This is a genomic window from Amycolatopsis sp. cmx-11-12, assembly GCF_046269425.1.
In the GTDB taxonomy this organism is placed as follows: domain Bacteria; phylum Actinomycetota; class Actinomycetes; order Mycobacteriales; family Pseudonocardiaceae; genus Amycolatopsis.
Map to the genome: position 1 here is coordinate 230,687 of NZ_JADNQM010000005.1, position 57,671 is coordinate 288,357.

At 68.8% G+C, this 57,671-nt stretch carries 33 protein-coding genes and 2 pseudogenes (2 of these 35 running past the window's edge); 15 read left to right on the plus strand and 20 right to left on the minus strand.

Annotated elements, in window-relative coordinates; translation table 11 throughout:
• The 4 genes and pseudogenes from ACLARN_RS09355 to ACLARN_RS09370 form a co-directional block, all read left to right on the plus strand.
• On the plus strand, positions 1 to 5,607 hold the end of the coding sequence (locus ACLARN_RS09355; protein WP_409490914.1) for an SDR family NAD(P)-dependent oxidoreductase. Its footprint begins 7,278 nt before the window's first position; only the last 5,607 of its 12,885 coding nucleotides appear in the window; its start codon lies off the left edge, out of view; it ends in the stop codon at positions 5,605 to 5,607.
• 14 nt (positions 5,608 to 5,621) lie between these two features.
• On the plus strand, positions 5,622 to 15,227 hold the full coding sequence (locus ACLARN_RS09360; RefSeq protein ID WP_409490915.1) for an SDR family NAD(P)-dependent oxidoreductase: 9,606 nt from the start codon (positions 5,622 to 5,624) through the stop codon (positions 15,225 to 15,227).
• A gap of 50 nt (positions 15,228 to 15,277) precedes the next feature.
• A pseudogene (locus tag ACLARN_RS09365) lies at positions 15,278 to 18,154 on the plus strand (type I polyketide synthase); the annotation flags it as partial.
• A gap of 540 nt (positions 18,155 to 18,694) precedes the next feature.
• Positions 18,695 to 21,187, plus strand: a pseudogene (locus ACLARN_RS09370) (thioester reductase domain-containing protein); the annotation flags it as partial.
• A gap of 316 nt (positions 21,188 to 21,503) precedes the next feature.
• Here the strand turns inward: ACLARN_RS09370 and ACLARN_RS09375 are convergent.
• Entirely contained in the window at positions 21,504 to 22,073 is a 570-nt protein-coding gene (locus tag ACLARN_RS09375; protein WP_409490916.1) for a maleylpyruvate isomerase N-terminal domain-containing protein, read from the minus strand.
• Positions 22,070 to 23,068, minus strand: coding sequence for an RNA polymerase subunit sigma-70 (locus ACLARN_RS09380; RefSeq protein WP_409490917.1), 999 nt, complete (start codon positions 23,066 to 23,068; stop codon positions 22,070 to 22,072). The genes ACLARN_RS09375 and ACLARN_RS09380 overlap by 4 nt, the downstream gene beginning before the upstream one ends.
• A 113-nt stretch (positions 23,069 to 23,181) precedes the next feature.
• Here ACLARN_RS09380 and ACLARN_RS09385 point away from each other — a divergent pair, with 113 nt between their 5' ends.
• The 4 genes from ACLARN_RS09385 (at position 23,182) to ACLARN_RS09400 (ending at position 28,425) form a co-directional block, all read left to right on the plus strand.
• Positions 23,182 to 24,618, plus strand: coding sequence for an MFS transporter (locus ACLARN_RS09385; RefSeq protein WP_409490918.1), 1,437 nt, complete (start codon positions 23,182 to 23,184; stop codon positions 24,616 to 24,618).
• Between the two features lie 102 nt (positions 24,619 to 24,720).
• Positions 24,721 to 25,194, plus strand: coding sequence for a (2Fe-2S)-binding protein (locus ACLARN_RS09390; RefSeq protein ID WP_409490919.1), 474 nt, complete (start codon positions 24,721 to 24,723; stop codon positions 25,192 to 25,194).
• A 1-nt stretch (position 25,195) separates the two neighbouring features.
• The gene (locus tag ACLARN_RS09395) at positions 25,196 to 26,185 is read left to right on the plus strand and encodes an FAD binding domain-containing protein (RefSeq protein ID WP_409490920.1); all 990 of its coding nucleotides are present in this window, start codon (positions 25,196 to 25,198) and stop codon (positions 26,183 to 26,185) included.
• Complete coding sequence (locus ACLARN_RS09400; RefSeq protein WP_409490921.1) at positions 26,185 to 28,425, plus strand: xanthine dehydrogenase family protein molybdopterin-binding subunit; 2,241 nt, start codon at positions 26,185 to 26,187, stop codon at positions 28,423 to 28,425. The genes ACLARN_RS09395 and ACLARN_RS09400 overlap by 1 nt, the downstream gene beginning before the upstream one ends.
• A 41-nt stretch (positions 28,426 to 28,466) precedes the next feature.
• Here ACLARN_RS09400 and ACLARN_RS09405 read toward each other — a convergent pair whose 3' ends face one another.
• Both ACLARN_RS09405 and ACLARN_RS09410 read right to left on the minus strand, forming a co-directional pair.
• Positions 28,467 to 29,075 carry a disulfide bond formation protein DsbA gene (locus ACLARN_RS09405; RefSeq protein ID WP_409490922.1) on the minus strand — a complete coding sequence of 203 codons (609 nt, stop codon included), beginning with the start codon at positions 29,073 to 29,075 and terminating at the stop codon, positions 28,467 to 28,469.
• A 282-nt stretch (positions 29,076 to 29,357) separates the two neighbouring features.
• Positions 29,358 to 29,561 (minus strand): hypothetical protein, encoded by a 204-nt coding sequence (locus tag ACLARN_RS09410; RefSeq protein ID WP_409490923.1) that lies wholly within the window; start codon positions 29,559 to 29,561, stop codon positions 29,358 to 29,360.
• A gap of 364 nt (positions 29,562 to 29,925) precedes the next feature.
• Between ACLARN_RS09410 and ACLARN_RS09415 the strand changes: the two genes are divergently transcribed.
• Positions 29,926 to 30,108 (plus strand): hypothetical protein, encoded by a 183-nt coding sequence (locus tag ACLARN_RS09415; protein WP_409490924.1) that lies wholly within the window; start codon positions 29,926 to 29,928, stop codon positions 30,106 to 30,108.
• A gap of 203 nt (positions 30,109 to 30,311) precedes the next feature.
• On the opposite strand, the gene ACLARN_RS09420 is transcribed toward ACLARN_RS09415, so the two are convergent.
• Positions 30,312 to 31,049, minus strand: coding sequence for an alpha/beta hydrolase family protein (locus tag ACLARN_RS09420; RefSeq protein ID WP_409490925.1), 738 nt, complete (start codon positions 31,047 to 31,049; stop codon positions 30,312 to 30,314).
• Between the two features lie 299 nt (positions 31,050 to 31,348).
• Between ACLARN_RS09420 and ACLARN_RS09425 the strand changes: the two genes are divergently transcribed.
• Positions 31,349 to 31,888 (plus strand): helix-turn-helix domain-containing protein, encoded by a 540-nt coding sequence (locus ACLARN_RS09425; protein ID WP_409490926.1) that lies wholly within the window; start codon positions 31,349 to 31,351, stop codon positions 31,886 to 31,888.
• Positions 31,889 to 31,891: 3 nt separating this feature from the next.
• On the opposite strand, the gene ACLARN_RS09430 is transcribed toward ACLARN_RS09425, so the two are convergent.
• The 5 genes from ACLARN_RS09430 to ACLARN_RS09450 all read right to left on the minus strand — a co-directional run bounded on the left by ACLARN_RS09430 (position 31,892) and on the right by ACLARN_RS09450 (position 37,283).
• On the minus strand, positions 31,892 to 32,329 hold the full coding sequence (locus ACLARN_RS09430) for a GNAT family N-acetyltransferase (protein ID WP_409490927.1): 438 nt from the start codon (positions 32,327 to 32,329) through the stop codon (positions 31,892 to 31,894).
• A gap of 40 nt (positions 32,330 to 32,369) precedes the next feature.
• Positions 32,370 to 33,170 (minus strand): metallophosphoesterase, encoded by an 801-nt coding sequence (locus tag ACLARN_RS09435; protein WP_409490928.1) that lies wholly within the window; start codon positions 33,168 to 33,170, stop codon positions 32,370 to 32,372.
• A gap of 49 nt (positions 33,171 to 33,219) precedes the next feature.
• Positions 33,220 to 33,963 (minus strand): DJ-1/PfpI family protein, encoded by a 744-nt coding sequence (locus tag ACLARN_RS09440; RefSeq protein ID WP_409490929.1) that lies wholly within the window; start codon positions 33,961 to 33,963, stop codon positions 33,220 to 33,222.
• Between the two features lie 20 nt (positions 33,964 to 33,983).
• Positions 33,984 to 34,946: a GlxA family transcriptional regulator gene (locus ACLARN_RS09445; RefSeq protein ID WP_409491016.1), complete on the minus strand. Its 963-nt coding sequence runs from the start codon at positions 34,944 to 34,946 to the stop codon at positions 33,984 to 33,986.
• A gap of 294 nt (positions 34,947 to 35,240) precedes the next feature.
• Complete coding sequence (locus ACLARN_RS09450; RefSeq protein ID WP_409490930.1) at positions 35,241 to 37,283, minus strand: MDR family MFS transporter; 2,043 nt, start codon at positions 37,281 to 37,283, stop codon at positions 35,241 to 35,243.
• Between the two features lie 531 nt (positions 37,284 to 37,814).
• Between ACLARN_RS09450 and ACLARN_RS09455 the strand changes: the two genes are divergently transcribed.
• Positions 37,815 to 39,236, plus strand: coding sequence for an AMP-binding protein (locus tag ACLARN_RS09455; RefSeq protein ID WP_409490931.1), 1,422 nt, complete (start codon positions 37,815 to 37,817; stop codon positions 39,234 to 39,236).
• Positions 39,237 to 39,609: 373 nt separating this feature from the next.
• Here ACLARN_RS09455 and ACLARN_RS09460 read toward each other — a convergent pair whose 3' ends face one another.
• From ACLARN_RS09460 to ACLARN_RS09500, 9 genes are read right to left on the minus strand one after another with little or no spacing between them, the layout of a single operon-like run.
• Positions 39,610 to 40,998, minus strand: a complete 1,389-nt coding sequence (locus ACLARN_RS09460) for a cystathionine beta-synthase (protein WP_409490932.1) — start codon at positions 40,996 to 40,998, stop codon at positions 39,610 to 39,612.
• A gap of 54 nt (positions 40,999 to 41,052) precedes the next feature.
• The gene (locus tag ACLARN_RS09465) at positions 41,053 to 41,802 is read right to left on the minus strand and encodes an SDR family NAD(P)-dependent oxidoreductase (protein ID WP_409490933.1); all 750 of its coding nucleotides are present in this window, start codon (positions 41,800 to 41,802) and stop codon (positions 41,053 to 41,055) included.
• Entirely contained in the window at positions 41,799 to 42,977 is a 1,179-nt protein-coding gene (locus ACLARN_RS09470; RefSeq protein ID WP_409490934.1) for a pyridoxal phosphate-dependent aminotransferase, read from the minus strand. The genes ACLARN_RS09465 and ACLARN_RS09470 overlap by 4 nt, the downstream gene beginning before the upstream one ends.
• Entirely contained in the window at positions 42,967 to 44,286 is a 1,320-nt protein-coding gene (locus ACLARN_RS09475; protein WP_409490935.1) for an APC family permease, read from the minus strand. The genes ACLARN_RS09470 and ACLARN_RS09475 overlap by 11 nt, the downstream gene beginning before the upstream one ends.
• The gene (locus ACLARN_RS09480) at positions 44,283 to 45,698 is read right to left on the minus strand and encodes an FAD-binding oxidoreductase (RefSeq protein ID WP_409490936.1); all 1,416 of its coding nucleotides are present in this window, start codon (positions 45,696 to 45,698) and stop codon (positions 44,283 to 44,285) included. Before ACLARN_RS09480 ends, ACLARN_RS09475 begins: the two co-directional genes overlap by 4 nt.
• A gap of 5 nt (positions 45,699 to 45,703) precedes the next feature.
• The gene (locus ACLARN_RS09485) at positions 45,704 to 47,353 is read right to left on the minus strand and encodes a thiamine pyrophosphate-dependent enzyme (RefSeq protein ID WP_409490937.1); all 1,650 of its coding nucleotides are present in this window, start codon (positions 47,351 to 47,353) and stop codon (positions 45,704 to 45,706) included.
• Complete coding sequence (locus ACLARN_RS09490) at positions 47,350 to 48,600, minus strand: ABC transporter substrate-binding protein (protein ID WP_409490938.1); 1,251 nt, start codon at positions 48,598 to 48,600, stop codon at positions 47,350 to 47,352. The genes ACLARN_RS09485 and ACLARN_RS09490 overlap by 4 nt, the downstream gene beginning before the upstream one ends.
• A gap of 18 nt (positions 48,601 to 48,618) precedes the next feature.
• Positions 48,619 to 50,724 carry an NAD(P)-dependent oxidoreductase gene (locus ACLARN_RS09495; protein WP_409490939.1) on the minus strand — a complete coding sequence of 702 codons (2,106 nt, stop codon included), beginning with the start codon at positions 50,722 to 50,724 and terminating at the stop codon, positions 48,619 to 48,621.
• Positions 50,721 to 51,872: a Glu/Leu/Phe/Val dehydrogenase dimerization domain-containing protein gene (locus ACLARN_RS09500; protein ID WP_409490940.1), complete on the minus strand. Its 1,152-nt coding sequence runs from the start codon at positions 51,870 to 51,872 to the stop codon at positions 50,721 to 50,723. The genes ACLARN_RS09495 and ACLARN_RS09500 overlap by 4 nt, the downstream gene beginning before the upstream one ends.
• A gap of 592 nt (positions 51,873 to 52,464) precedes the next feature.
• On the opposite strand from ACLARN_RS09500, the gene cysC reads away from it, so the two are divergent.
• From cysC to ACLARN_RS09520, 4 genes are all read left to right on the plus strand, one after another.
• The gene (gene cysC, locus ACLARN_RS09505; protein WP_409490941.1) at positions 52,465 to 52,992 is read left to right on the plus strand and encodes an adenylyl-sulfate kinase; all 528 of its coding nucleotides are present in this window, start codon (positions 52,465 to 52,467) and stop codon (positions 52,990 to 52,992) included.
• The gene (cysD, locus tag ACLARN_RS09510; protein WP_409490942.1) at positions 52,989 to 53,924 is read left to right on the plus strand and encodes a sulfate adenylyltransferase subunit CysD; all 936 of its coding nucleotides are present in this window, start codon (positions 52,989 to 52,991) and stop codon (positions 53,922 to 53,924) included. The genes cysC and cysD overlap by 4 nt, the downstream gene beginning before the upstream one ends.
• Positions 53,921 to 55,174 carry a sulfate adenylyltransferase subunit 1 gene (locus ACLARN_RS09515; RefSeq protein ID WP_409491017.1) on the plus strand — a complete coding sequence of 418 codons (1,254 nt, stop codon included), beginning with the start codon at positions 53,921 to 53,923 and terminating at the stop codon, positions 55,172 to 55,174. Before cysD ends, ACLARN_RS09515 begins: the two co-directional genes overlap by 4 nt.
• Before the next feature lie 183 nt (positions 55,175 to 55,357).
• Positions 55,358 to 56,620 carry a cation:proton antiporter gene (locus tag ACLARN_RS09520; protein ID WP_409490943.1) on the plus strand — a complete coding sequence of 421 codons (1,263 nt, stop codon included), beginning with the start codon at positions 55,358 to 55,360 and terminating at the stop codon, positions 56,618 to 56,620.
• A gap of 23 nt (positions 56,621 to 56,643) precedes the next feature.
• Here ACLARN_RS09520 and ACLARN_RS09525 read toward each other — a convergent pair whose 3' ends face one another.
• Positions 56,644 to 57,671: the 3' portion of a BTAD domain-containing putative transcriptional regulator gene (locus tag ACLARN_RS09525; protein ID WP_409490944.1), read on the minus strand. It continues 1,024 nt past the right edge of the window; the window shows 1,028 of its 2,052 coding nt (coding positions 1,025-2,052); its start codon lies off the right edge, out of view — the gene reads right to left on this strand; its stop codon occupies positions 56,644 to 56,646.

The following is a 57,671-nucleotide window of genomic DNA, read 5'->3' on the forward strand; positions in this document are numbered from 1 at the left end:
GCCGACGTCGATGTCCGGCGCATGGCGCGTACCGGTCTGCTCCCGCTGACCACCGACGCCGCCATGGAGGCGTTCGACCTGGCGGTGTCCGCGGGCGACCCGGTCTTCGCGGTGACCACTGTGGACACGGTGACACTCCGCGCCAGGGCCGACGACGTGCCCGCCATGCTCAGCGGTTTGGTCAAACGCCCGCAGCGGCGGGCGAAGGCGGCCGCGGCCTCTCCGCTGGCCGAGCTGGCTGGGCTGGCCCCGGAAGAGCGCGAAGAGGCTCTGGTCGGGCTGCTCCGGGAGCAGGTCGCGGACGTGCTGGGCCATGCCGACGCGGAGGGGATCGACGCGCGGCGGGCGTTCCAGGAGCTGGGGCTCGATTCCCTGACCGCCGTCGAACTGCGCAACCGGGTGGCGTCGGTGACTGGACTGCGGCTGCCGACCACGCTGGTGTTCGACCACCCGTCACCGGTCGCCTTGGCCGCGTACCTCTCGGACCGGCTGACCGGTGGGACGCAACGACAGGACGTCGTCGCGACCGTGTCGGCCGACGACCCCATCGCGATCGTGGCGATGGCCTGCCGTTACCCCGGCGGCGTCCGCTCGCCCGAAGACCTCTGGCGGATCGTCGCGGACGGCAGTGACGTGGTGTCCGGGTTCCCGGAGGACCGAGGCTGGGACCTGGCCGGGCTCTACGATCCGGATCCGGACCAGGTCGGCAAGTCCTACACCCGCTCGGGCGGATTCCTGACGGGGGCGGGCGACTTCGATCCCGGTTTCTTCGGGATGTCCCCGCGTGAGGCACTGGCCGCCGACCCGCAGCAGCGGCTGTTGCTCGAAACCGCGTGGGAGGCCATCGAACGGGCCGGACTGGACCCGAATTCCCTGCGGGGCAGCCGGACCGGGGTGTTCACCGGGGTGATGTACAACGACTACGGCTCACGGCCACACCTGCCACCGGAGGAGTTCGAAGGCTATTTGTTCAACGGCAGTGCGGGAAGTGTCGCATCGGGGCGCGTCGCCTACACGTTCGGCTTGGAAGGGCCGGCGGTGACGGTGGATACGGCGTGTTCGTCGTCGCTGGTGGCGTTGCATTTGGCCGCGAATGCCTTGCGGCAGGGTGAATGCGATATGGCGTTGGCGGGTGGCGTGACCGTCATGTCGACCCCGGCGACGTTCGTGGAGTTCTCGCGGCAGCGTGCGCTGTCCTCGGACGGGCGATGCAAATCGTTCTCGGCCGCGGCGGACGGCGCGGGGTGGGCCGAGGGTGTCGGGCTGCTGCTGGTCGAACGCCTTTCGGACGCGCGGCGCAACGGTCATCGGGTTTTGGCCGTGGTGCGGGGTTCGGCGGTGAATCAGGACGGCGCTTCGAATGGACTCACGGCGCCGAACGGTCCGTCGCAGGAGCGGGTGATCCGGCAGGCTTTGGCGAACGCGAAGCTCGAAGCGTCCGATGTGGACGTTGTCGAGGCGCACGGTACTGGGACGACGCTGGGCGACCCGATCGAGGCGCAGGCCCTGATGGCGACCTATGGCCAGGGCCGTGAGCGGCCGTTGTGGTTGGGGTCGCTGAAGTCGAACATCGGTCATGCGCAGGCCGCAGCGGGTGTCGGTGGTGTGATCAAGATGGTGGAAGCGATGCGGCACGGTGTCCTGCCCAAGACTTTGCACGCGGACGCGCCGAGTCCGCATGTGGAGTGGGACGCGGGCGCGGTGTCGTTGCTGACCGAGGCGCAGCCTTGGCCGGGCCCCGAGCGTCGTGCCGGGGTGTCGTCGTTCGGGATCAGCGGCACGAACGCTCACGTGATCATCGAACAGGGCGAGCCCGCCGACGCCGTCGAGCGTGCGGAACTGCCCGCTGTTCCGCTGGTGCTGTCCGCGAAGTCGCCGGAAGCCCTGGCGGAGCAAGCCCGGAACCTGACCGGCTTCCTGACCAGTGAAGACGACGTCGACCTGGCGGACGTGGCGTACTCACTCGCCACGGGCAAGGTGGCGTTCGAGTATCGCGCGGCCGTTGTCGGCACGAACCGCGAAGACCTGCTCGCGGCACTGGACCCGGTCACGATGACGCAGGTCCGGGGCGGCCGGGTCGGATTCTTGTTCACCGGCCAGGGATCTCAGCGAGTCGGCATGGGCCTCGAGTTGTATGAGGCTTTCCCGGTGTTCGCGCGTGCTTTTGACGAGGTGTGTGACGACTCCCTGCGGGAGGTGATCGAGGCCGGCGTGGATCTTGATCAGACCGGGTGGGCTCAGCCAGCGTTGTTCGCGGTCGAGGTCGCGTTGTTCCGGCTGCTGGAATCGTGGGGTGTCCGGCCTGATTTCGTGGCTGGGCATTCGATCGGTGAGATCGCGGCGGCTCATGTGGCGGGTGTGTTCTCACTGGATGATGCGCTGACGTTGGTTCGTGCGCGTGGCCGGTTGATGCAGCAGTTGCCGAGGGGTGGCGCGATGGTCGCGATCCAGGCGGGCGAGGCGGAGATCCAGCCCCTGCTGGTCGACGGGGTCGGGATCGCGGCGGTGAACGGCCCGGATTCCGTCGTCATCTCCGGTGTCGAAGACAAGGTGCTGGAGATCGCCGCGAGATTCACTAAGACGAAGCGGTTGTCGGTGAGCCACGCGTTCCACTCGCCGTGGATGGACGGGATGCTCGACCAGTTCGACGCGGTCGTCCGGGCGCTCGACTTCCATCCGCCGCGGATCCCGCTCGTGTCGACGGTCACCGGGCGGCCCGCGCACGCGGACGTCCTCGGCGACCCGGAGTACTGGGTGCGGCAGGTGCGCGAACCCGTGCGGTTCGCCGAATCGGTGCGCACGCTGTCCGAACTGGGTGTACGGACCTTCGTGGAACTCGGCCCGGACGGCGTTCTCTCGGCCATGGCCAGGGACGTGCTCGACACCGGTCCGGCCCCGGACGACCACGCGGTGACCGCGGTGCTGCGCCGAGACCGGCCGGAAGCGCGGACCGTGGTCACCGCGCTGGCGGCACTCCACGTCCACGGCGTGCACGTGGACTGGCAGGCGTTCTTCGCCGGTACCGGCGCCCGTCAGGTGGACTTGCCGACCTATGCCTTCCAGCGCAACAAGTTCTGGTTGCAGCCGGTGCGCGGCACGGGCGACATGGCTTCGGTCGGGCTGAGCGCGGCCGGGCATCCGCTGCTCGGCGCGGCGATCACGGTCGCGGGCTCCGGTGAGGTGCTGTTCACCGGCAGGCTGGACACGCAGACCCAGCCGTGGATGGACGACCACGCGATGTCGGGTTCGGTGCTGCTGCCGGGTTCGGCGTTCGTGGACATCGCCGCCAGGGCGGGCGAACTGACCGGATGCGGGCGGATCGAGGAGCTGACGGTGGTCGCTCCTCTGGTGGTGCAGCCCGAGGGCGGGGTCCAGTTGCAGGTGGTCGTGGCCCCGGACCGGTCGTTCGCCGTCTACTCGCGCCGTGTCGAGGACCACGACTGGGACAAGCACGTCGAAGGAAGGCTCACCGACGAAACCGTCACGGCCGGGGGGCTGCACGCGTGGCCACCTCCCGGAGTGTCCGAAGTGGACGCGAGCACGTTCTACGACGACCTCGCGGACCGCGGCTACGGATACGGCCCGGCCTTCCAGGGCGTGCGCCGGGTCTGGCGGGGTGACGGCGAGATCTACGCCGAACTGCGGCTGCCCGACGAGGCGATGGCGGCAGGCTTCGGTGTCCACCCCGTCCTGCTCGACGCCGCGTTGCACCCGTTGCTGCTGCCCGGGGCGCTGGCCACCGACGGTCAGGTGAAGCTGCCGTTCTCGTGGTCCGGCGTGCAGGTGATCGCCTCCGGCGCCACGACACTCCGTGTGCGCCTGACCCTCACCGGCCCGGACTCGGCGTCGGTCCTGCTCACCGACGACCTGGGTTCCCCGGTGGCGTCGGTGGAGTCACTGATCCTGCGGCCGGTCCTGCGGGACGCCTCCGACGTTCTGTTCGAGACACGCTGGGAGACCGTCGAAGTACCGCCCGGTGCCCAGTCCGAGGCTGACCTCTTCTTCGCGCCGGACGGGATGCCGGGCGAGGTCGTCAAGCACGTGCTCACCGCGTTGCAGGGGCATTTGGAGGGCGACCGGTCGGCACCTCTGGCCGTGGTGACCAGGGGAGCGGTCGCGGTCGGCACGGAGGACGTGGACGTGACCCACGCCGGCGTGTGGGGGCTGGTGCGGTCCGCGCAGACCGAGAACCCCGGCCGCTTCCTCTTGCTGGACATCGACGGCGAGGTGCCTGCCGGGGTGATCGACGGACTTCTTTCGGCGGGCGAGACCCAAGCGGCCGTCCGCGACGACGAGGTGTTCGTGCCGCGGCTGGTCAGGAGGTCCGGATCGGCCGACGCGACACCGGACTGGAGCCGGGGCCGCGTGCTCGTCACGGGAGGCACCGGCGAGCTGGGTGCCGTCGTCGCCCGGCACCTGGTGGAGGAACACGGGGTCCGCGAGCTGCTGCTGGTGAGCCGTCGCGGGATGGCCGCGCCCGGCGCCACCGAGCTGCGGGACGAGCTGGGGGCGGAGATCGTGGCCTGCGACGTGGCCGATCCGGCCGCCTTGGCCGCGCTGCTGGACGAGTATCCGGTGACCGCGGTCGTCCACACGGCGGGTGTCCTCGAAGACGGCCTGATCCCCGATCTCACCACCGAAGCCGTCGACACCGTGCTGCGGCCGAAGGTCGACGCCGCGTGGAATCTGCACACCTACACGGCCGGGATGGAACTGGACGCGTTCGTGCTGTACTCGTCGATCGCCGGGGTGCTGGGCACCGCCGGACAGGGCAACTACGCCGCCGCCAACACCTTCCTCGACGCGCTGGCCCAGCACCGCCGCGCCGAAGGATTGCCCGCCACCTCGCTCGCCTGGGGCCTGTGGGAAAGCGCGGGCGGGATGACCGGTGAACTGTCCGAAGTGGACGTCAAACGGCTCGCCAGGTCCGGACTGCGGCCCTTGCCGGTGGTCAAGGCGATGACGGCGTTCGACGCCGCCGTGTCTTCGGAGGCCGCGGTGACCACCGTGGCATCGATCGACGTGGCCGCACTGCGCGACCGCGACGACGTCCCCCACGCGCTGCGCGGGTTGCTGCCCGCGACGCGCAAGGTCAAGAACACCGAGAACGGGCAGCAGTTGGGGGCGACGCTCGCCGCCTTGCCCGCCGCCGAGCGTGAGGAAGCGCTGGTGGACCTGGTGCGCAAGCAGGTCGCGGCCGCCTTGGGCCATCCCGATCGGGACGCCATCGAGCCGCACCAGACGTTCCAGGAGCTGGGTTCCGACTCGCTGACCGCGGTCGAGGTCCGCAACCGGCTGGCGGCGCTGACCGGACTGCGGCTGACGACGACCGTCCTGTTCGACCACCCGTCCCCGGCCGCACTCGCCGCGCATCTGAGCGGACTGCTCACCACCGAAGAAACGCCGGTCCCGCTCCTGGTGGAACTCGACCGGCTGAAGACGGCGATCCGGTCGATGGCGACCGACGGCACCTTGCCGGACGACATCACCACCCGGTTGGAGGACCTGGTGGATCTCAGCAGGACGGCGGGCAAAGACGACGCCGGAGACGACTTGGACTCCGCGAGCGACGAGGACCTGTTCGCGCTCGTCGACAGGCTGGACTGAGGAGCTGACCGTACGTGTCCGACGAACAGAAACTCCGCGACTACCTCAAACGCGCCATCGCCGACGCGCAAGACGTCCGCAAACGGCTGCGCGAGGTCCAGGACAAGGCACGAGAGCCGATCGCGATCGTGGGCATGGCCTGCCGCTACCCCGGCGGGGTGGCCACACCCGAGGATCTCTGGCGGCTCGTCGCCGAGGAACGGGACGCCATCTCGCCGTTCCCCGCCGACCGGCAGTGGGACGTCGAACGGCTCTACGACCCGGATCCGGATCAGATCGGCAAGTCCTACACCCGGCACGGCGGGTTCCTCGACTCGGCGGACGGGTTCGACCCCGGTTTCTTCGGGATGTCTCCGCGTGAGGCGCTGGCCGCCGATCCGCAGCAGCGGCTGCTGCTGGAAGTCGCCTGGGAGGCCTTCGAACGGGCCGGTGTGGTCCCCGATTCGGTGCGGGGCAGCCGGACCGGGGTGTTCACGGGCGTGATGTACAACGACTACGGCTCGCGCCCGGATCTCCCGCCGGACGAGTTCGAGGGCTACTTGCTGAGTGGGAGCGCGGGCAGCATCGCGTCCGGCCGGCTTTCGTACACCTTTGGTCTCCAGGGCCCGGCGGTCACGGTGGACACGGCGTGTTCGTCGTCGCTGGTCGCCCTGCACCTGGCCGCGAACGCCCTGCGGCAGGGTGAATGCGACCTGGCGCTGGCCGGTGGCGCCACGGTGATGTCCACGCCGACCGGATTCGTCGAGTTCTCCCGGTTGCGTGGCCTCGCGCCGGACGGTCGCTGCAAGTCTTTCGCCGCGGGTGCCGACGGGACGGCGTGGGCTGAGGGTGTCGGTCTTCTGGTGTTGGAGCGATTGTCGGACGCGAAGCGCAACGGGCATCGGGTTTTGGCTGTGGTTCGGGGTTCGGCGGTGAATCAGGATGGCGCGTCGAACGGGCTTACCGCGCCGAACGGTCCGTCGCAGGAGCGGGTGATCCGGCAGGCACTGGGCAACGCGGGGCTTTCGGCGTCCGATGTGGACGTCGTCGAGGCGCACGGCACTGGCACCAGGCTGGGCGACCCGATCGAGGCCCAGGCCCTGATGGCGACCTATGGCCAGGATCGTGAGCGGCCGTTGTGGTTGGGGTCGCTGAAGTCGAACATCGGTCACGCGCAGGCCGCGGCCGGTGTCGGTGGTGTGATCAAGATGGTGCAGGCCATGCGGCACGGCGTCCTGCCCAAGTCCCTGCACATCGACCAGCCCAGCCCCGAAGTGGACTGGACCTCGGGTGCGGTGTCGCTGCTGACCGAGGCACAACCGTGGCCGGGATCCGAACGCCGGGCCGGGGTGTCGTCCTTCGGTTTCGGCGGCACGAACGCGCACGTGATCATCGAGGAGGGCGACCCGGTCGAGACCGGCGCCAGGCCCGGCACGGGTGTCGTTCCCCTGGTGCTGTCCGCGAAATCGGCGGACGCCGTGGCGGATCAGGCTCGGCGGTTGGCCGTGGCTCTTGCCGACGAGCGGCTCGATCCGGTCGATGTGGCGTACTCGCTGGCCGTCGGCCGGACGGCTTTCGAGCATCGCGCCGTCGTGGCCGGGACGGATCGCGAGGAGCTGCTGGCCGAGCTGGATTCGGTTGCGGTGAAGCAGGTTCGCGGCGGGCGGCTCGGGTTCCTGTTCACCGGCCAGGGTTCTCAGCGGGCCGGTATGGGTCTTGAGTTGTATGAGGCTTTTCCGGTGTTCGCTCGTGCTTTTGATGAGGTGTGTGATCGGCCGCTGCGTGAGGTGATCGCTTCTGGTGTGGATCTTGATCTGACTGGTTGGGCGCAGCCTGCGTTGTTCGCGTTAGAGGTGGCGTTGTATCGGCTCGTGGAGTCGTGGGGTGTCCGGCCTGATTTCGTTGCCGGGCATTCGATCGGTGAGGTCGCGGCGGCTCATGTGTCCGGTGTGTTCTCGCTGGAGGATGCGTTGACGCTGGTTCGTGCGCGTGGTCGTTTGATGCAGGAGTTGCCGTCGGGTGGGGCGATGGTGGCGATCCAGGCCCGTGAAGAGGATGTTCAGCTGGTCGACGGTGTGGGAATCGCGGCGGTGAATGGTCCTGACTCGGTGGTGATTTCGGGTGTCGAGGACAAGGTTCTGGGGATCGCGGCGGGGTTCGCGAAGACGAAGCGGTTGTCGGTGAGTCATGCGTTTCATTCGCCGTTGATGGAGCCGATGCTGGATGAGTTCCGTCAGGTGGTCGAGGGCCTGGAGTTCGGGTCGCCGGGTATCGCGGCGGTGTCCACTGTGTCCGGTCGTGTGGTGTCCGGCGAGTGGGGTACGGCTGAGTATTGGGTTCGGCAGGTCCGGGAACCCGTGCGGTTCATGGACGCCGTGCGGACGCTGTCGGCCGAAGGTGTTCGGACGTTCGTGGAGCTGGGGCCGGACGCCGTGCTGTCGGCGATGGTCGGCGACTTGGCCGACGACGTCGACGCGGTGCCGTTGCAGCGACGAGACCGGCCGGAGGCCAAGACGCTCGTGCGGGCGGTGGCCGGGTTGCCCGTCGTCGACTGGCCCGCGTTCTTCGAGGGCGGCGACGCCCGCGTGGTCGACCTGCCGACGTATCCCTTCCAGCGCGACAGGTACTGGCTCGCGCCGTCCGCCGGGACGCGGGACGCGGTGGGGCTGGGGCTCAACGCGGCCGGTCACCCCTTGCTCGGCGCGGCCGTGGAGGTCGCCGACGGCGAGACGACCGTCCTCACCGGACGGCTTTCCCTGGAATCCCAGCCGTGGCTGGCGGACCACGCGGTCCGCGGCACCGTTCTGGTACCGGGTGCGGCCTTCGTCGAGCTGGCTCTGAGCGCGGCCGAGTTCGCGGGGTACTCCCGGATAGACGAGCTCACCATCTCGGCACCGCTTCCGCTGCCGGAGCGCGAGTCGGTCCAGGTCCAGGTCGTCGTCGGCGCGGATGGCGCGTTCGCGCTCTACTCGCGGCGAGAGGACGAGTGGGTCCGGCATGCCGGTGGCCTGCTCGCCGAGGCGGCGGGCGACGGCTCCGGCCTGACAGCCTGGCCACCGCCGGACGCGACCGAACTGGACGTCGCGGATTTCTACGACGACCTGGCGGACCGCGGTTACGGCTACGGCCCGGCATTCCAAGGGCTGCGCCGGGTCTGGCGGGCGGGCACCGACGTCTTCGCCGAGGTCGCCCTGCCCGAAGCGGTCTCCACGGACTCGTTCCTGGTGCATCCGGCGTTGCTCGACGCCGCCCTGCACGGGGCGCTGGCAGGCGACGGCGAGCGCATGGTGCTGCCGTTCTCGTGGTCCGGTGTCGAAGTCCATTCGGCCGGTGCTTCGACCTGCCGGGTCAAGCTCACCCGGTCCGGCCAGGACACCCTGTCGGTGGTGCTGGCCGACGAGGCTGGCCTGCCCATCGCCACCGTGGAATCCCTGGTGCTGCGGGCACCGTCGGCAGGCGCGTTACCGGAAACCGATGGCCTGTACGGAATCGACTGGACCGCACTGACGCCCGGCTCCGGCGGGCACGGCGACTTCGAAATCATCCACGTTCCGGCGACCGGAACCTTCGTACCCGACGCGATGCGGGAAGCCACGCACCACGTGCTCGGCCTGTTGCGTGAGCGCACCGATCCCGCGCCGCTCGTCATCGTCACCAGGAACGCGCTCGCCGTCCGCGGCGAGGACGTGGACCCGGCACACGCGGGTGTCTGGGGGCTGGTGCGGTCCGCGCAGTCGGAGAATCCGGGCCGGTTCGTCCTGGTGGACGCGGACGGCGACGTCGAGGAGGCGGCGCTGGCCGCGGTCGTGGCCGCCGAGGAGCCACAAGCCGCCGTCCGTGCCGGTGAGATCCTCGTGCCGCGGCTGGCCAAACGTGCCGTCCGGGAGACCCCTGCCGTCGACTGGACCCGGGGCCGGGTCCTGATCACCGGGGGAACGGGTGAACTGGGCGCCGTCGTCGCGCGGCACCTCGCCTCCGCGCACGGCGTACGCGATCTGCTGCTGGTGAGCCGTCGCGGCCTGGACGCGCCTGGCGCGACGGAGTTACGTGACGAACTTGGCGCCGAGGTCGTGGCGTGCGACATCGCCGATCGCGAGTCGCTGCGGGAACTGCTGGAGCGCTACCCGGTCACCGCGGTCGTGCACACCGCGGGCGTGGTGGACGACGGCGTCATCGGCTCGCTGACGGCCGAGCAGGTGGACCGGGTGCTGCGGCCGAAGGTCGACGCGGCCTGGAACCTGCACGAACTCGCCGGTGACCTGGCCGCGTTCGTGCTGTTCTCGTCGGTCTCGGGGGTGCTCGGTGGTCCCGGCCAGGCCAACTACGCGGCAGGCAACACCTTCCTCGACGCCCTCGCCCAGCATCGGCTGGCCAACGGGCTGCCCGCGACCTCCCTCGCGTGGGGCCTGTGGGAACAGACCAGCGAGATCACCGCCGGGCTCGGCGACATCGACCTGAAACGAATGGCCCGCAACGGTTTGCTGCCCTTGGCGGCCGAGCACGCACTGGCCTTGTTCGACGCGGCACAGCATGTCGGCGACGCGGCCTTGACCGTGACGAGGTTCGACACGGCGTCCCTGCGAGCCCGGGGTGATGACCTGCCGAAGATGCTGAGCGGCCTCGTACCCGCGCGCCGGTCCGCCCGGCCAACCGGGTCACTGGCCCGGCGGCTGGCTCCGCTGGCGGACGACGAACGGGAGGCCGTGCTGGTCGACGTCGTCCGTGCCCAGATCGCGGCCGTGCTCGGGCACGCCGATCCCACGTCGATCGACACCGGCAGGCCGCTGCAGGAGATCGGGTTCGACTCCCTGACCGCGGTCGAGCTGCGTAATCAGCTCGCCACGATCACCGGTTTGCGCCTGCCGGCGACCCTGGTCTTCGACTATCCGACTCCGGTCGCCCTCGCACGGCACGTGGCGAGCGAGCTGTCGGGAACCCGGACCGAGCCGGTACGGGCAGCCGCGGCCGTGACGACGGGCGAGCCGATCGCGATCGTCGGCATGGCGTGCCGGTATCCCGGGGGAGTGAGTTCTCCCGAGGACCTGTGGCGGCTGGTGGCCGAAGAACGGGACGCGATTTCGGCCTTCCCGGACCGGCGTGGCTGGCCAGAGGACCTGTTCGCGCCGGATCCCGATCAGCGCGGCAAGAGCTACGTCCGTGAGGGCGGATTCCTACACGACGCCGACGAGTTCGACGCCGGGTTCTTCGGGATCTCCCCGCGCGAGGCCAACGCGATGGATCCGCAGCAACGCCTGCTGCTGGAGACCGCGTGGGAATCGCTGGAGAGCGCGGGAATCGACCCGCACGCGCTGCGCGGCAGCAAGGCGGGCGTCTTCGCCGGGATGATGTACTACGACTACGCCTCACGGGTCCGGAACGTCCCGGAAGATCTGGAAGGCATGCTGGCCAGCGGTAACGCGGGAAGTGTGCTGTCGGGGCGGCTGGCGTACACCTTCGGTCTGGAAGGGCCGGCGGTGACGGTGGATACGGCGTGTTCGTCGTCGCTGGTCGCCCTGCATCTGGCCGCGAATGCCTTGCGGCAAGGCGAATGCGATATGGCGTTGGCGGGCGGGGTGACCGTCATGTCGACCCCGACCGCGTTCGTGGAGTTCTCCCGGCAGCGAGGTTTGGCGCCGGACGGCCGCTGTAAGCCGTTCGCCGCCGGTGCCGACGGGACGGCGTGGGCCGAGGGCGTCGGTCTTCTGGTGTTGGAGCGGCTGTCGGACGCGAAGCGCAACGGGCATCAGATTTTGGCCGTGGTGCGGGGTTCCGCGGTAAATCAGGATGGTGCGTCGAATGGGCTCACGGCGCCGAACGGTCCGTCGCAGGAGCGGGTGATCCGCCAGGCGCTGGCCGACGCACGACTTGAAGCGTCCGATGTGGACGCTGTGGAGGCGCACGGTACCGGGACGACGTTGGGCGATCCGATCGAGGCCCAGGCATTGATGGCCGCTTACGGTCAGGGGCGTGAGCGGCAGTTGTGGTTGGGGTCGCTCAAGTCGAACATCGGTCACGCGCAGGCCGCCGCCGGTGTCGGTGGCGTGATCAAGATGGTGCAGGCCATGCGGCACGGTGTCCTGCCGAAGACCTTGCATGTGGACGCGCCGAGTCCGCACGTGGAATGGGATGCGGGCGCGGTGTCGTTGCTGACCGAGGCGCATTCGTGGCCCGAGACGGGCGCGCCACGGCGTGCCGGGGTGTCGTCGTTCGGGATCAGCGGCACGAACGCCCACGTGATCATCGAGCAGGGCGAGCCCGCCGACGCCGGTGAGCGTGCGGAACTCCCTGCTGTTCCTTTGGTGCTGTCCGCGAAGTCGCCGGAAGCCCTGGTGGGGCAAGCCGAACGGCTGGCGTCGTTCGTGGAGCGGAAGCCGGACCTGATCGAGGTCGGCCGTTCGCTCGCGGTGGGACGGGCGGCCTTCGAGTACCGGGCAGCCGTCACCGGCGCCACCCACGACGACGTCCTCGCCGGACTGCGCTCGGTCACGGCTCGCCGAGTGACCGGGGGCAAGACCGCGTTCTTGTTCACTGGTCAGGGTTCTCAGCGGGCGGGGATGGGTCTTGAGTTGTACGAGGCTTTCCCGGTGTTCGCGCGTGCTTTTGACGAGGTGTGTGGCGACTCCCTGCGGGAGGTGATCGCGTCCGGGGTGGATCTTGAGCAGACCGGATGGGCGCAGCCTGCGTTGTTCGCGTTAGAGGTTGCGTTGTATCGGCTCGTCGAGTCGTGGGGTGTCCGGCCTGATTTCGTTGCCGGGCATTCGATCGGTGAGATCGCGGCGGCTCATGTGGCGGGTGTGTTCTCACTGGATGATGCGCTGACGTTGGTTCGTGCGCGTGGCCGGTTGATGCAGCAGTTGCCTTCTGGCGGTGCGATGGTGGCGATCCAGGCCCGTGAGGAGGACGTGCAGCTGGTCGACGGGGTCGGGATCGCGGCGGTGAATGGCCCGACGTCGGTGGTGATTTCCGGTGTCGAGGACAAGGTCCTTGAGATCGCTGGGAAGTTCGCGAAGACAAAACGATTGTCGGTCAGCCACGCGTTCCACTCGCCGTTGATGGAGCCGATGCTGGACGAGTTCCGGGCCGTGGTCCGGGAACTGGATCTCGGCGAGCCGCGGATCCCGGCGGTGTCGACGGTGACCGGCCGCTCGGTCACCTCCGAGTGGAGTACCCCGGACTACTGGGTCGACCAGGTCCGCCTGCCGGTGCGCTTCGCGGACGCTGCCGGATCCCTCGCCGCAGCCGGTGCGCGGACTTACGTGGAGATCGGCCCGGACGCGGTGCTCACCGCGCTGATCGAGGACGGCGACGCCGTGGCACTCCTGCGCCGCGACCAGCCGGAGACCACGGCGCTGATCACCGCGCTCGGCGACCTGTACACCGCTGGCGTCACTCCGGACTGGGAGGAGTTCTTCGGCGGCACCGGCGGCCTGCTCGACCTGCCGACCTACGCGTTCCAGCGCGAACGGTACTGGCTGGCCGACGGCACCGGGGATCCGCTGCTCGGCCCGGCCGTCTCCGTCGCGGGCAGTACGGAAGTGCTGTTCAGCGGCACGGTTTCCCGGCGCGGCCAGGCCTGGCTGGAGGAATACGAGGTCGTCCCTAGCGCGCTGTTCGCCGAGCTGGCCCTCCGCGCCGCGGACGAATCGGGCTTCGCCGGAGTCGACGTACTCACCTCCGTGGCCGGCCTGCCCGTACCGGACCGGGCGGCGGACCTCCAGCTCCGCGTGGACACGGCGAGCAGGCGGTTCACGATCCACGCCCGCACCGACGACGAATGGGTCCTGCACGCGACCGGTCTGCTCGCCGCGGACGTGGTTCCCGCGCCCGAACCTGTCGGCGCGCTTGGCGAGACGTTCGAAACCGACCAGGACGTCTCCGTCTTCGGTATCCATCCCGCGTTGCTCGACGCCGTCGTCCGCGACCCGGCGGAGTGGCGAGGCGTGCGGCTGTACGCGGCCAGGGCGCGGACCGTCCGGGTCGCCGAGGCCGACCCACTATTGCTCACGGACGAGTCCGGGCGGCCGGTGCTCTCGATCGACGAGGTGATCCACCGGGACGTGCCGGTCCACGGCGGACGCGGCCCCGGGCGGTCACTGTTCGTCGTGGACTGGCAGTCGATCGAGCTCGACCCGGAGTCCACTGTGGACATAGAAATCCTGGCGGCCTCGGATGGCCCCGGTACCCTCGATCAGGTCCGCAAGTTCATGACGGAGGCGGGCGACACCACGCTCGTGGTCACGACGAGCGGCGCGATCCCGGTCGGCGAGGAACTGCCGGACCTCGAAGCCGCCGCGGTACTGGCGGAACTCCACTCGGCCCAGGCTGAGTTCCCCGGCAGGCTCGTGCTGGTGGACGTCCTCGGGGTGTTGCCCGCCGGACTGGGCTCGGCCATCGCCGGAGCAGGGGAATCACAGGCGGCTCTACGGGACGGCGAGGTCCTGGTGCCGCGTCTGGTCCGGGCGACCGGCGATGGACGGGACTTCGACTGGGGCGACGGCGCCGTCCTGATCCTGGGCGGAACCGGCGCGATCGGCGGCCTGGTGGCGGAGCATCTCGTCACCGGGCACGGGGTCTCGCGCCTGGTGCTGGCCGGTCGCCGCGGCGAGGGCACACCCGAACTCCGGGAACGGCTCGGCGCGGCGGACGTGACCTTCGTCAGCTGTGACGTGTCGGATCCCGCGGCACTCGCGGCCGTACTCGGCGAGCACCCGGTTTCCGCGGTCGTGCACGCGGCGGGCGTCACGGACGTCCGGCATCTTCGTGACCTGATCCCGGAAACCGCGCCGCTGGTGCTGTTCTCGTCGGATCCCGGCCGCCCCGGCAACGCGCTGTTCGACGCCATGGCCCGGCGCGGGAACACGATCTCGATCGGCTGGGGGCCGTGGGAGACACCCGCCGGTACCGAGTCCGACCGGAAACGCCACGCCCTGCACGGAGTCCTGACTCTTACCCCCGGCGATGGCCTGGCCTTGCTCGACGCGGCGCTCGACACCGGTCTGCCGTCGGTCATTGCGGCCTCACTGGATCTGGCGGCGGTGCGGGCGAGCGGGCACGTGCCACCGATGCTGCGCGGCCTGGTCAAGCCACCGGCCAAGCGGGTGGTGCGGTCGGAGACGCTGACTTCCCGGCTGAGTGGGTTGAGCGCGGAGGAGCAGCACGAAACGCTGTTGGACGTCGTCCGCACCGAGGTCATGGCCGTGCTCGGACTCCCGGAAGGGCATACCGTCCGCGACGATCAGCCGTTCCTCGACCTCGGCTTCGACTCGCTGACCGCCGTCGAACTCCGCAACCGGCTCAAGGCGAGGACCGGCGAGCAGTTGCCCGCGACGGTGGTGTTCGGCCACCCGACGCCGGACGCGCTGGCCGGTCTGCTGCGTACCCGGCTGGTCACCGATCGGGACGACGGCCCCGCGAGCGTCCTCGACGAACTCGACCGCCTGCAAGAGATCCTCGTCGGTGTCCCGGACGACGACGCGCGGCGGGACTCGATCACCACCCGCCTGCGGACGATCCTGTCCCGCTGGAGTGAACCGCGCGCCGGGTCCGCCCCGGCCGAGGACGTGACCAGCCGGATCGAGGCGGCGTCCACCGACGAGATCCTCGCGTACATCGACAACGAGCTCGGCCGCACGGTCGGCTGAGCCATCTTCGAGGGGTTTGCATGTCCACTGAGCAGAAGCTGGCCGAATACCTGAAGTGGGTCACGGCCGACCTGCAGAAGACCCGGCTCCGGCTCGAGGAGCTGGAGGCGGGCCGGGAAGAGCCGATCGCGATCGTGGGCATGGCGTGCCGCTATCCCGGCGGCGTCGCGTCCCCGGAAGACCTGTGGAGCCTGGTGACCGAGGAACGGGACGCGATCTCGGAGTTCCCCGAAGACCGGGGCTGGGACGTGGACGCGCTCTACGACCCGGAGCCGGGGAAACCGGGGAAGACCTCCACCCGGCACGGCGGTTTCCTCGACGACGCCACGAAGTTCGACGCGGGATTCTTCGGGATCTCCCCGCGTGAGGCGCAGTCGATGGACCCGCAGCACCGGGTCCTGCTGGAGATCTCGTGGGAGCTGTTCGAGCGGGCGGGGATCGATCCGTCCGCGTTACGCGGCAGCAGGACCGGGGTGTTCGTCGGCGTGGCGGGGCAGACCTACGTGCCGCTGGACGGCCCTCGGGAACTCGAGGGCTACCTCACCACGGGCCGTCTGGGCAGTGTCGCCTCCGGCAGGCTCTCGTACTTCTACGGGTTCGAAGGGCCCGCGGTCTCGCTGGACACGGCGTGCTCGTCGTCGCTGGTGGCACTGCATCTGGCGATGCAGTCCCTGCGGCGTGGCGAATCCACGATCGCGATCGCCGGCGGGGCCAGTGTCGCCGGTGCACCCGGCGGTTTCGTCGACTTCTCCCGGCAGCGGGGGCTTTCGCCGGACGGCCGGTGCAAATCCTTCGCGGCGGCCGCGGACGGGACCGGCTGGTCCGAGGGCGTCGGTCTCCTCCTCGTGGAGAAGCTTTCGGACGCGCGCCGCAACGGGCATCGGGTGCTGGCCGTGGTGCGTGGTTCGGCGATCAACCAGGACGGCGCGTCGAACGGTCTGACCGCCCCCAACGGCACAGCACAGGAACACGTGATCCGGCAGGCGCTGGCCGACGCGAAACTCGAAGCGTCCGATGTGGACATCGTCGAGGCGCACGGCACCGGCACCCGACTTGGTGACCCGATCGAAGCACAGGCCCTGATCGCCACCTATGGGCAAGGTCGGAAACGGCCGTTGTGGCTGGGTTCGCTGAAGTCGAACATCGGGCATACCGTCGCGGCGGCCGGTGTCGGCGGCGTGATCAAGATGGTCCAGGCCATCCGGTACGGCGCGATGCCCAAGACCCTGCACGTCGACGAGCCCAGCCCGCACGTCGACTGGCAGGCGGGTGCCGTGTCGCTGCTGACCGAGGCGCGGCCGTGGCCGGAGACGGACGGACCGAGGCGGGCCGCCGTGTCGTCCTTCGGGGTCAGCGGGACGAACGCGCACACGATCATCGAGCAGGCGCCCGACTCCGACGATCCTGAACGTACCGCGTCGCCCGTCGTACCGTGGGTACTGTCGGCCAAATCGGCGGCGGCCGTCGAGACGCTGGCGCAGCGCCTCAAGTCCACAATGGATAATGGCGGCCCGGACATCCAGGACGTCGGGTTCTCGCTGGCGGGGCGGACTTCGTTCGAGCATCGCGCGGTCGTCGTCGGGACGGACCGCGCCGAGTTGCTGGCCGAGCTGGACTCGGTCGCGGTGACGCGGGTCCGGGGCGGCCGGGTCGGATTCCTGTTCACTGGTCAGGGTTCTCAGCGGGCCGGTATGGGTCTTGAGTTGTATGAGGCTTTTCCGGTGTTCGCACGTGCTTTCGATGAGGTGTGTGATCTGCCTCTGCGGGAGGTGATCGCGTCCGGGGTGGATCTTGATCAGACCGGGTGGGCGCAGCCTGCGTTGTTCGCGTTAGAGGTCGCGTTGTTCCGGCTGCTGGAGTCGTGGGGTGTTCGGCCTGATTTTGTTGCTGGGCATTCGATTGGTGAGATCGTGGCCGCTCACGTGGCCGGTGTCTTCTCGCTCGAAGATGCACTGACGCTGGTTCGTGCACGTGGCCGGTTGATGCAGCGGTTGCCGTCTGGTGGGGCGATGGTGGCGATCCAGGCTCGTGAGGAGGATGTTCAGCTGGTTGACGGTGTCGGGATCGCGGCGGTGAACGGTCCTGACTCGGTGGTGATTTCGGGTGTCGAGGACAAGGTTCTGGGGATCGCGGCAGGGTTCGCGAAGACGAAGCGACTGTCTGTGAGTCACGCGTTCCACTCGCCCTTGATGGAGCCGATGCTGGACGAGTTCCGGGCGGTAGTCGAAAGCCTGGAGTTCGGGTCGCCGGGTATCGCGGCGGTGTCCACTGTGTCCGGTCGTGTGGTGTCCGGCGAGTGGGGTACGCCGGAGTACTGGGTGCGGCAGGTCCGGGAACCCGTGCGATTCATGGACGCCGTCCGAACACTCGCCGAGGAGGATGTGCGGACGTTCGTGGAACTCGGCCCGGACGCCGTGCTGTCCGCGATGACCCAGGACGTCCTCGGCGACGTGAACGTACTGGCCCTGGTGCGCAAGGGACGGCCCGAGGCGAAGACGCTGGTGCACGCCGTCGCCGGACTGGAAACCGTGGACTGGCAAGCGTTCTTCTCCGGCACCGGCGCCCGGATCACCGACCTGCCGACGTATCCCTTCCAGCGCGAGCACTACTGGATCGAACCGGGTGCCGAGGACACGGCCGGTGCCATCGGGCATCCCTTGCTGGCCAAGGCGGTCACGGTCGCGGGTTCCGGCGAGACCCTGTTCACCGGCACCCTGTCCCGGCGCGTTCACGGGTGGCACGTGGTCCCGGAGCCGGTGCTGCTCGAACTCGCCATCCGGGCGGGTGACGAACTGGGCTGCACCGAGGTCGACGACCTGACCCTGCTGACACCGCTCGTCCTCCCGGAACGGGGCGGCCTCCAGGTCCAGGTCCGGATGAGCGACCCGGACGACACGGGTGCCCGCGTCGTCACCGTCCACGCGCGCCCCGACGACGACGAGTCTCCGTGGACCGGCCACGCGTGCGGCAGGCTGAGCTTGCGCGCGCCGGGACACCGTCCGGCGGAAGACGGACCGTGGACCGAAGTCCGCTTGCCGGAGAAGACCGGCCCCGGCGGATACGCGATGCACCCGGATCTCCTCGGCGAGGCGCTGCGTGTGGTGCTGCCCGAGGGGGCCGTGGTGTCCCGGTGGCAAGGCGTGTACCTGCACGCGACCGGTGCGACAGCCCTGCGGGTCCGGTCACTGCGGCGTGACGACGGGACTTACGCGTTGTGGCTCTCGGACCTGTCCGGCTTGCCCGTCGCCGACGTCGAATCCTTGACCGTTGGCGGACATGCCGACGACGTACGGACCGAAGACGCACTGTTCACTGTGGACTGGATGCTGCTGGCTCCCGGCAAGGATCTGCCCACCGTCCACGACGCCGAGGTGATCGCGTGGCGGCCGGGTCCGCTCGGCGAAGGTGTGCGGCGAACGCTCGACCTGCTCCGGGACCACCTCGCCGGAGAACACACCCTCGTGATCACCACCCGCGGCGGTGTCTCGACGGGCGGCGAGGACGTGCCGGATCTGACCGCGGGCGCGGTGTGGGGCCTGGTGAGGTCGGCGCAGTCCGAGTCCCCTGGCCGGATCGTCCTGGTGGACACCGACGACGACCGGTCACTCGACGCGCTGCTGCCCTCCATCCTGGCGGCGGGAGAACCCCAGGCCGCGATCCGCGACGGCCGGGTCTTCGTGCCACGACTCGCGCGCGCGAAGGCGTTCGGTCCGCCGACCGGGGCATGGGACACCGGCGGCACGGTGGTGATCACCGGCGGCACCGGCGGCCTCGGCGCGTTGTTCGCGCGATATCTCGTGACCCGGCATGGCGTGCGCGACCTGCTGTTGCTGAGCCGCCGCGGAGCCGAAGCCCCCGGCGCGGATCGGCTGCACGCCGAACTCACCGGTCTCGGCGCCCAGGTCACGATCACCGCCTGCGACGTCTCCGACCGCGGATCGCTCGCCGCGGCACTGGCAGACCATCACGTGACCGCCGTCGTGCACACGGCGGGCGTCATCGACGACGGTGTCATCACTTCGCTGACACCCGAACAGGTCGAGAAGGTGTTGCGGCCCAAGGCGGACGCGGCCCGGTACCTGCACGAGCTGACCGGCGAGCTGACGGCGTTCGTGCTGTTCTCCTCGATCGCCGGCGTGATCGGCGGCCCCGGCCAGGGCAACTACGCCGCCGCGAACGCGTACCTGGACGCGCTCGCCCGGCACCGCCACGCGCAAGGACTCCCCGCGACGTCGATCGCGTGGGGTGTCTGGGAGCAGACAACGGGGATCACCGGCGACCTGGACGAGGCCGACCTGAAGAGGATGGCCCGAGCCGGTTTCCCGCCGATCGGATCCGACCGCGGACCGGCCCTGCTGGACGCCGCCCTGCTGGCGGGCTCACCCGCGATCGTGGCGACCCCGCTGGACATCGGGGCTATGCGGGAACGGCCCGGCCAGGTGCCCGCTCTGCTGCGTGGCCTGGCACGCGTGACCCGGCGGCGGGTCGCCCAGAACACCGAGGTCGCGGCGGGCGGGCTGGCGCGGCGCATCGCCGGGCTGAGCGCGCCAGAGCAGCTCGAGGTCCTGCTGGAGACCGTGCTCGCCGAGGTCGCGACGGTGCTCGGCCTGGCGGACGCGGGCACGATCGGCGCGGACCAGCCGCTCCCGGACCTCGGCTTCGACTCGCTGACGTTGGTGGAACTCCGCAACGCCCTCAACACGGTGGCGACCGCGAACCTGCCGTCCACGGTGGTCTTCGACCATCCGACACCCGCCGCGCTCGCGGCGTACCTGCTGGCCGAACTGGCTTCCGGGGCCGAATCCGAGAGCGAGCAGGTGCGGTTCGAGGCCGAGGTCCGGCTCGCCGACGACATCCAACCGTCCGGTGAGGTCGTGCGATCGGTCTCGGATCCCGGCAAAATCCTGCTGACCGGGCCGACCGGGTTTCTCGGCGCTTTCCTGCTGCGTGACCTCATGCGCACCACGAAAGCGAAGGTGTACTGCCTCGTGCGCGGCGGCGACGCGGCTCGGCTGCGGGAAAGCCTGGAGTGGTACCGGGTCTGGCCGGAGATCGACGAGAACCGGTTGGTCGTCGTGCCCGGCGACCTCGCCGAACCACTGTTCGGACTGTCCGAAGAGGACTACGACACCCTCGCCAGGGAGATCGACGTCGTCTACCACGTGGGAGCGACGGTCAACTGGCTGTACCCGTACTCCGCGTTGAAGGCGTCGAACGTGACCGGGACGGAACAGATCCTGCGGCTGGCCGCCCGGCATCGCAGCGTCCCCGTGCACCACGTCTCGACGACCGGCGTGTTCGCCGTGCCGGCGGAAGAGGGCGAGCCGCTCAAGGTCACCGACCCGACCGGCCCCGCCGAACAGCTGGCCAGCGGATACCTGCGGAGCAAATGGGTGGCCGAGCAGCTCATCGGCCTCGCCCGCGACCGGGGCCTGCCCGTGTCGGTCTACCGGGTCGACGTCGTCTGCGGAGACCAGACGACCGGGGCCTGCCAGACCAAGGACTTCGTCTGGCTCAGCCTGAAGGGACTGCTCCAGGCCGGGGCGGTCCCGGCCGGAGCCGAAGGGCGTTTCCCGATGGTCCCCGCCGACTACGTCAGCGCGGCGATCGTCGCCCTGTCCGGGCGGGACGCGGGGGAGACCTTCCACCTGTACAACCAGAACGGCGCGTCACTGGCCGAGTTCGTGGACCACCTGCGCTCGTTCGGGTACACAGTGGACGAACGGCCGCGGGCCGAGTGGCGGGCGATCGTCCAGGCGGACAAGGACAACGCGATGCTTCCGTTGCTCGAAGCCTTCGAAGCGATCATGACGCCCGGCGGGGGATACCCGGTCATCGACACGGGGGAGACCGAACGGGCGCTGGAAGACACCGGCATCACCTGCCCGAGGATCGACAAGCGGCTTTTTGCCCGCTACGTCGACTTCTTCGTGAAGTCGGGCTATTTCCCTGAGGCGTAAGGCTTTGCGGGTGGCCTTCAGCTGGCCGTGAAGGCCTCCTTGCCTACCCTGAAGGTAGGGAAGGAGTCCTTCACGGACCCGGAACGTGCCCCGGTAGCACCACTGGCCCCACCAGTCACAACGATGACGCGTGAAGGCCCCCTTCCCTCGGCTCAGCCGAAGAAACGCGACGTTCACAAGTACATGAAGGCCCCCTTCCCTGCGCCAGGCGCAAGGAAGGGGGCCTTCATGTACTTCAGGCGACCAGGGCGCCGGAACAGCGCGAGACCGCCAAATACGAGACCACACCGGCCACCACGCCACTTCGCCCTGCCCCTCAATAAGGAGTACGGCCCAGCAACGCCACCAGCCGGTTGCTCGGCTGCGTCGAACGGGTGACCACCGCCGGTGCGAACAACGAATGCCGCGTGGCGTCCGTGACCACTGCGGGAGCCAGCTCCAGCAAGGTCGTGGCCAGGTCGTCCGGGATCCGCTGCGGGGTCCGGCACGCCATCGCGATGTCCCAGCCGTGCACCGCGACCTCCAGCGCGCCGGTGGCGGCGAGGATCGAACTCGACATCGGCCGGTCGGCGATCGCGACGACCTGCTCTTCCTGGCAGATCTCGGCGCAGGTCCGCAGCAAGCGGCACGCACGCCCGCGGAACATGCTCACCGCACCGGTGGCGGGCTCGGGTGTCGACGTGACCCGCACGCACCCTTCACTGACGCCTTCGTGCAGCGCGTCCAGTGAATCGGTGAAGTGCCGCAGCAGCAGTTCCAGGTCCCAGCCGTCGCACGGCGTCGGCCACGTGAGCATTTCCGGCGTGACGCGCTGGGCCGTGCCCAGCGCGTAGTTCAACGCCCGTTTCAACAGGCCGAGGCCGTCGATCGTGGTGGTCACCGTCATGCGGTGAACCGGGTCGGCAGACCGAGGTCACCGAACAGCGCGGGCTTCTGGTGCGACACGATGCGCGCGATTCCCGAGTCGGTGACGGTGAGCACCTCGACGGAGTACGCGTGATGCGCCCCGTCCTCGCCCAGCATGTACGTGGCGAACGCCGGACGGCCGTCGACTGTGCACCGCACCAGTTTGCAGGTGCCGAAGGCCGGGCACTCCGTGCCGAGGAAGCGCGCGATCTCCTCGCGTCCGGCCAGCACGGCCGGGTCCGGGGGCAGTTCGCACACCGCGTCCTCGGTCAGCAGCTGCATCAGCAGGGTCAGATCGCCGATTTCGAACGCCGTCACGTACTGGTCGAGCAGATGCCGCTGGCGCCGGTCGGCGGGCTCCGCGACGTCGTCGGCGGCCATCGTGATCTGCGAGAGCTGGGTGCGGGCGCGTTGCAGCATGCTGTGCACGGCCGTGCTGGTGGTACCGAGCAGTTCGGCGACCTCGGAGGCCTGCCAGTTCAGTACCTCCCGCAGGATCAGCACGGCCCGCTGGCGTGGTGGCAGATGCTGCCACGCCGTCGCCAGCGCGAGCCGCATGGTCGCCCGCGACATCACGACCTTGGCCGGATCCTCGGCCGCCGTGCCGAACAGGACGTCGGCGATCGGCTCCAGCCAAGTGGGCTCGCGGCCAGCCGGGTCGGCCGCCTCGTCCGCGCCGGGCGCCGGGCCGCCGAGCCCGGTCGGCATCGGCCGCCTGCCCCGCGTCTCGATCGCGTTCAGGCACGCGTTCGTGGCGATCCGGTAGAGCCAGCTGCGCAGGGAAGAACGGCCTTCGAAGTCTTCGTACGCCCGCCACGCCCGCAGGTACGTCTCCTGCACCAGATCCTCGGCCTCGTCGACCGAACCGAGGATGCGGCGGCAGTGCACCAGCAGCTCGCGCCGGAACGGATCGGTCAGACTGGCGAAATCCCCGATCTCGTCGGCCAGTGCCTGGTCCCGTCTGGCTCGGTCCACGTCGTGCTCCTTACCCCTCGAATCAACCTTCCTGAATAGAGACAGCCGAGACCGGGTGAATTCGTCGGCGGACGACCGATGAATCGGCTGGAGCCCACTTGTCTGCACTTAGTATGACTGACACGCAATCAGCTCCGGCCCAGCCGGACCCGCGCCGGTGGAAGGCGCTGGCGTTGCTCTGCGCGGCCTTCTTCATGGTGGCCCTCGACGGGCAGATCGTCATCCTCGCGCTGCCGTCCATCCAGGATGACCTGGGCTTCACCGCCGCGGGCCTGCAGTGGGTGCTCAGCGCCTACCTGCTGAGCTTCGGTGGCCTGCTCCTGCTGGGCGGCCGGATCGCCGACCTGTTCGGGCCCCGCCGCCTGTTCCTGGCGGGCGTGGTGTTGTTCCTGGTGTCCTCGGCGCTGTGCGGCCTGGCCTGGGACGGCAACGTGCTCGTCATCGCCCGCGTGATCCAGGGGGTGTCGGCCGCGATCATGTCACCCACGGCGCTGGCCCTGCTGATGACGACCTTCGACGAGGGGCCGGAACGCAACCGCGCGCTGGCCATCTGGACCGGTACGGGCGCGTTCGGCGCCACCGCCGCCCTGCTGATCGGCGGCGTGCTCACCGATCTGCTTGGCTGGTCCTGGATCTTCTACATCAACATTCCCGTCGCGCTGGCAATGCTCCTGCTGACCCCGGTGCTGCTGAAGGAGAGCGCGCCCCAGGTGAAGGGCGTCGGCTTCGACATCGGCGGCGCCGTGACCAGTACCGCGGCCCTCGTGCTGGCGATCTTCGCGATCGTCGAGGCACCGGCGGCGGGCTGGGGCAGCGGGCAGACCCTCGGCCTGCTGGGGGGCGCGGCCGTGCTCCTGGTGCTGTTCGTGATCATCGAGTCGAAGTCCAAGGCGCCACTGGTGCCGTTGCGGATCTTCCGGTCGAGCAGCCTCACCGGCGGCAACCTGATGATGATCCTGGTCGGCGTGCTGCTGGTCGGTTTCAACGTCATCGTGTCGCTCTACGCCCAGCAGGTCCTGCTGTTCACGCCGGTCATCTTCGGCCTCGGCACGCTCGCGTACGCCGTGATGGACCTCGTCTCCGCGAACGTCGGCGGGGCGCTGGTGACCAAGCTGGGGTACAAGTTGATGGCGCTGATCGGCATGGTGCTGTTCGGCGCGGGCGCCCTGATCATGACGTTCATTTCGCCGGACGGAAGCTACTTCGGCGATCTGTTCATCGGCCTGATCGTGTTCGGCGCGGGTGTCGGCACGTGCTTCGTCGCCGTCACGATCGCCGCACTGACCGGTGTCCCCGACGAGGACGCCGGCCTGGCGTCGGGCATCAACAACGCCGCGTTCTGGATCGGTGGCGCGCTGGGCTCGGCGGTCGTGTCGACCGTGGCGGTCGCCTACACCACCGGCACCGGCCCGGCCGCGCTCACCGACGGCTTCAGGGCGGCATTCTGGGCCTGTGTGATCGTCGCGGCGATCGGAGTGGTGATCGCACTGGTATTGCTGGCCATGCGCAAGTCCGACGCGGAGACGCAGCAAGTCGCGGACGTGCACTGACCACTGACCCGAGGAGCCCGCTCCTCTTCCAATCCGGCTTACCGCCGCGCCCACCCCCGGCGCGGCGGTAAGCCGGTTTTCGGAACCTACTGGGAGGAACTGATGTCCGAAACGGTGCCGGTACGGCTGACGGTGAACGGCGAGGACCATGTGCTGGCCGTCGACCCACGTACGACCCTGCTCGGTCTGCTGCGTGACCGCCTGGCCTTGGCGGGTACGAAGACCGGCTGCAACCAAGGCACCTGCGGCGCCTGCACGGTGCAGGTGGGCGGCCGCAGGGTGCTCTCCTGCCTGACCTTGGCCGTCACCGCGGACGACCGCTCGGTGCGCACGATCGAAGGCCTCGCCGACGAGGACGGCACCCTGCATCCCTTGCAGCAGGCGTTCGTCGACTGGGACGCCCTGCAATGCGGTTTCTGCACGCCCGGCCAGATCGTGTCCGCCGAGGCGTGCATCCGGGAGGGGAACGCGGGTTCGGACGACGACGTCCGCGAGTACATGAGCGGCAACCTGTGCCGATGCGCGGCATATCCGAACATCGTGCGGGCCGTGCGGTCCGTCGCCGGGGGAGCGTGACATGCGGCCGTTCACCTACACCAGGGCCGAGACCCTGGAAGAAGCCGTGCACGCCACGCGCCGCGATGGCAGCCGGGTGCTCGCCGGCGGTACGACACTGGTGGATCTCATGCGGACCGACGTCATGTCACCGGCACATGTGGTGGACATCGGCCGGATCGCGGGGCTCGACCGTATCGAGCACGACGGCCCGGTGCTCCGGTTCGGCGCACTGGCGAAGATGGCCGACGTCGCGGCGGATCCGGTCGTCCGCGACGAGTACCCCGTGCTGGCCGAGAGCCTGCGCCGGGCCGCGTCACAGCAACTGCGCAACATGGCGACCATCGGCGGGAACCTGTTGCAGCGCACCCGATGCCCGTACTTCCGCGACGGTGTCTCGCCGTGTAACAAGCGCGAGCCAGGATCGGGCTGCGGCGCTCAGACGGGGCCACATCGTGAGCACGCCGTGTTCGGCGGCTCGGACGCGTGCATCGCGGTCTATCCCGGTGATTTCGGGACCGCCCTCGCCGCTTTCGACGCCACCGTCGAACTCGTCGGCGTCGAGGGCACGCGTGCGCTGCCGTTCTCGGAGGTGCACACGGACGTGCTCGACAGGCCCGAGGTGGAGACCACGTTGCGGCAGGGCGAACTGATCACCGGGGTCACCATCCCGGTCACCCCGGTGCTGCGCAGGTCCGCGTACATCAAGGTCGGCGACCGCGCCGGGTACTCGTTCGCCATCGCTTCCGCGGCCGTTGGACTCGACATCCGTGACGGCGTCGTGGTCGACGCGCGGGTCGCGCTCGGCGGCGTGGCACCCAGGCCGTGGCGGAGCACCGCGGCCGAAGAGGCCCTCGTCGGGAAACCGTTCTCCACGGATTTGGCCAAGGAGGCCGGCGTCGCGGCGTTCGACGGCGCCGAACCGCGCAAGGACAACCTGGTCAAGGTCGCACTGGGGAAACGTGTCGTCGAACAAGCTTGCTTGACCGCGTACAGCAGGGGAGAACTGTAATGGGGAGCATCCTGGGGGAGCCCGCGGTCCGCGTCGACGCGGTCGCCAAAGTCACCGGAGCCGCGCCGTACGCGGCCGACGAGGTCATCGCGGGCATGACGCACGCCGCGCTGACGACAAGCACCATCGCGCGCGGCCGGATCACCGAGATCGACGTACGCGCCGCGGAAGCCGTGCCCGGTGTCCGGCTGGTGCTGACACACCGGAACCTGGGGGACAGTGTCGGTGAAGGCCGATTTCTCGTCCCGGTCTACGGCGGGCAGTTCCAATCCAGCTTCAATCCCCTCGCCTCGGACGAGATCCGCTACTTCGGGCAGATCGTCGCGTTGACCGTCGCCGAAACACCGGAGATCGCCGAGCACGCGGCGAGCCTGATCGAAATCCGGTACGCCGCCGAGCCCGCGGTGATCGCGTTGCAGGACACCGAAACGGCGGCCGTGATCGACCTGGTCGGCGTCGAAGCCGGTGACACGGCGAAGGAACTCGCGCGAGCGGACGTGGTCCTCGACGAGGAATACGAGACCTCGGTCAACCACCACAACCCGATCGAATTGTTCAACGTGACCGCGACCTGGAGCGAGGGCGCGCTCGAAGTGCGGGTGCCCAGCCAATGGGTCACGGGGGAGCGGTACGCGTTGTCCTCGGTGCTCGGACTGTCCGAAGAGGACGTACGCGTGATCAGCCCGTACGTCGGTGGCGGATTCGGCTGCAAGGGCGCGACCCTGTGGCATACGGTGTTCACGGCCGAGGCGGCCCGGCGACTCGGCGGTTCGGTCAAGCTGTTCGTTTCGCGGCGGCAGATGTTCACCATCGGCGCCTTCCGGCCGCAGTCGCGGCACCGGTTGCGGCTCGGGGCCACCGAAGACGGCAGGTTCACCGCGTACGAGCACGAGGTCCTGACGCAGTCCTCCAGGACCGACGTCGTCGCGTTGCCCGGTACCGACAACACCGCCAGGCTCTACGCGTTCCCCGCCATCCGTACGCGGGAAAGCACCGTGCAGACCGACACGAACACGCCGGGGTTCATGCGCGGTCCGCTGGAGTTCCCGGAACTCTTCGCGCTGGAGAGCGGGATCGACGAGCTGGCCGTGAAACTGGGGATCGACCCGGTCGAACTGCGGCTGCGCAACGAGCCGGACAAAGAGCCCGTGCACGGATTGCCGTACAGCAGCCGTTCCCTCGTCGAGTGCTATCGCCGGGGAGCCGAGCTTTTCGGCTGGTCCGAACGCGATCAGGCGATCGGCTCGATGCGGAGCCCGGACGGTGAACTGGTCGGCTGGGGATGCGCTTCGGCGAGCTACCCGGTGTTCGAAGGCAGTGTGTGCGACTGCCGGATCACCGTGGACTCCGCAGGCCGGGCGGTGGTCGAGGTCGCCGCGCAGGAGATCGGCACGGGCACCTACACCACGCTCGGCCAGATCGGCGCGGAGGCGATCGGGCTCAAGATGACCGACGTCAGCGTTTCGCTGGGGGACAGCGATCTGCCCCGTGGCCTGGCCACGGCCGCGTCGTCGACCGTGGCGACGATCGGGTCCGCGGTCCATGTGGCGGGCCGGAAGATCCGCGAGCGGCTTCTGTCCCTCGCCGCGGCCCACCTGCCCGGAGAGCTCACCGTCGAGGGCGGGATCGTGCGGGCGGGCAACGGCGCCAGCACGTCGGTCGCGGATCTGGTCGCCGCCGAGCCCGGGGGTGTGCTGAGCCTGGAATCCCGGTACACGCCACCGAATCTCACCCCGGAGATGGTCAAGTCGACGTTGGAGGAGAGCACCTTCAACATCACCGGCCCGATCGGGCCGGATCACGTGACCTTCAGCTACGGCGCGAACTTCGCCGAGGTCCGGATCGACCCGATCACCCGCCGGGTCCGGCTGGGCCGGATGGTCGGGGTCTTCGCCGTCGGCAAGGTGATCAACCCGCGCGTGACCAGGAGCATGCTGATGGGCGGGATGATCTGGGCGGCGGGCCACGCCCTGATGGAGAAGACCATCCTGGACCGGGGCAAGGCCCGGTTCGTGAACACGGATCTCGCCGGCTACCACATGGCCACGAGCGCCGACATCGGTGAGGTGATCGTCGAGACCGTGGACGAACGTGACGACGTGGTCAACGTCCTCGGCGCCAAGGGCGGCGTCGGCGAGATGGGCATCGTGGGCATGCCCGCCGCGATCGCCAACGCCGTCCACCACGCGACCGGCATCCGCGTACGCAGGGTCCCGATCCTGGTCGACGACCTGGTGTGAGTGCCGTGGGTTGCCCTCCGCCCGTGAGGGCAACCCACCGCTCAATCGACGAGCGGTGGACGCGTCCGGCTTCTCTTCAGCTCGAAGAACCCGTCGACACTGGCCAACGCCGAGATCCCGTCGTAAAGCGTCCCGGCCGCCTCACCGCGCGGGATCGGCGAGATCACCGGGCCGAAGAAGGCCACCCCGCGGATCGCGATCACCGGCGTACCGACCTCGTACCCGACACGGCTCATCCCGTCGTGATGCGACGCCCACAGCGCGGCGTCGTAATCCTCCGTGTCCGCGGCGTCCGCCAGATCGATCGGCAACCCGGCTTCCCTGAGCGATTCGACGATCGCCTCCCGATCGAGGATCCGCCCCTGATTCTGATACCTCGTGCCGAACGCGGTGTAGAGCGGACCGAGCACCTTGTTGCCGTGGCGTTGCTCCGCCGCGATCGCCACCCTGGCCGGGCCCCAGCCCTCGTCGACGATCCCGCGGTGTTCCTGCGGGATGTCGCGACCGTGCTGCAGAACCGACCAGCTCATCACATGCCAGCGGGTCTCGATCGGGCGGACCTCGCTCGCCTCGATCAACCATCGTGACGCGATCCACGACCACGGGCACATCGCGTCGAACCAGAAGTCGACCGGGACACGGTCTTTCATGAACTCTCCTTAGCCCACCTGAAGATCTTTATCAGTAGTGACCGGCGAGGAGAAGCGGATTCATCGGAAGATCACGGATGGAGCAACTCTTGAGGAATAAGGCAAAGGTGTCGTGGCGAGTCGCGTGGTCTCCGCCCCACGCGGGCACCGTGCGGCTGAGTGTTTCCCGTGTCAGCGGCGGTAGCGGGGCGCGGATCGTGAGTGGGTGGCGGGGAGTGAAGGACTCTTTCCCTACCTTCAGGGTAGGCAAGGAGGCCTTCACGGCCGGGTGACCGCGAGCAACTACCGCGCGATCACGACGATCTCCCGTTCCACGCGCGACAGCTTCTCGGGATTGCGCAGGTGGTAGGCGCCGGTGACGGAGCCGTTCTCGACTCGCACCGCCAGCACACCGTCGACGCGGATGAGCAGCCCAGGGCCACCGTTGATCTGTACCGGCTCGACCGACCTTTCCGCGTCGCGCTTCCACCAGCCGACGGCCAGCAAACGAGTCGGCCCGCAATCTGCGGCAGGCGGGCCGGAAAGCCGGGGTCGCCCGGATCACCGCGGCGTCCGTCATCGGCGTCGACAAGGCCACCGCCGGTTTCGTCGCCGCCAAGAAGGTGCACGAGGAGGAATTGCTCCAGCCCGGCTCCCTCCCCGCCCGCATCCTGCGTGCCGCGCAGTTCCACGAATTCGTCGGCCAGTTCCTGGACTGGCGGCAAGGCGACGTCGCCTACATCCCGGCCCTGCCCACCCAGCTCGTGGCCTGCCGCGCCGTGGCCGAGGAACTGGTCGACCTGGCCACCGACCCCGGCACGCCCGCACCGGGAACACCGATCCCCGAAATCGCCGGGCCCCGCAAGGAACCATGGCGGAGGCGGCCGGGCTCCTCGGCGCCCGCCGAGGCATCAAGGTCGTCGGCGTCGACGGCTCCGGCATGCCCGACGCTGAGATCGCCGCCAATGGTGGGTTCCTGCCCAGCCCGCACGCCAAGCTCGCGGGACCCACTTTCCAGGAGTGGCTCGACGCCCCGGAGCGGGACTTCTCTTGAGGGGTAAGGCAAACGTGGCGAGTGCACGCGTTCACTGGCCGTGAAGGGCCTCCTTGCCTACCCGGCCGAAGCCCTGAAAGCCAACCGAGTCGGCGGTTTCGCGTGACTGATGGGATGGCACGTGTGATCCGACGGACGCAGCCGGTCCCGCCGCGAGTCGTCCAGCTGGACACACGTGTCGTCCACTCACCAGATTGCGCGGATCAGCCGTGGCCATGCCGAACGCGGGTGCTGAGCCAGTCGGTGATGTCAGCGATCACTTCGGGGTCCACGTGGTGCGGATGTGCGTAGTCCTTGGGCAGTGATGGCCCGCTTCCGGGGAAGAACATGTGGTCGTCGGCGGCGTAGGTGCGAAATGTGACTTCCGGCCGGTCGGAGAGGCCCGCGCGCCATCCTGCGAGGTCGCCGTCGATCGTCAGCTGGTAGTCGCGCTCGCCTTGGCTGAAGAGCATGGGGAGATCCAGTTTCGCGGCGACCGTCACCGGATCGTAGGCGCGCATGTCCAGCCAATACGGTGCGGGCATCCCGAACGGCAGCTTCGCGGCGGGCGTGGCAGGGGAAAGATCCGGGCTGTCCACCAGTTTCGCGTGTTCGGTGGCGGCCTCGACGGTGGGCAGCAGTGCCGCGGTCGCTGGATCGACCTTCGTCAAATGTTCGATGACACGCACCATGGACCACTGCATCGGCACGGTGTCCCCGGCGAGAACGACAAGGCCCGCCACCGCGGATCCGGCGGCGGTGGCCACCCGCGGCGCGAACTTGCCGCCCATGCTGTGCCCGATCACGAAGACACGATCGTCGTCCACTGTCGGAAGTCCGCGCAAGATCTCGATGCCCGCGACGGCATGGGGAACGTATTCCTCGGTCGGCGTGAATTCCGGCGTGGCGGCGACCTGTTCGCGGTGCGCGTAGGTGACCTTGTCGAAACGCAGGATCGCCACACCGCGACTGGCCAAACCCCATGCGATGTCCTTCAGGTTCTTGTTCGGCCCAGCCGTGCCATCCCGGTCGAACGGCCCTCCGCCCCCGAGTAAGACAGCCGCCGGATGCGGACCCTCACCGTGGGGAAGAGTGACTGTGCCCGGCACGGCGAGAGGGCCCGATCCCACCGTCACTTCATGTTCATCGAACAGGGCCGGGTCCACATACTCCGGTGGCTGCCACACCTCGGGGTCCATCCTGTCCTCCAGTCCACGTTCTCAACTTTGAGAATGGTATCACAAGTGAGAACATTGGGTTCATGGATTCTCTGGAACTGCTGGCGCACCCGGTGCGGCTGCGGATCGTGCACGCTTTGTCCGGCGACCGGACATGCACGACCGCGCAGCTGTGCGCACACCTGCCCGACGTGTCGAAGGCGACCGTGTACCGGCACGTGGATCTGCTTGCCACCGCGGGTGTTCTCGAGGTCGCCGTCGAGCATCGTGTCCGGGGCGCCGTGGAACGGAGCTACCGTCTGCGCCGAGACCGCGCGATCATCGATGCCGAGGCACTGGCCGCGGCGAAGCCCGAGGACTACCGCGATGTCTTCGCCTTGGCCATGGTCACCCTGCTCGCCGAATTCAACACCTATCTAGATCGTGAAGACGCCGATCCCGTCGCCGATCTGGTCGGCTATCGGCAACACGCGGTCTGGCTCTCCCGTGACGAGGTCGCGGCCCTGATCGACGATCTGCGCGCGGCGATCCTTCCGCATCTGCGCAATCCGGCGACCCCCGGCCGTGCGCGGTATCTGCTGAGCCCGATCCTGTTTCCGGCGGGCGGCCAGGCCGACACATAGGCGTCAGGGTTGCAGCAGACGGACGAACACCGGCTCGCCGTAGTGAGTACGTTCTGTGCCGTGAAACCCGCAGCGACGCCAGAAACCTTCGGCGCCGCCGCCCTCGACCGGTACGACGCTGGTCTCCAGAGACCGCCATCCGCCTTGGTACAGCTCGTCCGCCAGCAGCTCGACGGCACGGCTGCCGACCCCGCGGCCCTGGTGGTCCGCGTCGACCATGAACCGGACCAGATGTGGGGTCCCGCTGTCGACCTCGACGAGTAAGACGCCGACCGGCTTGTCGTCGAGGTAGATGGCTCGCAGTATCGCGTCGGGCTCATAGTTGCCCTCGGCGATGGTGTAGGCCGCCGGTGCGACGAGGTGATGCTGGTTCTCGGCCAGACGGAGCTCGCAGACCGCGCGGACGTTCTCACGCGACAGCGGCCGTAGCAACACGGTCATTGCTCGAATGTATTACAACCTGATGGTGTGGCGGCTCTCGTCAGGGCGTGGGGGCCGCGACGAGAGCGTCGTCGAGGACCAGCGGTTGCCAATCGGCGGCGCCGGTCCGGCCGTGCCCCGGGTCGATACCGGTGAACACGCGTCCTCCGACCCGCACACGCACGTGGCGGGCGTGCCAATCGACCGCCGTGCGTTGCCGGACCCGCCCGGCGCACCGCCAGGACTGATCGGCGAACCGCACGACCGTGGAGTGCCCGTGGATCTGGCCGAAGGGGACGACACCGCGATGGCCCATCCAGGGTTCGTGCAGTGCCGCGCCCGATTCGGCCCACAGCGGACCCGCGCCGCCGTCGCGGCCGTGTTCACCGATTTCCCAGATCAACTCCGGGCGCTCGTTGAGCAACTCCGCGGTCTCGGTCGCCGACAGCGGTTCTCCCAGTCGTTGCCAGCAGTCGAGCGTCAAACCCGCGTGGGTGACCAGCAGTTCTTCGCCCTCGGCGGTGCGGACGGCCTCGGCCACCCGCAACCGTCCGTCGGCCCACCACTGCCGCAGCCGAGCCACTTCGCCCTCAGCGAGAGGCTCGCGCCAGAAGACGGCGCCGCCGGGCAGGTACTGAGCTTCGTGGTTCCCGGCGAGCTGGATCCATCGCCGCGCGTCCAGCAGTTTCGCCACGATGTCGAGCACCCCCGCGCTGTCCGGGCCGCGATCGACGAGATCGCCCACCTGGATCACGGTGAGATCCGGCGGAAGTCCTCCCTCGGTGGCGCCGAGCCAGGCCAAGGCCCGGCGCAGCTGATCCGGATGCCCGCCGACATCGCCGATGGCGGCGACTCTTCCCATCACCACCCCCGAGACAGCCGCGTCAGGAACCAGGCTACGGACTTTCGTGCTACTCCTGCGAATCAGCGAGCAGTTTCAGCGCGAGGGCTTTGAGTTCCGGACTCGCCGTCGCGGCATTTCCCGAGTCGAACGGCGGTTGCGGGTCGTATTCGACGGCGAGCTGGATACCGCGGGCGGTCTCCTCGTCGGTCAGAAGGGACGCGAGATAGAGAGCGAGGTCGATACCGGCGGATACGCCTGCCGCGGTGATGACCTTGCCGACCTGAACGTACCGCTCGGGCACATAGCGCACGCCGAAGGTCTTCTCCAGGTAGTCCGCCGAGGCCCAGTACGTGGTGGCCCGGTCGCGGAGCAAGCCTGCCGCGCCGAGGATCAGCGTTCCGGTGCACACCGACGTGGTCCATGTCGTGTGCCGGTGGATGCGGCGGATCCAGTCGAGCAGTACCGGGTTCTCCATGGCGGCGAGCGTGCCGCGGCTACCCGCACCCGGAACCAGCAGCACGTCCAGACGGTTCACCTCGGCCACCGACCGTTCCGCCAGCACCGCGACATCCCGGGTGTCCGTGCGCACCGGGCCGCGGTGTTGGGCGATCATCGTCACGGTCGCGTCGGGCAGCCGGGACAACACCTCGGCCGGGCCGGTCGGATCAAGCAGGCTGAAGCCGTCGTAGAGCAGCATGCCGATCTTCAAACCGTTGGTCTCCGCCTGAGCCGGACCGGTGGCGAGGCCGAACGCCGCGGCCGCCGCGACGCCGGTCAGTACTGTTCTGCGCGTGGTCTTCGCACTGTTCATGCCACGAAATTCTGGGGCGCTCAAGCGCCGATCGGGCGTGGCATGTCCGTCATCCTGCGAAGCGTGTCCCCGGTGAGCCCATAGTGGTGGCGGAACGCCGTTCGCAGGGTTTCCGCCGAGGCGAACCCGCATCGCCGCGCGACCGCGGAGAGCGGCAACGCGGTGGACCGCACCAGATGGGCGGCGGCTTCGGTCCTGGCCATCCGCACGGTTCTAGCCGGGGTGCTGCCCAAATGTGCGGTGAACAACCGGTTGAGGTGCCGGGCGGTGACCCCGGCCCGCGCCGCCAGCGCCGACGGGCTCAGGTCTTCGGCGAGATGCGCGGTGATGTATCCCAGCAGATCCCGCACGACCCGGTTGCCAGGCGGCGGGGCGGCCAGGAACGTGCTGATCTGTGCCTGATCGGCCGGGCGGTGCAGATAGGTCACCAGCTCGCGGGCGACCTCGCGGGCCAGTGTCGGACCGTGGTCGTCTTCGATCAGCGCGAGCGTGAGATCCAGCGCACTGACGACCCCCGCCGAGGTGAAGACGTTGCCGTCACGGATGTAGAGCGGGGCGGAATCCACTGTCACCGCGGGAAAAGCCGTGGCGAGCAGCTTGCCGTATCCCCAATGCGTGGTGACCCGCCGGTTGTCGAGCAAACCGGCGGCCGCCAGCACGAACGCACCCGTGCACACCGAGGCGACCCGCCGGCTTCGTCCGGCCAGCCGCCGCACCTGCGTCAGCAAGCGCTCGTCCGCCGCGGCCGCATCCGTCCCCGCGCCCCCGACCACGAGCATCGTGTCCATCCGCCCGGACACCTCGGCCAGCCGCCGGGCGCCGGCGAGCATGATCCCCGACGAACTCCGCGTCGTCCGCCCGTGAACCGTGGCCAGTTCGACGACATAAGGCGGTGCGGCGCCGTGCGAGTTCGCGATCTCCAACGCCCCGCTGGGGCAGGCCACATCGATGATCTGTGCGTCGTCGAACGCGACGATCACCACTCGGCGCGCCGGTTCCGCTTCAGCTCCCACACGGAGAATCGTCTCACCAAACCGATCCGCGGCGGCGTCACTTGCGAGGTCTAGTGCTCTGAGTTCGTGCGTCGGATCAAACCCCGCAATCACGTGCTCAGAGCCGTATCTCACGTGCTCAGAAGCGGATCTCGCGAGTTCGGCCTTCCAGTACGCGAGATCCGCCTCCAAGCACGCGAGTCACGGCTCTGAGCACGCGAGTTCGACGAACGGGGCCACCGTGCTTACCCGCGTACTTACGACACGAACATCGGACTCGAGGCACTAGACGGCGGCGTGCTTCCCGCGAGGGACGTCGTCGGCCGCCTGGTCGAGGATGCGGTTCGCGACCCGCTCCAGCGCCGCGTACAGGTCTTCGTGGCCCTCCGTGCCCCAGTCCTGGAGCCGTTCGGCGAGCCAGTCCTTCCAGGCTTGGATGAGCTTGCCGAGTTCGGCCCGGCCCGCCTCGGTCGTCGCCCAGCCGCCGCGCCGATAGGTGAGGTGCCCGGTCAGTTCCAGCTTCGCGAAGGCCGGTTCGAAGACCTCGGGTGGGATGCCGTGACGCTCGCCGATCGCCGTCAGCGACGTCGGCTTGTCCCGCCGTTCCCGCAGCCGCACCTGTCCCACGCACCACAGCCCGCCGCGGTCCAGCTCACAGCCGGACCTGGCCGCGATCCTCGCCGTCGCGGCCCGCCCTTCGCGGGCCAGCAGCCTGCCGACCGCGCGTTCGAGATCCTGGTCGCGGTCGCTCGGGTCCGGCATCGCGAAGCCGTCGCCGATGTCCTGTGCGCCGGCGCGCGCGGTGTCGCGCAGCGGAACCTCTTTGAGGAAGAACGCCAGCACCAGGGCCACGAGCCCGACCGGCGAGGCGTAGAGGAACACCGAGTGCAGGGAATCGCTGTAAGCCTGGACGTAGGGGAGTGACACCGATTCGGGCAGTTGGTGCAGCCCGCTCGGGACCTGCACGATCCGCGGGTCGACCCCTGGCGGCAGCGGGTGTTCCGCGGTCGCCTTCGCCATGTTCGGCGCAAGCTGGTTGGCGTAGATGGTGCCGAAGATCGCCGCGCCGAACGAGGAGCCCATGGACCGGAGGAACGTCACCCCGGACGTCGCCACACCCAGGTCACGGTAGTCGGCGGTGTTCTGCACGACGATGACGAGAACCTGCATGCTCAGCCCGATCCCCAAACCGAGCACGGCGAAGTAGAGCGACATCTCCCAGAACCCGCTCGTCGGCGTCAGCCGGGAAAGCAGGTACAGGCCGAGCGTCAGCCCGGCCCCGCCGAGGATCGGGAAAATCTTGTACCGCCCCGTTTTGCCGACCAGGTTGCCCGCGATGACGCCCGCCACCAGGAGTGCGATCACCATCGGCAGCATCCGGACACCCGAATCGGTCGCCGAGATCCCGTGCACGTACTGCAGGTAGGTCGGCAGGTACGACAGCGCGCCGAGCATCGCGAACCCGACGACGAAACTCAGGACCGCCGACACCGTGAACACCGGATTCCGGAACAGCCGCATCGGCAGAGTCGGTTCCTTCGCCCGTTTCTCCGCGAAGACGAACAACACCAGCAGGACCACCGAGCCGATCGACATCCCGATGATCGTCGGCGAGTCCCAGGCGTATTGCGTGCCTCCCCAGCTGGTGACGAGGGTGAGACCGGTCGCGGCGAGCCCGATCAGCGCGATGCCGAGGTAGTCGATCACCGGTTTGGCGACCGCCTTGACCGACGGCATCACGCTCGCCGTCACGATCAGGACGAGCACCGCCACGGGGATGTTGACGTAGAACGCCCATCGCCACGACAGATGGTCCACGAACAGCCCGCCCAGCATCGGGCCGAGCACCGTGACGACGCCGAAGACCGAACCGAGGACACCCTGGTACTTGCCGCGTTCACGCAGCGGCACCACGTCGGCCACGAGCGCCGTCGCCGTGACCATCAGGCCGCCCGCGCCCAGGCCCTGGACGGCCCGCGCCACGATCAGCCAGATCATGTCGTCCGCGAACCCGCAGAAGAACGACCCGCCGGTGAACACGATCACCGACAGCTGGAACATCAGCTTCCGGCCGAACAGGTCACCGAGCTTCCCCACGACGGCGGTCATGATCGTCTCGGCGAGCAGGTAGGAGGTGATCACCCACGACAGATGCCCGCCGCCACCGAGATCGCCGACGATCGTCGGCAACGCGGTACCCACGATCGTCTGGTCCAGCGCGGCGAGCAGCATGCCGAGCAGGACCGCAGCGAAGATCGCGTTCACCTGCTTGCGGCTCAGCTCGGGCGGGGCGCCACCCGGCCGGACGGCGTCCACGATCGTGGCCATCGAACCTCCTTGCCTCAGGCTCAAACCTAGGTGCCCGAGGTGGGCTGCTCCACTGTGGACGATCACTCGTTCCGGTGATCCGCGGGCGGTCTCTGGGAGAATGAGACCGTGCGCAGCAATGAGATCCAGTTCGACCGCCGGATGCGCGGAGACCTCGGAGTGCTCGAGGTCGTCCCTCGTATCGACGACACCGATGCCGTGGTCGTTGGGTAAGCGCCCAGTCTGACCCACGGGTAGATGGGTGATGTTGCCTATCGCGGATGCGGCCATGCGGCCGAACGGACCGTGTCACTCACACAGTCCCTCAATCGCCGCCACGTCCGCCCTCAATAACCCGAATCGCCACGCACGCCCCCGCGTGCAGCAATGACTCAACCGGCGCTCTCGCCGGAGTGTTGACAGAATTCTGCCCATTTCACCCGCCTTACCGTCGCAGCCCGCACAGCTGGAGTTTGAGGTATGGCAGGTGATCGTGGAGGCCGAGGGGCAGTGCTCCAGGAGCGGCCCTGACACTGGGTTAGGGTCCGGGCTGTGGAAAGTCTGTTCCTGACCCGGGTGCTGGGTGTGCTGCGGGCCGCCGGTGACGAAGCGCTGTTCGTGCAGGATGACCAGGTGACCAGCTACGAGCAGGCGCTCGACCTGCTGTTCCGGTTGTACGCGGGGTTGGCCGAGGGAGGGGTTGTCGCCATCGACGTGGGCAACCGACCGGAGACCGTTCTCCTGCAAGTCGCCGCACAACTCCGGGGTTCCACGGTCCTGCTCGTCGCCGCTTCGGCGAGCCTGCCGGATCGGCTCGCGGCGGTGTCGGCGGCCGGGGTCACGACGCTGGTGACCGATCAGGTGACAGGGTGGCCCGGCGGTGACACCCGGGTGATCGCGCTCGACGAACTCATGGCCCGCGAAGGTACCGAGCCGTCCACACTGCCGGCGTCGGTCACCGTCATCTTTCCCACCGGGGGAACCACCGGGGCGCCGAAACTCATCCGGCACAGCGGGATCTATGACGGGATGGCGCATATCTTCGCGCCGGATCCGGCGGGGCCGGGGCGCACGCTGCTGATCGCGCCGATGACGCATATGACCGGGAACGCCACCGTGCTGGGGGCGATCCTGCGGCGGGAAAGCGTGGTGCTGCAGAAGGGCTTCGACGCGGGCGCGGTACTGGACGCGATCACGGAACACCGGATCACCTCACTGTCGCTCACGCCCGCGCGGTTGGCGGCGGTGCTCGATCACCCGGCCATGGCGTCGACCGATGTCGACAGCGTGCGGCAGCTTTCGCTGGGGGCCGCGCCGCTTCCGCCGCGACGGCTGCGTCAGGCGCTCGACGTGTTCGGGCCGGTGGTCGGGCAGGGCTACGGGCTCACCGAGGCGCCGATGATCGCGAGCATCTCCGCGGCGGAACTCGACGGCCGGCCGGAGCGGCTCGAATCCGTGGGCCGGATCGTGCCGGGTATGGAGGCGCGGATCAGCGACGGCGAGGTCCTGGTGCGCGGACTGTCCATGATGGACGGTTACCACGGTGCACCGCCGATCGGGGACGGATGGTTGCGGACAGGCGATCTCGGCCGGTTCGACGACGAGGGGTATCTGTACCTGCTGGACCGCGCGAACGACGTCATCATCACTGGCGAGCACGGCACGAAGGTATTCTCGACCGTGGTCGAAAACGCGCTCGCGCGGCATCCGCTGGTCCGTTCGGTGGCCGTATTCGGTGTCCCGGGTGAAGGAGGCGAGGGGGAACGGGTGCACGCCGTGGTCGTGCCGGTTTCTTCAGGCGCGCTGTCGGCCGACGAGATTCGGGCGCACGTCAGGGAATTCTTCGGACGTGAGCATTTCGTACCGTCCGATGTGGACTTCATCAACGCGTTGCCGCTGACCGCGATCGGCAAGGTCGACAAGCGGGCGTTACGCGCGCCGTTCTGGACGGGACACGATCGTCACATCGCCTGACCGAGGGGCACGCCGATGACTGCGGCGGAGGGTGAACGAGGCCGGTTACCGACGGGCCGGGCCCGCCCGGTCATCGCCGTCGGCGGGGAAGCTGTGGCCACCACCGGAGAGACACCTGATGACAAAAACGCGCACGTGGTCCGGCCGGACCACGTGCGCCCGATGCCGTGCGGTGACACCAGCGCCATCCATTCGAGGGTGCCTGGTGTCGCGTGATCAGACGGCGGTTACGCGTGATCAGGCGGAGATCTCGCGTGTTTGGACGGATGGCACTCGGCGGAATCCGGCCGCGGGTGTGTCGTCCCTCCAGTCACGCGAGATCGCCGTCCAGTCACGTGTAAGACCTGCAGGATCACGCGACACCAGCGCCTGGTCACAGCACCTGGTTCGCCGATCCCTGGTTGAGGTAGGCGAGGACGTCCTGACGTCCGACGATGCCGATGGGTTTGCCGTCGGCGAGGACGAGTGTCGCGTCCGCTTGCCGGAGAATCGTCATGGCCGAGTCGATGGGCTCACTCACACCGACCGTCGGCAGCGGGGGATCGAGGTGCATGCCGACCGGGTCGGACAGCGCGGCTTTCCCGGCGAAGACGGATTCGAGGAGATTCCGTTCGCAGACCGAACCGGTGATCTCGCCCGCCATCAGCGGTGCTTGCCCGTTGGCGACGGCGAGCTGGGAGATCTCGTATCGGCGCATCAGCTCGACGGCCTCGGCCAGGGTCTGGTCCGGGCTCGCGTGGACGAGGCCTGGGATGGCGTCGCCCCTGGCCTTCAAGACGTGCGCGATGGAGTCGTCGGTGGACGCGGAAGTACTCCCGAAACCGTGTCGCGACATCCAGCCTTCATTGAAGATCTTGGACAGGTACCCACGCCCACCGTCGGGGAACAACGCCACGATGAGACCGTCGGAGGGAGCCCGCGCCACGACACGAGCGGCCGCCGCGGCGACCATTCCGCTCGATCCGCCGACCAGGAGGCCTTCCTCACGAGCGAGCCGCCGGGTCATGGTGAACGATTCGGCGTCGGACACCATCAGGATGTCGTCGCAGATGTCGCGGTCATAGGTCTCCGGCCAGATGTCCTCGCCGACACCTTCCACCAGGTAAGGGCGGCCCGCGCCGCCGGAATACACCGATCCCTCGGGATCCGCGCCGATGATTTCGACCTTCCCGCCGGACTTTTCCTTGAGGTAGCGGCCGACTCCGGAAATCGTACCGCCCGTTCCGATACCCGCGACGAAATGTGTTATGCGTCCTTCGGTCTGCTCCCACAGTTCCGGCCCGGTCACCTCATAATGACTGCGGGGGTTTTCCAGATTGGCATATTGATTCGGTGCCCAGGCGTTCGGCAGTTCGGCGGCGAGACGGGCCGACGTGCTGTAGTAGGAATCGGGATGGTCCGGTGGCACCGCGGTCGGGCAGACGACCACCTCGGCGCCATAGGCGGCGAGCACGTCACGTTTGTCCTGGGAGACCTTGTCCGGGCAGACGAAGACACACCGGTAGCCGCGGCGCTGCGCGATCAGCGCGAGCCCGACGCCGGTGTTCCCCGACGTCGGCTCGACAATCGTGCCGCCGGGCCGCAGCGCACCGGAACGCTCGGCGGCGTCGATCATCCTGGCGGCGATACGATCCTTGACGCTGCCACCCGGGTTGAAGTATTCGACTTTCGCCAGCAGTAGTGGCGCGTCTTCGCTTCTCGGGCCGATTCTGACCAGTGGGGTGTCGCCTATCAATTCGGTGACGTGCTCGGCATAGTGCACTTTCGACACTCTCTTTCTGCCACGGTCCGCGATGGGATCGCGGTGACGGTTCGATCAGGCAAGACCAAGTCCGCCTGCGACGGTGAGAATCTGCCCGGTCAATGCCTGTGGTTCCGCCCCCGCCAGAAAGAAGACCGTTTCGGCGACCTCTTCCGGCCGCACGAGTCTGCCGGTGGGGACACGGGAGAGATAAGCCGCGAGAGCCTGATCGGCTGCCGGGGAGATGGTGCCGAGCACGTCGTCACGCACGCCGCCGTCCACGAGCGCCGGCGCGACCGCGTTGCACCGCACGGAAAGGCCGGCCCTGGCGCAATGGAGTGCCACGGACGTGGTGAGGTGTGCGACCGCGGCTTTCGCCGCCCCGTAGGCGATCATTCCCGGTGTCGCGTTCGCCCCGGCCGTCGAGCCGATGTTGACGATGCTCACCGGATTCCGTGGCGTCCGCGCGATGATCTCGCGGCAGCCGAGCCAGCTGCCGATCACGTGCGTGTCGAACAGTTCATGCCATTGCCCGGGTGTCGCGGTGAGCACCGTCTGGTCGGTTCCTCCCAGCGCGCCTGCCGAATTCACCAGTACGTCCAGGTGCCCGTGCTCGTCGACGATCCGGTCGACGACCGACGCCCACGACTGAGGGCTGGTCACGTCGTGCGCCGACCCGCCTTCACCAGGGTTCCTGCCGGAACGGACGACGATCGCGCCGGCGGCGGACAACCGATCGGCGATCGCGGTGCCGAGCGCTCCGAAGCCGCCCGTGACCAGCGCGACGCGGCCGTGCATCGGTCCGCTGGTGGGAGTCGCGGTCATGACGCCGCCTGCACGACGGTGCGGGCCCGCAACCGGGCGATCGCCTCGGCCAGCATCGGCGCCGACTTGCACAACGCGAACCGCACCAGCCTGCTCGTCTCCTCGGATGGGTCGCCGGCGAAGAACGCCGCGACCGGCAGCGCGGCGACACCGTTGTCCGGCAGCATCCGCAGGCACCAGTCGTTGGCGTCGGTACCGACGTCCGCGACGACGTAGAAGGTGGCGGTCGGCAGATATGTCCGGAGTCCCATCCCGTCGAGCGCACCGGTGAATTCGTGTACCCGTTCCCGCAGATCGCCGGTGACGTTCCGCTTGAGGGCGGGGAATCCACCACCGGACAGAACATCGGCCACCGCGAGTTGCAGTGGAACGGCTGGGCAGAACGTCACGAACTGATGGCGGGCCCGGATACGCCGGGTGAGGCCTGGTCCGGCGACAGCCCAGCCGATCCGCCAGCCGGTCACCGCGAGCGTCTTCGACGCGGACGAGATCTTGATGCGGAGTTCCGGGTCGGCGACCGCCTCGAGCACGCCGCGATGGTTCGTGCCGTCGAGCATGAGCTGCTCGTAGGTTTCGTCCGAGACCACGACGATGCCGTGTTCGGCCGACATCGCCGCTATCGCCGCCCACTCCGACTCCTCGAGCGCGCGGCCCCAGGGATTCCACGGGCTGTTGACCACGATCGCCTTCGTCCGGCTGCCGCACACCGACGCCAGCTGCGCGAGTTCGAGCCTGCTCTCCGGGGTGGGCAAGGCGACGGAACGGATCGTGCCGCCCGCCGCCTCGATCACCGGGCGGTACTGCTCATACGCGGGTTCGAGCAGCACCACCTCCCCGCCGTCCACCAGCAGCGCGGTCAGTGCGCAGAAGATCGCCTCTGTCGCGCCTGCCGTCACGGTGATCTCGGTTTCCGGGTCCACCACGGTGTTCTCCAGATCGGCGATACTCCCGGCGAGCGCCGCGCGGAGTACGGGGTGGCCCGCACTCGGCGCGTACTGATGCTCGACGCCACCGCCGATCCGGCTCAGCGCGTCGAGCACGGCGGCAGGCGGCCCGTGATCGAAAACGCCCTGCGCCAGATTCAGCGAACCGTGCTCGGCCGCCTTTCTGGACAGCGTGATGAAAATGGATTCCCGCTGCCCAGCGTTCTCGTTGGAGGTGGGGCTAGAGGCCATCACCAGACTCCCGGTTCTCGGTCCGCGCTGCTTGTTTCGTTGTCTTTCGTCGTCCCAGATACAGGTGGATCGCCAGTGCGGCGAGCAACGTCACCAGGCCGTAAAGGCTGCGCCAGCCGGACTGGATCAGGCTGAGCACCATGACCACCAGCAGGATGGCGTTGAGCCCGGAGCGAACGGTCAGGCCGCGGACGCGCAGGTAGGAGAGGATGCACAGCGCGTACATCAGGATGAAGATGGCGCTCGCCGTCGCCAGCGCGTCCACGACGATGGCCGGGAAGATGGCCAGCACCGCCAGCACGACCGTGAACAACGCCGCCAGCAGCGCCAGCGCACGGCGTGGAGTCCCGGCGGAATCGGTCACCGCGAACCGGACGGGCAGCAGCGAGCGGCTCGACGCGTCGACGATCAGCTTCGACAGGCCCCACACCCAGGACACGGCGTTGAGCACCATCGAACCGAACGCGATCACGGTGACCGCGATCAGCGCGACCCGCCGGGGCTCCAGATCGCCGGCGAGCTGAAGCAGGCCGGTGACCTCGTCCACCTCGTTCAGCGGGATCCGGAACGCGATCGCGAGGGTCAGCAGAATGGTGAACACGCCGTACACCGTCAAGGCGATGACGCTCACCGGAAGGAAATCGCGTTTCGGGTTCCGGAATTCGCGGCTGAGGAAGGTGAGGTTCTCGAACCCCGCGAACGCCCAGAACGCCAGCACGACGGTGGGCAGCAGCACGTTCAACACGGTGCTGTCCGGAATCACCGTCTCGACGCCGTACCGGACCCGGGACAACGCCGAGACGAGCAGGACGACGGCCATCGCGATCAGCGCCCAGGTGCCGATCTGCTGGACCCGGTTGCTCGTCCGGACACCCGCCAGATTGAAGCCGAGCGCCAGCAGCAGCACGGCCGCCGCGGTGATCACCAGCGCGGGTCCAGAGCCGAAGGCCTGGCTGACGTACCTGCCCGCGACGAGTGATCCCGCCGGCAGCCCCACGACCACCAGCGCCAGGAACATGGCCGGGACACAGCGGGCGAGCGCGTCGCCGAGGCCGATGCGCACGAAGGCTTCGATCCCGTCGCCTGCCGGGTTGGTCCGCACCATGTCCTCGAACATCAGCAGCATCGGCACGCAGAGCAGCACCGACGTGACCCACACGATCAGGACGTTCGAGCCTGCCTCGACGTAGACCGCGGACGGGAGGAACAGGATTCCGGCGCCCGCCACCGATCCGATCGCCAGCGGAATGGCCTGACGACGGGTCAGACCAGCGGACGTGGCGCCTGCCGTGCCTTGTTCTTGACTCACACATTCTCCTCACCCCAGGTGATCAATCGGCCTCGGTTGAGGATCCCACGGGGATCAAACAAATGTTTCAGCTGCCGCATCATTCCTATCTCGTCGGCCGATCTGGTGTAGGACAGGTAGTCGCGTTTCTCGAATCCGACGCCGTGCTCGGCGGAGATGGACCCGCCGTCGTCCGCGACCACGCCGTACACGATGTGCTCGACCTCGGGTTTGCGGTTCCGGTCGCGTTCCCCGGTCGCGACGGCGATGTGCACGTTGTCGTCACCCAGGTGGCCGAAGACCAGCAGCTTGGCGGCAGGCCATCGTTCGGTGACCTTGGCGCGCATCCGCGCGATCGCGTCCTCCAGCCGGGTGGCAGGCAGGCTCACGTCGAAGCCGAACAGCGGCTGCATCCGCAGCACTTCACTCGGAATGCGCTCACGCGCCGCCCACAACGGCGCCAGTTCGGCCGCGGTGCCGGCGACCGCGGTGTCCAGTAGCCGATCGTCGAGCCGGGCAAGGCAGTCGACGAGCTTGGCGGACAACTCCCCGGTGTCGGTGCCCTCGCATTCCACGAGCACGTAGAGCGGGTAGCCGAACGGGAGCGGCAGCCGCAGGCCGGTGCCGTCGAGGACCTCGTAGGCATCGGACCACATGACTTCGAAGGCGGTGACCGCGCCCGCCATGGTCTGTCGCAGGGTGGTCAGCAGTGCGAGCGCGGCATCGACGTCGCGCACCGCGCAGAAGGCGCCCGCTCGTGCGGGCATCGCCGGTTCCAGTGCCAGGGTCACCGAGGTGACCACGCCGAGCACTCCTTCGCTGCCGATGAACAGCTGCTTGAGGTCCATGCCCGCGTTGTCCTTGACCAGCGGGGTGGACAGCGTCGTCAGGCGGCCGTCGGCGAACGCCACCTCGAGCGACCGGACATGCCTGCGGGTCATGCCATGGCGGACGACGTTGACCCCGCCCGCGTTCTGCGCGACACAACCGCCGAGTGTCGCGCTGTCCCTCGACGCGAGATCGATCGGCACGGTGAGCCCGTGCTCGCGGGCCAGCCGTTGGGCGTCGCCGAGCACCGCACCCGCCTGTGCGACCAGCGTCTGCGCCGCGACGTCCACCCGCATCCCGGTGAGCAGCTCGGTGGACAGCACGACCTCCGTCCGCGCGGGCACGCCGCCGGATACCAGCCCGGTCATCCCGCCCTGCACCACCACGGGCTGGTGGTGCGCGTGGCAGAACTCGAGCACCTGCGCGACCTGCCGCGCGGTGGCCGGGCGGACGACGAGCTCGGCCTGCCCGACCCGATCGCTGCCCCAGAGGTCCTGGACATGCCTTGCCGGAACGTCTTCGCCGCTGAGCACGTTGGCCTGGCCGACGATGTCCGCGAGCTTCTCGTGGTGGACGGCGGCGGACTGCTCATCGTGCGTCGGCATGGCGCTCACGCTTTCTCTTGTGCGGTAGCGGTTTCCCTTGCCGGAACGGTGTTGGCGTGGCCCGCGGCGAGGCTCGTGGAGACGTGCAGCAGGTAACCTTCTGGCCCGGCCGCGAGCGCCCGGCGCACCGCGGGCAGGACGTCGCCCGGCTGCTCGACCCGTTCGGCCGGCATGCCGAACGCGCTCGCCCACGAGACCAGGTCCGGCGTGCGCAGGCCGGTCGCGCAGTCCCGGTCCGGGAACTTCCGCAGGCCGTGCTGATGGATCGTCCCGTAGGAGCTGTTGTCCGCGACGACGACGATCGGGCACCGGCCCGAGGCCATGGCCGTGGCCAGCTCGTTCCCGGTCATCAGCAGTCCTCCGTCGCCGACCACCGCGATCACCGTGCGATCGGGTGCCGCGCGGAGTGCGGCGACGGCGGCGGGCACGCCGAAACCCATCGCGCCGTTCTCCAGCGCCACCAGCCATCGGTCCTCTCCCACCCGCAGGTACCGGTGCACCCAGCTGGAGAAGTTGCCCGCGTCGAGGGTGACGATCGCCGGACTGCGCAGTTCGCCGTCCAGCGCGCTGATGACGGTGGCGAAGTCGAGGCCATCCGGATACGGCGTGCTGGTGGCCATCGCGTAGGCGTTCGCCTGCGCGCGCCATCCCTCGGTCCAGCCCGGTTCGAGGTGACCGGTCGGCAGGCCGGCGTCGAGGAGTTCGCCGAGCACCGCGCAGGCGTCCGCGCGGTGCCATTCGTCCGGGACGGACGGTTCCTCGGGATGCACGACGATCATCGGCACGCCTTGCCATCCGCCGGTGCACACCTCGTCCGGCAGCTGGCCGAGCAGCACGACCAGATCGGCCTCGGCGAGCCGCTGCCGCAGGGCGGCCGGACTGCCGAGGTGTACGTGGCCGCCATAGGCCGCGGCGTGATTGTCGAGCAGATCCTGCTGCTTGTTCCCGAGCAGCACCGGCGCCGCACCCGTCGCCGCCAGCTCACGGACCAGTTCGTGGGCAGGTTTGTCCGAACGGGATAGGCGGAGTTGATCGCCGAGTACGAACACCGGCCGCCGAGCGAGGCGCAGAGCAGCGAGAACCCGTTGCGAAGCGGCCGCGGATTCGAGGGTATTTCCCTGCGACGGCAAGAAATCTGGGCTGGTTTCGGCTCCCCACAGATCCTCGGCCACCACCAGCACGACCGGCCGTACCGGCGGCCCGGTCAGCGCCAGGCGCGCGCGGCGTAGCTGCTCGCCGAGACCATCGGGGGTGATGGTGATGACCTCGGCGTGAGCGCCGAACATGCCGTGCGGGTCACTCGGCTGAAACGCCAGGCGCGGGTCGGCGCCGTGGTCGATGTCGCCGACCACGACGACCATCGGCACCCGCGCGGCCGCCGCGGCGTCGACCGCGATCGCGACGTTGCAGGCGCCGGGCGCGCGGTTCACCGCGACCGCCGCGGGCCTGCCGGTGAGTCGGCACGTGGCGAGGGCCATAAAGCCGGCACCGGCCTCGTGCCGTACCGCGACGGTGGTGAGATCGTGCTCCCCGGCGTGCGCCAGCAACGGCAGGAACGCCTCGCCCGGCACGGTGAACAGTTCGGCGCAGCCGAGTTCGGTGGCCAGCCAGGTGCACAGCGCGGAGACGATCGTGGGTGGCGCGGTCGTGCTCATGGGGTGTTCGTCAGCGACGGGTGCCGGAATTCGCCCGTCGCTTGTTCCGGTGGCCAGACCACGACGGCTTTGTCCACGCTGTCGCCGACATTCTGATAGTGCATGAGCGCGATCTCCGGGCTGTTGTGGTGACCGGTTCCCGTCGACGGCCCGAATCGCACCTGTCCACGCCAGGTGCGGAAACTGCCCGATTCGAGTGCGGCGTGCAGCGAGGACCGCGAGCTGGATCCGGCGAGCGCCGCGGCCTGGGCCAGCACGGTGATGTCGGTGAACGCGTTGAGCGCGTTGTCCGCCGGGTAACTGCCGAATTCCGTCCGGTGCGTTTCGGCGAACCAGCGGCCGATCGGCGTGAGACCGGGCCAGTCGGGGCTGAACCGCGTCGCGGGCCAGGTGACACCCGCACCGGCGTCACCGGCCAGCTTCCAGTAGTCCGTCGAACGCATCGGGAACGGGAAGCAGGCCATCATCGGGATCTTCGGCAGCAATCCGCAACGGCGGGCCGATTCGACCACCATGTAGTTGGTGCGCACCACTCCCGCGTTGATCAGCACATCCGGCGCGAAATCGGCGGCCTCGGACAGCGGGGCGTCGAGATCGGTGACGCCGTCCTGCTCGAAGTCGGCACGGAACACCTCCAGCCCCGGGATGGTGTCGAGGAAAACCTCGATGACCGTGTCCGCGAGGCTCTGTCCGAACACCGTGTCGGCCGCGATCACCGCGACCCGCTTCCAGCCCCGCGACTCGGCGAAGCCCGCCATCAGCGGCGCGCGGTCGGCGATCGAGAAATAGGTGCGGAACAGCTGCTTGCGGCCGGTGGTGACGGTGTTGTGGCCGTTCTCGATGAACGTCGGCACGCCCAGCCGTTCGGCCAGATCGGCGACGACCGGCGTGGTGCGCAGGTGCCACTGCCCGACGACCGCGCTGACCTCGTCGAGCAGGACCAGCTTGGCCATTCCGCCCGCCGCCGAGCGCGACATGTGCTCGACGTGCGCGGTCTGCTGATCGTTCTCCAGCAGCAGGCGCACCTGCCTGCCCGAGAACTGGCTGGGGTTCTCGCTGACATAGCGGGCACCGAGCACGGCGCCCCGTACCACCAGTTCGCCAGCCGTCGGGTCTCCTGGCAGCGTCAGCGGAGTCAGCACGCCGACCGGCATCGCGGTCCCGCGGAGGGTCGAGTTGTGGGCGTCGACAAGGGCGTGCGCCCGGGCGGCATGGTCGGACGGCGTGGCGATATCGGCGGTGGTCATGGTGCTCCTTCGTTGCGGCTACAGCGCGAACCGTCGGGAATAGGGGGCGGTCGCACGGGCGAGCACCACGCTGTCCAGGCCGTATTCCTCTGGGGTGTACCGGTGTGTGCCGTGGCTGCCGCGGCTGTTCCGGCCGAGGTAGTCGCGGACCGCGGCCAGGAAGTCGTCATCGGCGTCGAGTTCGAGGAACGCGCACGCCCGCAGGACGGTGGCGACCGGATCCGCGGTGAGATCGCGGAAGCGGATGTCGAGGACCGGCCGACCGCCGAGCAGGTCCGCGCGATCGGTGGCGAGCGCGTCCGTGAGCGGCACGATGCGGTTGCGCCATTGGTCGCCGATCTCACCGAGGTCGACGTGGTCGGAACGGGCCTTGCGGACCGACCGGCACAGGCTCGCCGTCGACGCGATCGCCTCGACCGGGTCGCGGTGCAGGTGGATGTACCGGACGCCGGGGTAGGTGCGGGTGACCGCGGGCAGATACCACGTGTGGAACGGGCATTTCAACACCGGCGTCAGCGGCCCGCCCTCGGCGTCGGTGTGCCCGCGCATCAGGAGTTCCAGTTGTCTGCGATGTTCCGCGTAGGCCTCGTGGTGGTCCTGCCGGTGCAACCAGTCGCCGTAGGACGGTACCCGGTAACGCATTTCCAGCACCATGCTGTGGAAGGTGTTGGCAAGGAGCCGATGGCACTCGTCGGGGAGATCCGCTTGCAGGTAATGGATCGACGCGAAATCCGGCGACTTCGCGTTGTACTCGTCGACGTATGCCTGCGCCTTCTCGATCGCTTGTGGATGCCGTGCCGGATCGGATCCGGCGATCGCCGGCTCGGCGAGTTCCCACAACGCGGGCCCGTGCAGCCGAGGGTGCAGGTTCAGCAGGTTGTGCAGCAAGGTGGTGCCGGTGCGCAGCATGCCGATGACGACAACCGGGCTTTCGACCGGCGGCGGCGGATCGGCCGCCCTTGCCGCGGCGACGTCGGCGAGGATCTCGACGCTGTGCCGCACGGCGCCTGCCACGATCTCGGCGTCGCCCGGTCGCAGCCGCGCCTCTTCCGCGAGGCTGTCAGTGAAGCGGGCACGGGCCTCGGCGAACAGGTCGGCGGCGGCTGGCGTCTGGGCGGAGATGCGCGGTGAGGTCACCACGGGTGAGGCCACCGAGGTGACGACGAGGTCGCGTGGGACGTCACCCGCGGCGAGGTCGTGCAGGTTGTCGAAGAAGCCTCGGGCGACTTCCAGCGCCTCGTCGGGAAAGGCGAATCCACAGTGCGGGGAGACGATGAGACCGGGGACGTCCCATGCCTCGTCGTCCGGCGGCAGCGGCTCGGTGGCGTGCACGTCGAGGAAGGCGCCACGGATGCGCCCGTCCCGCAGACCGCGGTAGAGCGCGCCGACATCGATCGAACCGGCCCTGCCGACGTTCACCACCACCGCGTGCGGCGGTAGCGCGGCCAGCGTGTCCGCGCTGACCAGGCCTTCGGTGGCCGCGGTCGCGGGCAGGCAGCAGACCACCACGTCCAGGGCGTGCGCGTATCCGTCGAGTTCCGTGGAGGCCACCGTTTCGACCGCCCCGGAGACGGCGGGAACGCCGGTGCGGGTGAAGGCGACGCAGCGCGCGCCCAGCGCGGTGAGCCGCCGGATGACGGCGGTACCGATCCGGCCCGCACCGAGCACGCCGACCGTGGATCCGGACAGCATTCGCGACGGGGCGCCGAACCACACTCTGTTGTTGGGCCGTTCGCCGAGCCCGGCGATGTCCTTGAGGCAGGCGAGTATTCCGGTCAGCGCGTATTCGGCGACCGGCTCCACCGCCACTCGAGGCGAGTTGGTCACCAGCACGTTGTCGCGCAGCCCGGTCGTGGGCAGGTGATCACTGCCGGTGCCGGTCAGGTGCAGCCAGCGCAGGTTCGGCAGGCTCGCGAGCGCGTCCGGCGGGAAATGGAAGCCGATGATCGTGTCGATGTCCGGCAGACCGGGGATCTCCGCCTGCCGCGCTGGGGCGAGGGCGGCGGGCGAATCCACCAGTCTCGCCGACACCCGGTCGCCGAGCGCCTTCAGCAGCGCCGGCCCCATCGTGGCGTGCGAGATCAGCACGGTCGGCCGCTCGACCCAGGGTTCGGCTCCGGTCACGAGCCGCTCCGGCGGAGGGCGAGCAGCGTGCTCACCGGATCCGGGTCGGCGGCCGCCGTCAGCCTGGTGATGGCATCACAGTTCCGGGTGATCGTGTCGCCGATCCACTCGCGCAGCCACTGCCGGAGCTGGGCGGGCGGCAGATCCGAGGGCGCGACGCCGGTGAGCACGCAGCCGGTGACCGCGGCGCCGCCGACGTTGACCACCACGTCGGGCAGCACACAGACACCGGCCTTGTGCAGGGCCGAGCGGGCGCCCGGGGTGCAGCTCATGTTGCCGCCCTCGACGATGAAGTCCGCGCGCACGCGGGACACCGCGGACTCATCGATGGCGGAGGCGCCCGCCGCGAGGATCGTGATGTCGGCCGGGACGTCGAGCCATCGCTGGGCCGAGGAGTCCGAGCAGCGCACGCTGCCCGGCAATCCCGAACGGTCGACGGTGCCGGCGGCGTCGGTCGCGGCGAGCAGTGCGGGAATGGGGAGACCGGCCGGATCCTCGATGGTGCCCTCGATGTCGGCGATCGCGACCACCGAGTGCCCGTGCTCGGCGAGGAATGCCGCCGCCGCCCGCCCGACGGTGCCGAAGCCCTGCACTACAACGCGTTGCGGGCCTTCTCGGCCCGCCGCCGTGAGTGCGGTCAGCGTCGCGATGCCGACGCCGTAACCGGTGATGTCGGTCAGGTCGTGCCAGAGTTCCCGCCAGTCGACCTGGAGCCGCGCGGCTCCGGCCCGGTTGCGCACGTCGTAGCCCGCGGCGGCGAGGAACAGGTCGCGGTCGGCGTGGGTAGTGCCCTGGTCGCAGCCGAGGTAGATGCCGCCGTGCAGCAGCGGGGCCACCGAGGAACCGAACGCGCGCAGCACCCGGTCGCGGTCGGTGACCTGGCCGTGTGGCCGGATTCCCGCTTTCGCGCCACCGATGGGCAGGCCGGCGAGGGCCAGCTTGACGGTCATGGCCCGCGCGAGACCGGCCACCTCCACCTCGGTGACATCGCGAGTCATCCGGGTCCCGCCCATGGCCATGCCGTCGACCATGGAATCCACGACGACCCAGGCCTCGGTGTCGCAGCCGGGCAGCCCCAGCCGGGTCGACGACAGCGGCCCGGTATCAGCGTCTGCGGATGGCTTCTCGTTCAGGATCGAAGTCGTCAACCGTCGTCACATCCTTCGGAATGTATGGCCACCGAAAACGCTCGCCGACGAGTAATCGATGGCGAGAAGGAATCGGCAATGCTGCCGGGCAGCGCACAGTGAATCAGTGTGCTTTCTGTCCGACCGGGCACAGGAAACAAGGAATAATAATGGTTCATGGATTATGATGACAGACCTGGTGATCGTGGTACGGCGATAATTCAACCGGCCGATACGCAGCAATACAAGGCCTGACGCAAACACCCCAGTTCCGCTTCCTGCGGACTGACTCCCACCCTATGGGCGGGCTGGTGGATTTTCAAGGCGTGAGATAGATGATTCACCGTGTCACACGTCTGGAGTAGCGGGGCAAAGCAGGTACCTCGGATTATCCCCCCGGTGGAGCAATGAAAATGTTGATCACATCGGTAATACATCGGTGAGATCGCGCGTACATCAGCCACATAGGCGTCATCCTATGTGGTGGTATGCAGGCCTCGTCTTGGAACCACAAGATTCTCTACTTTTGTTTCTTGACACTTCCGACGCGTGCCGACAACAATCCGCACCATGCATGTTCCGAATTTGATGGGGGAGGCTTCGGCTCGTGTCCATGACGGTCTGGCTCACTGGGTTGCCTTCGTCCGGAAAATCGACGATCGCCACCGATTTCGCGAAGAGGATGAAAGGGGCATATCCCACTGAGGTGCTCGATGGGGACGTGGTGCGCCGGGAATTCTTCCCCGAACTCGGCTACAGCAAGGAGGACCGGACCGAGAACGTGCGCCGCATCGGTGCCATGGCGGCGCTGCTCGCCCGGCACGGCGTGATCGTGGTCGTCCCGGTCATCGCGCCCTACCAGGAAGCGCGTACCCAGGTACGGCGGCGACATGAGGAGCAGGGAATCGATTTCATCGAGGTTTTCGTAGACGCGGACCTCGAAACCTGCATGAATCGTGACGTCAAGGGGCTCTACCAGCGCGCTCGCTCCGGCGAGATCTCCGGGCTGACCGGGTACGACGATCCGTACGAGCCACCGGAATCCCCAGCACTGCACCTGGAAACGGCGCGTACACCACTGGAATCCTGCGTGGATCGGCTGGACACGCTGGTGCGTCTGCGGATGGAGCGGCGCCCATGACCATCGATTCGGTCCGGTCACGGGAACGAGCCGAACGCGGCGACGCCGATGCGCTGGACGTGCTGGAAGACGAGGCGATCCACATCTTCCGCGAGGTGGCGGGCGAATTCGAGCGTCCGGTGATCCTCTTCTCCGGCGGCAAGGACTCGACCGTTCTCGTGCATCTGGCCGTGCGCGCCTTCCGGCCGGCACCGGTCCCGCTGGCGTTGCTGCATGTCGACACCGGCCACAACTTCCCCGAGGTACTCGACTTCCGTGATCGCGTCGCCGAGGAGTTCGGGCTTCGCCTGGAAGTGGCCCGGGTGCAGGACTGGATCGACGACGGCCGGCTCACCGAACGTCCGGACGGCACCCGTAATCCGCTGCAAACGGTGCCACTGCTGGATTCCATCGCGCACTATCGGCACGACGCCGTGGTCGGCGGCGGGCGCAGGGACGAAGAACGCTCACGGGCCAAAGAGCGGATCGTCAGCCTTCGCGACTCCTTCGGACGCTGGGACCCGCGCAAGCAGCGACCGGAGCTGTGGGACCTCTACAACGGACGGCACGCTCCGGGCGAGCACGTGCGGGTGTTTCCGCTGTCGAACTGGACCGAACTCGATGTGTGGCGCTACATCGCCCGTGAGGAGATCGAAGTCCCCGCGCTCTACTACAGCCATCGGCGCGAGGTCTACCGGCGCGACGGCATGTGGATGACGGCCGGGCCGTGGGGCGGTCCGGGGCACGGGGTGGACACCGAGATCCGCTCGGTGCGATACCGCACGGTCGGCGACGGTTCCTGCACCGGCGCGGTGCTGTCCGAGGCCGCCGACATCGAAACGATCATCAAGGAAGTCTCCGCCAGCAGGTTGACCGAGCGGGGTGCGACCCGTGCCGACGACCGGATGTCGGAAGCGGCGATGGAAGACCGCAAACGAGAGGGCTACTTCTGATGGAGTTGCTTCGTTTCGCCACCGCCGGCAGCGTCGATGACGGCAAGTCGACCCTCGTCGGCAGATTGCTCTTCGAGACCAAGTCCGTGCTGGCCGACCAGCTCGACGCGGTCGAACGGGTCTCGGTGGATCGTGGACTGTCCACACCGGACTTGTCCCTGCTCACCGACGGCCTGCGCGCCGAGCGGGAACAGGGCATCACCATCGATGTGGCCTATCGCTACTTCTCCACGCCACGACGCAGCTTCATCCTCGCCGACACCCCCGGGCATGTGCAGTACACCCGCAACACGGTGACCGGTGCGTCCACCTCCCAGCTCGCGGTCATCCTCGTCGACGCTCGCCACGGCGTGGTCGAGCAGACCTACCGGCACACGGCGCTGCTCGCCCTGCTCCGGGTTCCCCGGCTCGTGCTGGCGGTGAACAAGATGGACCTGGTCGGCTACGACGAGGCCGTGTTCGACGCCATCGCAGCTACGTTCGCCGACCTGACCGCGACATTCGAGTACCCGGCCGAGGACGTCGACGTTGTGCCGGTATCCGCGCTGGACGGCGACAACGTGGTGGTGCCCTCGGCGCGGATGCCGTGGTTCCGCGGGCCTACTTTGCTGCACCTGCTGGAATCCACGCCGATCCCGGCGCCGGAACTCACCCAGCCGCTGCGGATGCCGGTGCAGTACGTCGTGCGACCGCGCACCGGTGAGCACTCCGACTATCGCGGCTATGCGGGCCGGATCAGCGCGGGAACAGTGCGTGACGGAGACGAGGTGGTCATCCTGCCGTCCGGGTCGCGCAGCTCGGTCCGCCACGTCGACACCTCGCACGGCCGGGTCGACTCGGCGGGCGCCGGACGCAGTGCGACCCTCGTCCTCGACGACGACATCGATGTGGCCAGGGGCGACCTCATCGTCGGCGCGGACGGTGCGACAGCGCCGACGCTGCGTTCGGATTTCGAAGCGACCCTGTGCTGGCTTTCCGACCGCCCGCTCGACAAGGGCGCGAAGTTGCTGGTGCGCCACGGAACTCGCACGACCCCCTGCGTCGTGACCGCGTTGCACGGCTGCGTCGACATCAGGACCGCGACGACCGTTCCGGCTGATCAGCTGGCCATCAACGACATCGGACGGGTCAGCATCCACACCGCGGACCTGCTGCCGCTGGAGCCGTACGCGCTGAGCCGGGCGACCGGCGGCTTCCTGCTCATCGATCCGGTGTCCGGCAACACCTTGGCGGCCGGTCTCGTCGCCTGAGGCGGGTGATCAGACGGCGGTTACCCGTGATCAGACGGAGAACTCGCGTGATCAGACGGAGAACTCGCGTGATCAGACGGAGAACTCGCGTGATCTCCGCCCAATCACGCGTAACCGCCGCCTGATCACGCGAGATCGCCGTCTGCGGAACGAAACCTCTCATACAGAACGCGGGACCGGATCATGTCCAGTGAACAGATCGCACTGCTGCTCGTCATCCTCGCGGTTGTGCTCGGCTTCTGTGGCCTGATGGGAACTTTGGCCGCACGGCTGGGTCAGCCACCGGTCATCGGCGAGCTCCTCGGCGGGGTGCTGCTCGGCCCGACACTGCTCGGGTCGTGGTCGGAGGTCATCGTGCCGGTGACCGTCCGGCCGACGTTCACCGCCCTCGGCAACATCGGGGTCGCCTTGTTCATGTTCGCCCTCGCCATGGAGTTCGGCCGGGGCTCCGAGCGGAACGGGATCCGACGGGCCGGTGCCATCGCGACCGGAGCGATGGCGCTGCCCTTCGTACTCGGTCTCGGCACGGCGTGGTTGCTGCTGGGCACCGGATTGAGCACTCCGCCGGACATCACCGGCTTCGTGCTGTTCATGGGTGTGGCGATGTCGATCACCGCTTTTCCCGTACTGGCGAGAATTCTGGTCGACCGGGGGATCATCGACACCGGAGTGGGCAGACTGGCACTGGCCGTCGCGGCGGTCTGCGACGCACTCGCCTGGTGCGCGCTGGCGATCGTCGTCACGATCGTCGGCGGCACGGGTTCGGCACCGTGGCGGGTGGCGCTGATCGTCCCGATGGTGCTGGCCCTGCGCTTCGTCTTCCGGCCCGCGATGCGGATGGCGATGGCGCGCGCCGCCGATTCCCGCGCCGCGGGCACGGCTTTGACGGTCGCCATGGTCAGCGGGGCGCTGGCCCATGCCGCCGCCACCGAACTCATGGGTCTGCACTTCATCTTCGGCGCGTTCCTGTTCGGCCTCGCGGTTCCCCGGCGCGACGTCGATTCGCGACGCGAGGACGTGCACGCCAAGGTCATGGAGGTGAGCAAGTTCTTCCTCCCGGTCTACTTCGTCACGGCAGGGCTCGCGGTCGACCTCGGTCTCGACGGGAAGTCTCTGGCGTTGCTGGGAATCGTCGTCTTCGCCGCGGTGGTGGGCAAGGTCGCGGGCACCTACGGCGCGGCGCGTGCCTGCCGGATCGGCGCCCGCCCCGCGTCCGCGCTGGCGGTACTGATGAACACCCGGGGGCTCACCGAAGTGGTCGTCCTGACCACCGGGTTGCAGCTCGGCGTCATCGGCGGTGATCTCTACTCGGCGATGGTCGTGATGGCGTTGATCACGACGGTGGCCACCGCTCCGGCCCTGCGGTGGCTGCGCGGCCGTGGTGGCACCGTGGACGACCTCTACAGCCTCGACCTGCCTGCCGCGCACCGGCCGGTCCGAGCCTGACCCACCACGACCGGATGCCGCGATCAGGCATGCCGGTGGAGCAGGTCCTGCCGCAGCTCGTCGACAGCCGCGCCCAGCGCGCCGGTCTGGTCCCTCGCGGCCAGATCCCGCAGCACCGCCCGCTGCTGTCGGAACCACGCCAACCGGTTGTGGGCGGGGCCCGCATCGAGGCAGGCGCGCACCGCACAAGTGTTTTCGTAGACAACTCGCTGCACCGCTTCGGAAATCTCAGCCGACGCATCGGTGTTCTCCGATACCAGCAGCCGGACCGAATGCGGAACGCGATAGTTCCCCATGGTCAGCGACTCGATCAGACCCGCGTCGACCAACCGCTCGGCGACAGCCAGCGCGTCGTGTTCGGTGGTCCGCAACAAGGTGGCCAGTATCGACAGCGGGACCACCGGGAGATCGAGCCCGGACAACAGGCTCAGCGCGGACAGCGCGGTGTCGTCACCGGCGCGGCTCAACAGCCGGATACCGCCGCGCAGACATTGGCGGAGGCTGAGATCGCCGCTGAGCAACAGATCCAGCCGTCGCTCCGGCCTGGCCAGCTGACAGGCGAACTCGGTGACCGTCCACTCCGGATGCAGCACCAGCCTGCCCGCGGCCGCGCGCAGTGCCAGCGGCAGGCACTCGCACGCCCTGACCACATCGGCGGCGGCAGCGGTATCCGTATCGATGCGATCGGCGCCGACTATGTGGCGTAACAGTTCTGTCGACGTCGCGACCGGCAGCCTGCCGAGTCGCAGATGGCTGCGATCGTCGACCGGCCCGGCGGCCGAACGTCCGGCCAGCAGCATCGAACAACCCGGTGGGAGCGGGAGCACGGCGCTCACCTGACGGGTGTCACACACGTCGTCGAGCACGATCAACGCCCGGCGGCCGGTCATCGCCATCCGCCAGCGATCCGCCGCGTCGGTCAGGTCTTCGACCTCATCACCGGGTCCGGGAAGGCCGAACGCCGTGGACAGCCGGCGCAGCAGGTCGATCGGGCGCAGCGGCGTCGATCCCGATGACGAGCGCAGGTCGACGTATACCTGACCGTCGGGAA

What these genes read in the sequence shown, in the direction of transcription:
- ACLARN_RS09375 (WP_409490916.1), bottom strand. Translation starts at nt 22,073, where the DNA reads ATGACGGTGACCACCACGATCGACGGCCTCGGCCTGTTGAAACGGGCG.
- ACLARN_RS09385 (WP_409490918.1), top strand. Translation starts at nt 23,182, where the DNA reads ATGACTGACACGCAATCAGCTCCGGCCCAGCCGGACCCGCGCCGGTGG.
- ACLARN_RS09390 (WP_409490919.1), top strand. Translation starts at nt 24,721, where the DNA reads ATGTCCGAAACGGTGCCGGTACGGCTGACGGTGAACGGCGAGGACCAT.
- ACLARN_RS09395 (WP_409490920.1), top strand. Translation starts at nt 25,196, where the DNA reads ATGCGGCCGTTCACCTACACCAGGGCCGAGACCCTGGAAGAAGCCGTG.
- ACLARN_RS09400 (WP_409490921.1), top strand. Translation starts at nt 26,185, where the DNA reads ATGGGGAGCATCCTGGGGGAGCCCGCGGTCCGCGTCGACGCGGTCGCC.
- ACLARN_RS09405 (WP_409490922.1), bottom strand. Translation starts at nt 29,075, where the DNA reads ATGAAAGACCGTGTCCCGGTCGACTTCTGGTTCGACGCGATGTGCCCG.
- ACLARN_RS09415 (WP_409490924.1), top strand. Translation starts at nt 29,926, where the DNA reads ATGGCGGAGGCGGCCGGGCTCCTCGGCGCCCGCCGAGGCATCAAGGTC.
- ACLARN_RS09425 (WP_409490926.1), top strand. Translation starts at nt 31,349, where the DNA reads ATGGATTCTCTGGAACTGCTGGCGCACCCGGTGCGGCTGCGGATCGTG.
- ACLARN_RS09430 (WP_409490927.1), bottom strand. Translation starts at nt 32,329, where the DNA reads ATGACCGTGTTGCTACGGCCGCTGTCGCGTGAGAACGTCCGCGCGGTC.
- ACLARN_RS09435 (WP_409490928.1), bottom strand. Translation starts at nt 33,170, where the DNA reads ATGGGAAGAGTCGCCGCCATCGGCGATGTCGGCGGGCATCCGGATCAG.
- ACLARN_RS09440 (WP_409490929.1), bottom strand. Translation starts at nt 33,963, where the DNA reads ATGAACAGTGCGAAGACCACGCGCAGAACAGTACTGACCGGCGTCGCG.
- ACLARN_RS09450 (WP_409490930.1), bottom strand. Translation starts at nt 37,283, where the DNA reads ATGGCCACGATCGTGGACGCCGTCCGGCCGGGTGGCGCCCCGCCCGAG.
- ACLARN_RS09465 (WP_409490933.1), bottom strand. Translation starts at nt 41,802, where the DNA reads ATGACCGCGACTCCCACCAGCGGACCGATGCACGGCCGCGTCGCGCTG.
- ACLARN_RS09470 (WP_409490934.1), bottom strand. Translation starts at nt 42,977, where the DNA reads ATGGCCTCTAGCCCCACCTCCAACGAGAACGCTGGGCAGCGGGAATCC.
- ACLARN_RS09480 (WP_409490936.1), bottom strand. Translation starts at nt 45,698, where the DNA reads ATGCCGACGCACGATGAGCAGTCCGCCGCCGTCCACCACGAGAAGCTC.
- ACLARN_RS09485 (WP_409490937.1), bottom strand. Translation starts at nt 47,353, where the DNA reads ATGAGCACGACCGCGCCACCCACGATCGTCTCCGCGCTGTGCACCTGG.
- ACLARN_RS09490 (WP_409490938.1), bottom strand. Translation starts at nt 48,600, where the DNA reads ATGACCACCGCCGATATCGCCACGCCGTCCGACCATGCCGCCCGGGCG.
- cysC (WP_409490941.1), top strand. Translation starts at nt 52,465, where the DNA reads ATGACGGTCTGGCTCACTGGGTTGCCTTCGTCCGGAAAATCGACGATC.
- cysD (WP_409490942.1), top strand. Translation starts at nt 52,989, where the DNA reads ATGACCATCGATTCGGTCCGGTCACGGGAACGAGCCGAACGCGGCGAC.
- ACLARN_RS09520 (WP_409490943.1), top strand. Translation starts at nt 55,358, where the DNA reads ATGTCCAGTGAACAGATCGCACTGCTGCTCGTCATCCTCGCGGTTGTG.